Annotated in this window: 53 protein-coding genes (1 of these 53 only partly in view); 26 read left to right on the top strand and 27 right to left on the bottom strand. The window is 68.6% G+C overall.

The genetic code is table 11. The annotated features are described in order from the left end of the window. Positions 1–234: 234 nt before the first annotated feature. The gene (locus ACFPJ1_RS36650) at positions 235–1269 is read left to right on the top strand and encodes an iron-siderophore ABC transporter substrate-binding protein (RefSeq protein ID WP_380110901.1); all 1035 of its coding nucleotides are present in this window, start codon (positions 235–237) and stop codon (positions 1267–1269) included. 15 nt (positions 1270–1284) lie between these two features. Here the strand turns inward: ACFPJ1_RS36650 and ACFPJ1_RS36655 are convergent, their stop codons facing one another. Then, a complete protein-coding gene (locus tag ACFPJ1_RS36655; protein WP_380110902.1) occupies positions 1285–1830 on the bottom strand; it encodes a copper chaperone PCu(A)C domain-containing protein in 546 nt (181 codons plus the stop codon). A 254-nt stretch (positions 1831–2084) separates the two neighbouring features. Between ACFPJ1_RS36655 and ACFPJ1_RS36660 the strand changes: the two genes are divergently transcribed. From ACFPJ1_RS36660 to ispF, 3 genes are all read left to right on the top strand, one after another. Then, positions 2085–2570, top strand: coding sequence for a CarD family transcriptional regulator (locus tag ACFPJ1_RS36660; protein WP_012918679.1), 486 nt, complete (start codon positions 2085–2087; stop codon positions 2568–2570). 69 nt (positions 2571–2639) lie between these two features. Then, positions 2640–3335: a 2-C-methyl-D-erythritol 4-phosphate cytidylyltransferase gene (gene ispD / locus ACFPJ1_RS36665; protein ID WP_380110903.1), complete on the top strand. Its 696-nt coding sequence runs from the start codon at positions 2640–2642 to the stop codon at positions 3333–3335. After that, on the top strand, positions 3332–3802 hold the full coding sequence (gene ispF, locus ACFPJ1_RS36670) for a 2-C-methyl-D-erythritol 2,4-cyclodiphosphate synthase (RefSeq protein ID WP_380110904.1): 471 nt from the start codon (positions 3332–3334) through the stop codon (positions 3800–3802). The genes ispD and ispF overlap by 4 nt, the downstream gene beginning before the upstream one ends. Before the next feature lie 15 nt (positions 3803–3817). On the opposite strand, the gene ACFPJ1_RS36675 is transcribed toward ispF, so the two are convergent. The 4 genes from ACFPJ1_RS36675 to ACFPJ1_RS36690 all read right to left on the bottom strand — a co-directional run bounded on the left by ACFPJ1_RS36675 (position 3818) and on the right by ACFPJ1_RS36690 (position 10825). Further along, positions 3818–4210 (bottom strand): RidA family protein, encoded by a 393-nt coding sequence (locus ACFPJ1_RS36675; protein WP_380110905.1) that lies wholly within the window; start codon positions 4208–4210, stop codon positions 3818–3820. Positions 4211–4244: 34 nt separating this feature from the next. Continuing rightward, entirely contained in the window at positions 4245–5597 is a 1353-nt protein-coding gene (locus tag ACFPJ1_RS36680; protein WP_380110906.1) for a M1 family metallopeptidase, read from the bottom strand. After that, positions 5597–9571, bottom strand: a complete 3975-nt coding sequence (locus tag ACFPJ1_RS36685; RefSeq protein ID WP_380110907.1) for a Pls/PosA family non-ribosomal peptide synthetase — start codon at positions 9569–9571, stop codon at positions 5597–5599. Before ACFPJ1_RS36685 ends, ACFPJ1_RS36680 begins: the two co-directional genes overlap by 1 nt. 111 nt (positions 9572–9682) lie before the next feature. Beyond that, positions 9683–10825 carry a neutral zinc metallopeptidase gene (locus ACFPJ1_RS36690; protein WP_380110908.1) on the bottom strand — a complete coding sequence of 381 codons (1143 nt, stop codon included), beginning with the start codon at positions 10823–10825 and terminating at the stop codon, positions 9683–9685. Between the two features lie 74 nt (positions 10826–10899). On the opposite strand from ACFPJ1_RS36690, the gene ACFPJ1_RS36695 reads away from it, so the two are divergent. Then, positions 10900–12588, top strand: coding sequence for a DUF2207 domain-containing protein (locus tag ACFPJ1_RS36695; RefSeq protein ID WP_380110909.1), 1689 nt, complete (start codon positions 10900–10902; stop codon positions 12586–12588). Positions 12589–12677: 89 nt separating this feature from the next. Here ACFPJ1_RS36695 and ACFPJ1_RS36700 read toward each other — a convergent pair whose 3' ends face one another. The 5 genes from ACFPJ1_RS36700 to ACFPJ1_RS36720 all read right to left on the bottom strand — a co-directional run bounded on the left by ACFPJ1_RS36700 (position 12678) and on the right by ACFPJ1_RS36720 (position 18068). Then, complete coding sequence (locus ACFPJ1_RS36700; RefSeq protein ID WP_380110910.1) at positions 12678–13688, bottom strand: neutral zinc metallopeptidase; 1011 nt, start codon at positions 13686–13688, stop codon at positions 12678–12680. Next, positions 13688–13945 carry a hypothetical protein gene (locus tag ACFPJ1_RS36705; RefSeq protein WP_380110911.1) on the bottom strand — a complete coding sequence of 86 codons (258 nt, stop codon included), beginning with the start codon at positions 13943–13945 and terminating at the stop codon, positions 13688–13690. The genes ACFPJ1_RS36700 and ACFPJ1_RS36705 overlap by 1 nt, the downstream gene beginning before the upstream one ends. A 400-nt stretch (positions 13946–14345) precedes the next feature. After that, on the bottom strand, positions 14346–15467 hold the full coding sequence (locus ACFPJ1_RS36710; RefSeq protein WP_380110912.1) for a neutral zinc metallopeptidase: 1122 nt from the start codon (positions 15465–15467) through the stop codon (positions 14346–14348). 98 nt (positions 15468–15565) lie between these two features. Continuing rightward, on the bottom strand, positions 15566–16885 hold the full coding sequence (locus ACFPJ1_RS36715; RefSeq protein ID WP_380110913.1) for a neutral zinc metallopeptidase: 1320 nt from the start codon (positions 16883–16885) through the stop codon (positions 15566–15568). A 91-nt stretch (positions 16886–16976) separates the two neighbouring features. Further along, positions 16977–18068, bottom strand: coding sequence for a neutral zinc metallopeptidase (locus ACFPJ1_RS36720; protein ID WP_380110914.1), 1092 nt, complete (start codon positions 18066–18068; stop codon positions 16977–16979). A gap of 384 nt (positions 18069–18452) precedes the next feature. On the opposite strand from ACFPJ1_RS36720, the gene ACFPJ1_RS36725 reads away from it, so the two are divergent. Beyond that, entirely contained in the window at positions 18453–20132 is a 1680-nt protein-coding gene (locus ACFPJ1_RS36725) for a DUF2207 domain-containing protein (protein WP_380110915.1), read from the top strand. A gap of 204 nt (positions 20133–20336) precedes the next feature. Here the strand turns inward: ACFPJ1_RS36725 and ACFPJ1_RS36730 are convergent, their stop codons facing one another. Then, positions 20337–20573, bottom strand: a complete 237-nt coding sequence (locus ACFPJ1_RS36730; RefSeq protein WP_380110916.1) for a helix-turn-helix domain-containing protein — start codon at positions 20571–20573, stop codon at positions 20337–20339. Further along, positions 20573–21052 (bottom strand): DUF2975 domain-containing protein, encoded by a 480-nt coding sequence (locus ACFPJ1_RS36735; protein WP_380110917.1) that lies wholly within the window; start codon positions 21050–21052, stop codon positions 20573–20575. Before ACFPJ1_RS36735 ends, ACFPJ1_RS36730 begins: the two co-directional genes overlap by 1 nt. 111 nt (positions 21053–21163) lie before the next feature. On the opposite strand from ACFPJ1_RS36735, the gene ACFPJ1_RS36740 reads away from it, so the two are divergent. Together ACFPJ1_RS36740 and ACFPJ1_RS36745 are read left to right on the top strand one after the other, a co-directional pair. Continuing rightward, positions 21164–21754: a GNAT family N-acetyltransferase gene (locus ACFPJ1_RS36740; protein ID WP_380110918.1), complete on the top strand. Its 591-nt coding sequence runs from the start codon at positions 21164–21166 to the stop codon at positions 21752–21754. 81 nt (positions 21755–21835) lie between these two features. Then, on the top strand, positions 21836–22459 hold the full coding sequence (locus tag ACFPJ1_RS36745) for a GNAT family N-acetyltransferase (protein ID WP_380110919.1): 624 nt from the start codon (positions 21836–21838) through the stop codon (positions 22457–22459). Between the two features lie 150 nt (positions 22460–22609). On the opposite strand, the gene ACFPJ1_RS36750 is transcribed toward ACFPJ1_RS36745, so the two are convergent. From ACFPJ1_RS36750 to ACFPJ1_RS36760, 3 genes are all read right to left on the bottom strand, one after another. Beyond that, positions 22610–23098, bottom strand: a complete 489-nt coding sequence (locus ACFPJ1_RS36750) for a hypothetical protein (protein WP_380110920.1) — start codon at positions 23096–23098, stop codon at positions 22610–22612. 191 nt (positions 23099–23289) lie between these two features. Next, positions 23290–24579 (bottom strand): peptidase C39 family protein, encoded by a 1290-nt coding sequence (locus tag ACFPJ1_RS36755; RefSeq protein WP_380110921.1) that lies wholly within the window; start codon positions 24577–24579, stop codon positions 23290–23292. Positions 24580–24652: 73 nt separating this feature from the next. Next, a complete protein-coding gene (locus ACFPJ1_RS36760; protein WP_380110922.1) occupies positions 24653–25213 on the bottom strand; it encodes a GNAT family N-acetyltransferase in 561 nt (186 codons plus the stop codon). 130 nt (positions 25214–25343) lie between these two features. Here ACFPJ1_RS36760 and ACFPJ1_RS36765 point away from each other — a divergent pair, with 130 nt between their 5' ends. The 6 genes from ACFPJ1_RS36765 to ACFPJ1_RS36790 all read left to right on the top strand — a co-directional run bounded on the left by ACFPJ1_RS36765 (position 25344) and on the right by ACFPJ1_RS36790 (position 29680). Beyond that, positions 25344–25919, top strand: coding sequence for a mycothiol transferase (locus ACFPJ1_RS36765; RefSeq protein ID WP_380110923.1), 576 nt, complete (start codon positions 25344–25346; stop codon positions 25917–25919). A gap of 123 nt (positions 25920–26042) precedes the next feature. Then, a complete protein-coding gene (gene cysS, locus ACFPJ1_RS36770; RefSeq protein ID WP_380110924.1) occupies positions 26043–27476 on the top strand; it encodes a cysteine--tRNA ligase in 1434 nt (477 codons plus the stop codon). Between the two features lies 1 nt (position 27477). Next, positions 27478–28440, top strand: a complete 963-nt coding sequence (gene rlmB / locus ACFPJ1_RS36775; protein WP_380110925.1) for a 23S rRNA (guanosine(2251)-2'-O)-methyltransferase RlmB — start codon at positions 27478–27480, stop codon at positions 28438–28440. Then, on the top strand, positions 28440–28892 hold the full coding sequence (locus tag ACFPJ1_RS36780) for a hypothetical protein (RefSeq protein ID WP_380110926.1): 453 nt from the start codon (positions 28440–28442) through the stop codon (positions 28890–28892). Before rlmB ends, ACFPJ1_RS36780 begins: the two co-directional genes overlap by 1 nt. A gap of 105 nt (positions 28893–28997) precedes the next feature. Continuing rightward, complete coding sequence (locus tag ACFPJ1_RS36785) at positions 28998–29279, top strand: type II toxin-antitoxin system Phd/YefM family antitoxin (RefSeq protein ID WP_380110927.1); 282 nt, start codon at positions 28998–29000, stop codon at positions 29277–29279. Next, positions 29276–29680, top strand: a complete 405-nt coding sequence (locus ACFPJ1_RS36790) for a type II toxin-antitoxin system VapC family toxin (protein WP_380110928.1) — start codon at positions 29276–29278, stop codon at positions 29678–29680. The genes ACFPJ1_RS36785 and ACFPJ1_RS36790 overlap by 4 nt, the downstream gene beginning before the upstream one ends. Before the next feature lie 93 nt (positions 29681–29773). Here ACFPJ1_RS36790 and ACFPJ1_RS36795 read toward each other — a convergent pair whose 3' ends face one another. From ACFPJ1_RS36795 to ACFPJ1_RS36805, 3 genes are all read right to left on the bottom strand, one after another. Then, complete coding sequence (locus ACFPJ1_RS36795; protein WP_380110929.1) at positions 29774–30661, bottom strand: S1 family peptidase; 888 nt, start codon at positions 30659–30661, stop codon at positions 29774–29776. Positions 30662–30766: 105 nt separating this feature from the next. Then, positions 30767–32422: a DUF7800 domain-containing protein gene (locus tag ACFPJ1_RS36800; protein WP_380110930.1), complete on the bottom strand. Its 1656-nt coding sequence runs from the start codon at positions 32420–32422 to the stop codon at positions 30767–30769. A gap of 87 nt (positions 32423–32509) precedes the next feature. Continuing rightward, the gene (locus ACFPJ1_RS36805) at positions 32510–33094 is read right to left on the bottom strand and encodes a TetR/AcrR family transcriptional regulator (RefSeq protein WP_380110931.1); all 585 of its coding nucleotides are present in this window, start codon (positions 33092–33094) and stop codon (positions 32510–32512) included. A gap of 85 nt (positions 33095–33179) precedes the next feature. Between ACFPJ1_RS36805 and ACFPJ1_RS36810 the strand changes: the two genes are divergently transcribed. From ACFPJ1_RS36810 to ACFPJ1_RS36825, 4 genes are all read left to right on the top strand, one after another. Further along, a complete protein-coding gene (locus tag ACFPJ1_RS36810; RefSeq protein WP_380110932.1) occupies positions 33180–34331 on the top strand; it encodes an acyl-CoA dehydrogenase family protein in 1152 nt (383 codons plus the stop codon). After that, positions 34328–35095, top strand: a complete 768-nt coding sequence (locus ACFPJ1_RS36815; protein ID WP_380110933.1) for an SDR family NAD(P)-dependent oxidoreductase — start codon at positions 34328–34330, stop codon at positions 35093–35095. Before ACFPJ1_RS36810 ends, ACFPJ1_RS36815 begins: the two co-directional genes overlap by 4 nt. 106 nt (positions 35096–35201) lie before the next feature. After that, positions 35202–35474 carry a type II toxin-antitoxin system Phd/YefM family antitoxin gene (locus ACFPJ1_RS36820; protein WP_380110934.1) on the top strand — a complete coding sequence of 91 codons (273 nt, stop codon included), beginning with the start codon at positions 35202–35204 and terminating at the stop codon, positions 35472–35474. Next, positions 35474–35872: a type II toxin-antitoxin system VapC family toxin gene (locus ACFPJ1_RS36825; protein ID WP_380110935.1), complete on the top strand. Its 399-nt coding sequence runs from the start codon at positions 35474–35476 to the stop codon at positions 35870–35872. Before ACFPJ1_RS36820 ends, ACFPJ1_RS36825 begins: the two co-directional genes overlap by 1 nt. A gap of 9 nt (positions 35873–35881) precedes the next feature. Here ACFPJ1_RS36825 and ACFPJ1_RS36830 read toward each other — a convergent pair whose 3' ends face one another. The 3 genes from ACFPJ1_RS36830 to ACFPJ1_RS36840 all read right to left on the bottom strand — a co-directional run bounded on the left by ACFPJ1_RS36830 (position 35882) and on the right by ACFPJ1_RS36840 (position 38803). Beyond that, positions 35882–36994: a hypothetical protein gene (locus tag ACFPJ1_RS36830; protein WP_380110936.1), complete on the bottom strand. Its 1113-nt coding sequence runs from the start codon at positions 36992–36994 to the stop codon at positions 35882–35884. After that, a complete protein-coding gene (locus tag ACFPJ1_RS36835) occupies positions 36991–37503 on the bottom strand; it encodes a SigE family RNA polymerase sigma factor (RefSeq protein ID WP_380110937.1) in 513 nt (170 codons plus the stop codon). The genes ACFPJ1_RS36830 and ACFPJ1_RS36835 overlap by 4 nt, the downstream gene beginning before the upstream one ends. A gap of 64 nt (positions 37504–37567) precedes the next feature. Beyond that, positions 37568–38803, bottom strand: coding sequence for a DUF4032 domain-containing protein (locus ACFPJ1_RS36840; protein WP_380110938.1), 1236 nt, complete (start codon positions 38801–38803; stop codon positions 37568–37570). A 139-nt stretch (positions 38804–38942) separates the two neighbouring features. Between ACFPJ1_RS36840 and ACFPJ1_RS36845 the strand changes: the two genes are divergently transcribed. The 5 genes from ACFPJ1_RS36845 (at position 38943) to ACFPJ1_RS36865 (ending at position 45291) form a co-directional block, all read left to right on the top strand. Then, positions 38943–39950, top strand: coding sequence for a LacI family DNA-binding transcriptional regulator (locus ACFPJ1_RS36845; protein ID WP_380110939.1), 1008 nt, complete (start codon positions 38943–38945; stop codon positions 39948–39950). A 441-nt stretch (positions 39951–40391) separates the two neighbouring features. After that, positions 40392–41798, top strand: a complete 1407-nt coding sequence (locus tag ACFPJ1_RS36850; RefSeq protein ID WP_380110940.1) for an ABC transporter substrate-binding protein — start codon at positions 40392–40394, stop codon at positions 41796–41798. Continuing rightward, the gene (locus tag ACFPJ1_RS36855; RefSeq protein WP_380110941.1) at positions 41798–42751 is read left to right on the top strand and encodes a carbohydrate ABC transporter permease; all 954 of its coding nucleotides are present in this window, start codon (positions 41798–41800) and stop codon (positions 42749–42751) included. Before ACFPJ1_RS36850 ends, ACFPJ1_RS36855 begins: the two co-directional genes overlap by 1 nt. Beyond that, positions 42748–43719 carry a carbohydrate ABC transporter permease gene (locus ACFPJ1_RS36860; protein ID WP_380110942.1) on the top strand — a complete coding sequence of 324 codons (972 nt, stop codon included), beginning with the start codon at positions 42748–42750 and terminating at the stop codon, positions 43717–43719. The genes ACFPJ1_RS36855 and ACFPJ1_RS36860 overlap by 4 nt, the downstream gene beginning before the upstream one ends. Positions 43720–43746: 27 nt before the next feature. After that, entirely contained in the window at positions 43747–45291 is a 1545-nt protein-coding gene (locus ACFPJ1_RS36865) for a glycoside hydrolase family 13 protein (RefSeq protein ID WP_380110943.1), read from the top strand. Positions 45292–45386: 95 nt separating this feature from the next. On the opposite strand, the gene ACFPJ1_RS36870 is transcribed toward ACFPJ1_RS36865, so the two are convergent. From ACFPJ1_RS36870 to ACFPJ1_RS36890, 5 genes are all read right to left on the bottom strand, one after another. Continuing rightward, positions 45387–47648 carry a heavy metal translocating P-type ATPase gene (locus tag ACFPJ1_RS36870; RefSeq protein ID WP_380110944.1) on the bottom strand — a complete coding sequence of 754 codons (2262 nt, stop codon included), beginning with the start codon at positions 47646–47648 and terminating at the stop codon, positions 45387–45389. Positions 47649–47662: 14 nt separating this feature from the next. Then, on the bottom strand, positions 47663–48664 hold the full coding sequence (locus ACFPJ1_RS36875) for a hypothetical protein (RefSeq protein ID WP_380110945.1): 1002 nt from the start codon (positions 48662–48664) through the stop codon (positions 47663–47665). Then, the gene (locus ACFPJ1_RS36880; RefSeq protein WP_380110946.1) at positions 48661–48897 is read right to left on the bottom strand and encodes a heavy-metal-associated domain-containing protein; all 237 of its coding nucleotides are present in this window, start codon (positions 48895–48897) and stop codon (positions 48661–48663) included. Before ACFPJ1_RS36880 ends, ACFPJ1_RS36875 begins: the two co-directional genes overlap by 4 nt. 109 nt (positions 48898–49006) lie before the next feature. Next, on the bottom strand, positions 49007–49324 hold the full coding sequence (locus tag ACFPJ1_RS36885) for a metal-sensitive transcriptional regulator (protein ID WP_380110947.1): 318 nt from the start codon (positions 49322–49324) through the stop codon (positions 49007–49009). Between the two features lie 755 nt (positions 49325–50079). After that, positions 50080–50550, bottom strand: coding sequence for a nuclear transport factor 2 family protein (locus ACFPJ1_RS36890; RefSeq protein WP_380110948.1), 471 nt, complete (start codon positions 50548–50550; stop codon positions 50080–50082). Positions 50551–50763: 213 nt separating this feature from the next. Here ACFPJ1_RS36890 and ACFPJ1_RS36895 point away from each other — a divergent pair, with 213 nt between their 5' ends. Together ACFPJ1_RS36895 and ACFPJ1_RS36900 are read left to right on the top strand one after the other, a co-directional pair. After that, a complete protein-coding gene (locus ACFPJ1_RS36895; protein WP_380110949.1) occupies positions 50764–51720 on the top strand; it encodes an ABC transporter ATP-binding protein in 957 nt (318 codons plus the stop codon). Continuing rightward, positions 51717–52706: an ABC transporter permease subunit gene (locus ACFPJ1_RS36900; RefSeq protein WP_380110950.1), complete on the top strand. Its 990-nt coding sequence runs from the start codon at positions 51717–51719 to the stop codon at positions 52704–52706. The genes ACFPJ1_RS36895 and ACFPJ1_RS36900 overlap by 4 nt, the downstream gene beginning before the upstream one ends. On the opposite strand, the gene ACFPJ1_RS36905 is transcribed toward ACFPJ1_RS36900, so the two are convergent. After that, the gene (locus tag ACFPJ1_RS36905; protein ID WP_380110951.1) at positions 52703–55375 is read right to left on the bottom strand and encodes a YfhO family protein; all 2673 of its coding nucleotides are present in this window, start codon (positions 55373–55375) and stop codon (positions 52703–52705) included. The two genes, ACFPJ1_RS36900 and ACFPJ1_RS36905, sit on opposite strands and share 4 nt — an antisense overlap. A 194-nt stretch (positions 55376–55569) precedes the next feature. Between ACFPJ1_RS36905 and ACFPJ1_RS36910 the strand changes: the two genes are divergently transcribed. Then, positions 55570–55674: the 5' end (the start) of a glycosyltransferase family 2 protein gene (locus tag ACFPJ1_RS36910; protein ID WP_380110952.1), read on the top strand. It continues 900 nt past the right edge of the window; only the first 105 of its 1005 coding nucleotides appear in the window; the start codon lies at positions 55570–55572; the stop codon falls past the right edge of the window.

Below are 55674 nucleotides of genomic sequence, written 5' to 3' on the forward strand. Positions count from 1 at the left end.
CACACCGCACCCAAACCACCGCCGCTTGACACCCTTAACACCTGGGGTGTCTGTCGTTCCGCACGCCGGGCCCGGTGTACCGCGGGTGAACTTCTTGTACTGCGAGCCGGCGGCCCCTGACGATCTCGCGGGCCGCAGTACGAGGTAGGGCTCACATGTCGGCGGCTGTGACGGTGGCGGGTGGTTAGCTTAGGCTCTCCTTAGTTGAGGTGTCTGTTGCTAAGGAGAATCACCATGTCCTGGTCCCGTACCCGGGCGGCGCTGCGCCCCGCTCGTACTGCCGCTGTGGCGGTTGCCGCTGTTCTGGTGGCGACGACGCTGGCTGCTTGTGGCAGTGACGCCGACGAGCAGGCGGCGCCCGCGGGGGATGCTTCCGCCGGGTTCCCGGTCACGCTGAAGAACACGTTCGGCGACACCACGATCGAGAAGAAGCCGGAGCGGATCGTCACGCTGGGGTGGAACGCGCAGGACGTCGTGTACGCGCTGGGTGAGACGCCGGTCGGGATGCCGAAGATCACCTACGGCCCGACGCCGGCCGGGATCACCGCCTGGGACACCGAGCACTTCGACGCCGCCAAGACCACGCTGCTGGACACCACCGACAGCATCCCCTTCGAGAAGGTGGCGGCGCTGCGGCCGGACGTGATCCTGGCGCCGTACGAGGGGTTCGACAAGGCGACCTACACCAAGCTGTCGGAGATCGCGCCGACGGTGGCGTACCCGGGCGCCCCGTGGCAGACCACCTGGCAGGACCAGACCACGATCATCGGCAAGGCGCTGGGCAAGTCGGCCGAGGCGGACAAGCTCGTTGCCGGGATCAGCGAGCTGACCAAGAAGGCCGCTGCGGAGCACCCGGAGTTCAAGGGCAAGACGCTGTCGATCCTGTCGTACGGCGCGGAGAACTATGCGTACATGCCCGGTGACCCGCGGGTGCAGATCCTCAACGAGATGGGCTTCGTGAACGCACCCGGGATCGAGGCGCTGGAGAAGACGAACTCGAAGAAGGAGTTCGCGCTCACCGTCAGCAAGGAGCGGCTGAACGACCTGGACGCCGACGTGGTGGTCGGCTACATCGATGGGATGACGCCGGAGAAGTTCGCCGCCGACCCGGTCTACGCGTCGCTGCCCGCGTTCAAGAAGGGCAGCACCTACCTGATGACCGACCAGCAGGTCATCTCCGGGATGAGCGCCGTCAGCGTGCTCAGCGTCCCGTGGGTGCTGGGCAAGATCCTCCCCGGCCTCTCCAAGGCCGCCGAAGCCGCTTCCTGACCCGTACGGCGAAGGTCAGCCTTCGGACTCGGCGTCGGGGCGCGGCGACGGGGAGTAGTGGTCGAGGGTGAGGACCGGGATCGCCGTGGTGATCGGGCCGGCCTTGCCGAAGGTGAGGACCACGTTGATGATGTCGCCCGGCTTACCCCCGGTCACCGTGATCGGCTGGCCCTCGGCCGGCGGCAGGGTGACCAGCTGGTTGGACTTCAGCTCGACCGGCTTGACGTTGCCGAACGTCACCGTGGCCGGCCCTCCGGCGGGGTCCTGGCCGTCCGGCTCGGTGGACGGGGCCGAGGCGATGCCGACCAGGGTGTCGTCCTCGTCGCCCTTGTTCACGATCCCCGCGTGCAGCTCGCCCTTGCCGTCCTCGTCGGCCAGCACGAGCATGTTGCGGACCGCGATCGGGCCCGAGTCGGCGTTGGTGCCCTCGGCCGCCTGGTAGGGCTTCGTGGTCTGGGCGCCGAAGTTCGCCCCGCACGCCGCCACCACGATGCTCAGTGCGAGGGTGGCACCGGCCAGGCCGGTGCGCCGAAAGGCCTTTGAGGACAACGTGATGGGCACTTGAGTTCCCTCTCCTACAACCCGGTGGATGCCGCCAGGCTTTGGCCCCCGGCGGAGCACAGCGTAGCGACATCCGGCCGCCGGTCCGACGGCGGGCACCCCTGTGGCGGGTGTCCCGGGCAACCATCTTCGCGCGTGCGAGGCACGGCGGACAGCGTTTGTCAAGGCGGGAAGTGGCCTCTGACCAGCGCAAACGCCCCGACCGGACCACCGACCGCGTGGTAGGATGGGACTCGGAAAGGGGCACGTGACATATGACTTTCACAGTCGGCGAGACGGTTGTTTACCCCAACCATGGTGCGGCCGTCATCGAGGACATCGAGACCCGTCAGATCAAAGGTGAGGACAAGACCTATCTGGTCTTGAGGATCGTCGCTCAGAACGACCTGGTCGTCCGGGTCCCCGCGTGCAACCTCGATCTTGTCGGCGTGCGTGACGTCGTGGATCAGGCTGGCTTGGAGCGCGTCTTCGACGTGCTGCGGGCGCCGCACACGGAGGAGCCGACCAACTGGTCGCGTCGTTACAAGGCGAACCTGGAGAAGCTGCACTCCGGTGACGTGATGAAGGTGGCAGAGGTCGTCCGCGACCTGTGGCGCCGTGAGCGTGACCGTGGTCTCTCCGCCGGTGAGAAGCGGATGCTGGCGAAGGCTCGTCAGATTCTCGTCTCCGAACTGGCCCTGGCCGAGCACACGAACGAGGACAAGGCGGAAGCCATCCTCGACGAGGTCCTCGCTTCCTGAGTCCAGGAGCTTCCTGCTACTGGGGAGCACACCCGACCGCGCCCTCGAACCGTCCGGCATGATGGCGTCGTGAGTACTGCGGCGATCATCCCGGCGGCCGGTCTCGGGGTACGGCTGGGTGGTGAGGCACCAAAAGCATTTCGAGAGGTCGGTGGCGAATCGCTGCTGGTCCACGCCGTTCGTGGACTGCGGGCAGCGACCGCCGCCGACCTCATCTGCTTTGTCATCGCGGTACCGCCGGGCAGCGAGGATGTCGTCCTCAAACTGCTCGAGCCGTACGTCGGGACCGCGACGCTCCAGGTGGTTGCCGGTGGCACCGAGCGGACGGATTCCGTCCGGGCTGCCCTGGACCTGGTCCCCACCGAGGGGATCGACTGCATCCTCGTGCACGACGCGGCCCGGTCCTTCGTACCGGTTGCCGTGATTGAGCGCGTGGTCGCCGCCGTGCGTTCCGGGGCTCCCGCGGTGGTGCCGGTGGTTCCTGTCACGGACACGATCAAGCGAGTCGATCCGGTCGGCAAGGTGGTCGACACGCCGGACCGGTCGGCCCTGGTCGCGGTACAGACTCCGCAGGGGTTCGAGCCGTCGCTGCTGCGGCGGGCGCATGCCGCAGAGGGCCTCGGAGCGACCGATGACGCGATGTTGTGCGAGCGACTCGGAGTGACTGTGCAGACCGTCGAGGGATCTGAGGACGCGTTCAAGGTGACGCGGCCGCGGGACCTGATCCTGGCCGAGTCGATCCTCGCGGAAAGGCGATCCTCATGAAGGTGCCACGGGTGGGGACGGGCGTCGACGTCCATCCGGTCGAGGAAGGCCGGCAGATGTGGCTCGCCGGGCTTCTGTGGCCCGAGGAGACCGCTGGCCCTTCGGGGCACTCGGACGGCGATGTGGCGGCTCATGCGGCCTGTGACGCGCTGCTCTCGGCCGCACGGCTCGGCGATCTGGGATCCAACTTCGGCACCTCCGAACCCGAGTGGGCCGGGGCCTCCGGCGCGGCCCTGCTGGCCGAGGCAGCCCGCCGCGTCCGCGCCGCCGGCTTCGAGATCGGCAACATCTCGATCCAGCTCATCTGCAACCGCCCCCGCGTCGGCACCCGCCGCCTCGAAGCCGAAAAGGCCCTCAGCACCGCCTGCGACGCCGACGTCTCCGTCTCGGCAACGACGACGGACGGCCTGGGCCTCACCGGCCGCGGCGAAGGCATAGCCGCTATCGCCACCGCCCTCATCTACTAGTACTGCGCTCGGGGCTCACGGGCGGGTGGCGATGACCTCGATCTCGACCAGGGCCTGGCCGCCGAGGCGGGCGCCGGCTGTGAGGCGGGCGGGATACGGGGTCGTGAGGAACTCGGGGAAGACTGCGTCGTAGGCCTGGCGGTCGCGGTCTAGGTCCTGGAGGAAGGCGGTCACCTTGACGATGTCGTCGAGGGAGGCGCCGGCCTCGGCGAGGATGGCGGCCAGGTTGCGGAAGATCTGGCGGGTCTGCTCGGCCGCGTCTCCTTCGCCGACCAGGTCGTTGGTCTTCGGGTCGTACGCCAGCACGCCCGCGGTGAAGATGAGGTCGCCGACGATCCGTGCCTGCGAGTAGTGCCCGCGCGGCGCCGCAGCCGCGTCCGTGGAGACAGCAATCCGAGAAGAAGTCATACCAGCGATCCTAAGGACCACGACAGCCACACTGTCAGCGGCGCCGGCCAGCCCGGGGGAGAGCCGGCAGCTCCGGGAAGTTCAGCCAGACGGAGAACAATCCCCGTAGTGCGACCCAGTCCCCGCAGAACTCGGCGGCCAAGGAGATAAAGGCGTCCGTAGTCACCGAGCCGTGCCGGTACCGCCGTGTCCAGGTCCGCAGCAGTTCGAAGAACGGGTCGTCGCCCAGCAGCTGCCGCAGTACGTGCAGGGTGATCGCGCCGCGCTTGTAGAGCCGGTCGTCGAACATCAGGTCCGGCCCCGGATCCGACAGCACCAGGTCCTGGTCGAGCCCCTTTAGCCGGTTGTAGGCCCTCGTTACCTGCTGCGTCGCACTCAGCCCACCCGACGCCTCCGACCACAACCACTCGGCGTAGCAGGCGAATCCCTCGTTCAGCCAGATGTGCCGCCAGCTCGCCGGGGTCAGGCTGTTGCCGAACCACTGGTGGGCGAGCTCATGCGCGACCAGCCGCTCCGCGCCGCGCCGCCCGTCCACGTGGTTGCTGCCGAACACCGAGATGCCCTGTGCCTCCAGGGGAATCTCCAGCGGGTCGTCCGTCACCACCACGGTGTAGCTGCCGAAGGGGTACGGCCCGAACAACCTGGTGAACAGCTGCATCATGTTCTGCTGCCGCCCGAAGTCCGAGCGGAACTCCCGCACCTGCGCCGCCGGCAACACCCCCCGCATGGGGACCGGCGACGACGCCAGCTCCAGTACGTCGTACCGGCCGATCTGGACGGTCGCCAGGTACGTCGCCATCGGGGCCGCCTGGTCGTACACCCAGCTCGTGCGGCTCGCCTTCGTCCGCCGGGAGACGAGTCGCCCGTTGGCGACCACGTAGTACGGCGAGTCGGTGGTGATGGTGATCCGGTAATGAGCCTTGTCACCGGGATGGTCGTTGCAAGGGAACCAGGTGGCCGCGCCGCTCGGCTGGCTCGCCACGATCACGCCTTCGGTCAGCTCCTCCCAGCCGAGCTCGCCCCATGGGCTGTCGATCGGCGCGGGGTTGCCGGAGTACTGCACGTCCACGACGAACTCGCCGCCGTCGACGATCGTGCTGGCGGGCCAGACGTGCAGTTTGCCACTGCGATGCGTGTACCGCGCGGCGCGGCGCCCGTTGACGTAGACCTTCGTCACCCGCAGACCGGCCAGATCGAAACTCACCCGGGACAGCGCCTGGGTCGCGACGGCGGTGATGGTGGCCTTGCCGCTCAGCCGGTTGCTGTTGACTCGGTAGTCGAGGTCGAGCTCGTACGACTCGACGTGGTAACCGCCGTTGCCACGGGCCGGAACATAGGAATCCCCGGCCGTGGGGTCACCGGGGCTCCCTTTGAACTCGGCAACCATCAACCGCGCCAGGGGGCGATCGGGTTCCCGGCCCAGCGCGAACCGGCCGGAACACTCTCGCCACGCATCACCAGGGAGACCGGACCGATGGTGGCGCCCGCTCCGATCGAGGCCGCCGGCAGGATGATGCCGTGCGGCCCGAGGGTTGATCCTGGCCCGAAGGTGACGGTGCTCATGGAACAAACCCTGTCATGAAACAGGTGCGTCTGGAGGACGCATCCGCGATTCACCGAGGCACCGTCGCCCAGGGTGATCAGGTCCGCCTCGGGCAACCAGTACGTCTCGCACCAGACGCCCTTGCCGATCTTCGCGCCGAGTGTGCGCAGCCACAGCGTCAGCACCGGCGTACCGGCGGCGGCGTTCGCGAACCAGGGTGCGGCGACCATCTCGACGAAGGTGTCGACGACCTCGTTGCGCCAGATGAAACTGCTCCACAGCGGATAGTCGACGGCTTTGGTGCGGCCGACGATGACCCACTTGGCGATCGTGGCCATCGCGCCCGCCACGGCCCCGGCGGCCAGGATCACCGCGCCGGACAGCAGCAAGGTCCACCACGGGCCGAGCCAGAGATCGAGCGCCTGCAGGGTGAAGAGCACGCCCAGCGCGATCAGGACGGTGCACATCATCGGGACGAACCGGCACAGCTCGACCGCGGCCCGGGCGAACTTCAGCCGCAGGGGCGGGTTGAACGTCCGGCTCTGGTCGCCCTCGATCGCCTGGCGGCGCAGCTTCACCGGTGGGCTGCCGAGCCACGAGGTGCCCGCCTTCGACTTCTTCGGCGCCGCCGAGAGCACCGCGACCAGGCCGTTCTTCGGCACCGAGCGACCGGGTGCGGTCATCCCCGAGTTGCCGAGGAAGGCCCGTTTGCCGACCTTCGCCCCGGCCACGTGCAACCAGCCGCCACCCAGTTCGTACGACGCGATCATCGTGTCGTCGGCCAGGAACGCCCCTTCGCCGACCGTGGTCATCTTGGGCAGCAGCAGGACGGTGGACGCCTCGACATCGCGGCCGATCTTCGCCCCGAGCGCCCGCAACCACCACGGCGTCAGCAGGCTGGCGTAGAGCGGGAAGAGCAGGGTGCGGGCGGAGTCGAGCAACCTCTCGGTGGCCCAGACCTGCCAGCCGATCCGGCTCCGCACCGGGAAGTGGCCGGGCTTGATCCCGATTCCCAGCAGCCTGACCCCGATCAGAGTCAGCAGCGCCAACGTCACGAACCCGACCAGCGTCATCAGCGGAACCGCCCACAACGCCTGCAGGGCGGCATCCCCGAGCGACGACGTCCCCCGCACGGCCTCCCGCAGTACGACGATGGCGGCCGCGGCGGCTCCGAGCGGAAGGAGTGACATCAGCGCGGAGGCGGCGCCGTACGCGAGGACCCACAAAGGGGCACGGGCAGGGCGTTCCTCGGGCCAGGGGTGGCGCGCGCGACCGACGCGGGAGGCGGGTGATCCCGACCAGCGCTCGCTCGCGGGGACCTTGCCGGACACGGCCGAGCCGGCGGCGATCTCCGCGTTGCGGCCGACCTCCGCGCCGGGCAGCAGGGTGCTCCGCGAGCCGACGACTGCCTCGGCGCCGATGCTGACCGTGCCGACGTGCAGGCGATCCCCGTCGATCCAGTAGCCGGACAGGTCGACCTCTGGCTCGATCGAGGCGCCGCGACCCATCGTCAAGAGGCCGGTGACGGGTGGAAGCGTGTGCAGATCGACGCCACGGCCGATCTTCGCGCCGAGCGCCCTTGCGTAGTAGGCGATCCAAGGCGCACCCGCGAGGTTCGCGGCGCCTGCCGCGTCGGCGAGGTTCTCCGCCGCCCAGAGGCGGACGTGGACACTGCCGCCGCGCGGGTAGATGCCTGGCTTCAGCCCGCGCAAGAGCAGCCGGGCACCGACGACAGCGATACCCATCCGGCCGGCCGGCGTGATGAGGATCAGCCAGCCGGCGAGGATCCACCACCACGACACCGTGCGCACCCACGGGTGCTGGCCGTCCGTGAGTGCCAGCAGGTTGTTCAGGGTGAAGAGCCAGACCAGCCACCGCACACCGACGACGGTCTGCAGCAGCAGGGTGAGAGCCGTCTGCAGGAGTTGGGTCGCAGGAGGAGTCGGCCTGATCTCCCGGATCTCGACTGGCTCGACAGTGGAGCTGAAGGAGTCCAGCCGGTCGGCCAGCGCTCCGAGCCGCGGGTAGTCGTAGATGTCGCCGACCGTGGCTTCCGGATACCGCTCGCGCAAGGCGGAGACCAGTTGGGCCGCCGCGAGACTGCCGCCGCCGTGCAGGAAGAAGTCGTTGTCGGGCCCGGTCACCTGCGCGCCGAGGACCTTCGTCCACCGCGTCGCGAGCCAGCCCGCGGTTCCGTCGAGCTCAGCTGCCGGGCCGTCGGTCTCCATGCCCGGCAGTGGCCAAGGCAGAGCCGCGCGGTCCACCTTGCCGCTGGTCCTGGTCGGCAGGGTGTCGGTGACGGCGAGCAACGGGACCAGCGCGGCCGGGAGCTCCTCACGCAGCCGCTCGGTCGCCGCTTGCTGGTCGAACGACTCGGGCTCGTCCGGTACGACGTACCCGACGAGAAGCTGATTCCCCGCGGCGCTGGTCCGGACGGCGGCAGCCGCGCCGGAGATGCCGGGGAGTGCTTGCAGGGCGGCATCCACCTCGCCGAGCTCGATCCGCCGGCCGCCGAGCTTGATCTGCTCGTCGGCCCGACCCATGAACACCAGGCCCTCCGCCTCGTTCCGGACCAGGTCGCCGCTGCGGTACGCGCGGTCCCACCCGAGCGACGGCATCGGGGCGAACTTCTCCGCGTCCTTGGCGGGGTCGAGATACCGGGCCAGACCGACGCCGCCGATGATCAGCTCGCCGGTACCGTCCTCGGGTACTTCGTTGCCTGCGGCATCGACGACGGCCAGATCCCAGCCGTCCAAGGGCAAGCCGATCCGGACCGGACCCACACCGGTGAGCCGGGCGCCGCAGGCGACAACGGTCGCCTCGGTCGGGCCGTAGGTGTTCCAGACCTCGCGGCCGTCGACTGCCAGCCGCTCGGCCAGCTCAGGCGGGCAGGCCTCGCCGCCGAAGATCAGCAGTCGCACGTTGTCCAGGGCGTCCGCCGGCCACAGAGCCGCGAGGGTCGGGACGGTCGAGACGATGGTGATTCCCTGTGCCACCAGCCAGGGGCCGAGGTCCATCCCGCTGCGCACCAGCGACCGCGGCGCGGGCACCAGGCAGGCGCCGTGCCGCCAGGCCAACCACATCTCCTCGCAGGACGCGTCGAACGCCACGGACAACCCGGCGAGCACTCGGTCCTCCGCGCCGATCGGCTCGGCCTGCAGGAACATCCGCGCCTCGGCGTCGACGAACGCCGCCGCCGAGCGATGCGTGACCGCGACTCCCTTCGGCACGCCGGTCGATCCCGAGGTGAAGATGATCCAGGCGTCGTCGTCGGGACCCGGGCCGTCGCCGGCGCCGTGCCCACCACCAGCGCTTGCGCCCCGAGCCCTCGTACCTGCCCGCGAAATACCGGCGCCGGCGCCCGCAGTACCGGGGTCGGCGTCCATCCGGGCGGAGTAGGGGTAGTCGTAGTAGCCGTCGGAGGCTTCCTCGGGCTGGACCCGGGTGGAGGTGATCTCCAGGTCGTCGGTGACGATCGCGGCGACGGCGGCCTCGCCGAAGACGAGTTCGGCGCGCTCCTCGGGGTCGTCCGCGTCGACCGGGACATAGGCCGCACCTGCCTGCAGGCTGCCCAGGATCGCGACGTACAGATCGTTGTGACCGGAGGAGATCCGTACTCCGACGCGGTCGCCCGGGCCGATCCCCAGCGTGGTCAGCCGGCCGGCGAACCGCGTCACCTGGCCGAGCAGTTCGCGGTAGCTGAGGCTGACGTGCGAGTCGTCGAGCGCAGGCTCGTCGGGATACTTCGCTGCCGTCGCCTGCAGGATGTCGACCAGCGTGCGCTCGGGTGGAGCGCTGTCCCCCCGTCGCAATGTCACGGGGCGGATGATACGCCGCTTGACCGTCCTGATCCCGAATACGCCGTCACCCGGACACCAACTGCGAGTGTCCGGGTGACGAGTGTCTGGCTTGTGGTCTGGACCAGCGACCTACTTCACCAGGTTGGTCGGGGCTGCGAAGGTGTTGCAGGCCTTGGTTTCGCCGACGTTCAGGCCGTTCAGGATCCAGAAACCCTGACTGGTGGCCAGGCCGTGGGTGCGCTCGTCCTCGGGCGTGTTCGGGCTCTCGCCGAAACTGTTGCTGGCCTGGCGCTCGAACTCGGCCATCCGGTTGGTGAACGGGTAGGACTTCTCCACCGCCCGGCTGAAGACACCGGCGAAGCAGGACGCCTGCAACTCGTTGCGCCGTGAGCTCTCGAGCTTCTCCTCCGGGTGGTCCTGCAGATAGACGGCCCGTGCGTAGAAGAGGTCGCTGACGCCCTGCACGTGATGGCCGTACTCGTGCGCGATCGTCATCAGGAAGGCCAGGTCCTGCTTCGAACCGAAGGCCTTGTTCATCTGCTTCGCGTCGGTGTACATCACCGAGTTGCCGTAGCAGTAGAAGGCGAGCACTCGGCCGGACAACGGAGCGAACCGGCCACACGGCGTGACCACCGGCTGGTCGAACACCACCAGACCCGGGTCCGGCTTGTCCGAGCCGAGCTTGGCGAAGGCCGGCCGCCAGGCGTCGTTCAAACACTTGAAGAGCTTCTCGTAGTACACCTTCTGCGCGGCCAGGCCGCCGTCGCCGAGCTTCTCGGCCGGGCAGTTCAGCTCGCCGAGACCGCCGACCTGGTAGATCGGAGCGTTCAGCAGGAAGTCCTCGGCGGTGCCCTTCTCCGGGTTTGTGGTCGCGGTGGGCACGACAGACGGGCCGTTCGTGCTGGGCCGGCTTGCGGTGTCGCTCCCGCCGCCGGCCAGCATCACGCCGACCACGGACAGCGCGATCCCGACGAACGCGACGACGAAGAAGCCCAGCAGCACCAGGCGGATCGCGCTGGACTTGCGCCGCCGCGGCTGGAACCCGTTGAAGTGGTTGGGGCCGCCGCCGTAGTACGGCTGGGCCCATTGCCCTTGGTATTGCCCTTGGTACTGGCCCTGTTGCCCGGGGTACTGCTGTTGCGGCGGGTACGGCTGGCGAGGGGGTGCATAGGTGCCCTGCTGCCACTGCGTCGCCTGCGGCGGAGGCAGTACGCCGGGCGGTGGCGCCGGCCGATCCTGGGGACGTCCGTCGTACCCGTACGGGTTGCTCACGTGTCGTTCCCCTTCCGCTACTCGTCGGTCGTCTTGGTTCGCTGGACGAACCGGCACGAGACTACTCTCGACCCATGTCACTGAAGCGCCGCCTCTCGCCGGCCGCACTGCTCGCGTCTCTGACAGTCCCTTTTGTTGCCTTCGGCATGTTGCCGGCCCAGGCCGCGGACGACCAGATCACGTCGTACGTCGCCGAGGCGACCCTGACGGGTGACGGGATCCTGAAGGTCAAGGAGACGGTGGATCTGACCGCCGGCGGCGACACCTTCCGCCGGACCCTGACCACCCGGGTCCGGTCGGACGCGGAGGAGGACCGCACCTACGCGATCTCCAACATCTCGGCCACGGTGAACGGTCAGCCGGCCGAGAACTTCGAGAACAAGGCGACCGACAACGGCCGCGAGCTCAGCCTGAAGGCGTCCGGTCAGGCCAAGGTCGTCTACAGCTACGACGTGGACAACGTGGTCGCCGACTCGACCGAGGGCCGCGAGGTGAGCTGGCCGATCGTGCAGGGCTACAGCGCCTCGATCCCGAAGGCGGCCGTGACGGTGAACGTCCCGTTCGCGACCTGGGTGACCTGCTTCGCCGGCCGAGTCGGCTCGAGCATGCCGTGTACGACGTCGCAGCTGGCCGAGTCCGCCGCGCTGCAGATCGAGCAGAACGGCATCCCCGCCGGTGGCCGGCTGACCTTCCTGACCGGGCTGAGCGACCAGGCCACGGTCCAGCCGAACGCCGAGTTCAAGACCCGCTGGTCGCTGGGCCGCGCGTTCACCGTCGACTCGACCACGCTCGGGCTGAGCGTGCTGCTGCTCGGCATCGGCGTACTGGCCGCGGCCGCGCTCTGGTACTTCCGCGGCCGTGATGCGGGCAAGACCGGGGAAGGAGCGCCCGAGCGCCCGGTGCTGGACGGCGCCGACGGGCCGCAGTTCGCCGCACCCGACGGCATCCGGCCGGGTCAGGTCGGCACGGTGGTGGACGAGACCGCCGACATGGTGGACATCACCGCGACCCTGCTGGACCTTGCCGTGCGCAACTACCTGACCATCGTGGAGCTGCCCCGGGAGAGCCACTTCGGCAAGCTGGACTGGGAGCTTCGGCGGCTGAACGCCGGGGGGCCCGAGCTGCTGCCGTACGAGAAGGCCTTGCTGGACGCGGTGTTCGCCGACGGCGACACCGCCACCGTCTCCACCCTCGGCCACGCGTTGCGCCCGCGCCTCGGCCTGGTCCGCGAGCAGTTGTACGCCGATGTCGTCACGCAGGGGTGGTTCGCGAGCCGCCCGGACGCGGTGCGGAACCGCTGGACGACGGCGGGCCTGGTGCTGGTCGGTGCCGGTGCTCTGCTGACGATCGTGCTCGCCATCGCCACGAAGTTCGGCCTGGTCGGGTTCGCGGTGATGCTCGCGGGCGTCGCGTTGACGCTGTCCGGGCAGGTTGCTCCCGCGCGCACGGCACGCGGCGCCGCAGTACTGGGTCGGGTGGCCGGGCTCCAGCGGTACCTGGCCGACGAGACGTCGGCGGATCTGCCGCAGAGCCACCGGCTGGAGTTCGCGTCGCGCTGCCTGCCGTATGCCGCCGTGCTCGGGTTGACGGAGAAGTGGGCGCTCGAGATCGCCGCGACGGATGACGACGACGACGACCCGGACGCCGGGATCGGCTGGTACTCCGGTCCGGAGAACTGGCACCTGTCGAACATCGGGGAGTCGCTGTCGAACTTCGTCGCCGCTTTCGGTGGCACGCTGTCGTCGGCCCGCCGGCTGTTCTGAACTACTGATCCAAGCGTCGGACAACGACGAAGCCCGGTCCCCTTGTGGTGGGGCCCCGGGCTTCGTCGTGTTCGTGGTGGTGGTGTCGGTCAGTTGGAGCGCTCCGGCGCGGAACCGAAGGTGTTGCAGTATCTCGGACTCTTGGAGTTGAAGCCGCGCACCGACCAGTAGTTGTGGTTCGCCTTGCTGCCCTGGGACCGGATCATCGGGCGGGAGAACTCGTCGCCGGTGTTGGCGATCAGGGCCTTCCATGTGGTCAGGAGCGGGCCACGGAGCGGGAGGTACGGGCCGGCGATCCCGAGGTACGCCGAGCCCAGGCAGGAGGCCTGCAGTTCACGCTTGCGGCTCTCGGCCAGCCTCTCCTCCGCGGTCGGCGCGTTCACCTGCCGGGAGAGGGAAGCCGCGTAGATACCGCTCAGACGCTGCACGTGGTGCCCGTACTGGTGGGCGAACGTGTTGAGCATCCAGGCGCGACCCGAGACCGGGTTGCGCGCGTAGTAGTTCGCGCCGAGCGTGAACGGCATGTAGATCGTCTCGTTCTTGTCGCAGTACGCGCCACGGGTGCCGCGCTCCGTGGCGCATGGGGTGGCGACTGTCCCGGCGTACACGACGACCTTCGGTGCGCGGTACGGCAGGCCGGCCTTCTTCATGGCCAGCCACCACGTGCGGTTCATGCAGGGCAGCACCAGCGAGTAGTAGGCCTTCGCGCCGGCGAGGGTCGACGGGACGGCCTTCGGCTCGAGGCACCGTGTTGGGGTGAGCGCGCCGACGGTGTAGAGCTTGCTGGCGGTGACGATCTCATCGGTCGTCGGCGGCCGGCCCTCGGTCGGGGAGGCGCTCGGGCTGTCCGACGGGTTCTCCGACGGGGACGCGGAGGCCGACGGCGGGTCGGCCGAGACGGGCACCTTGCCGTCGTCTCCACCGTTGCGCAGGGCGAACGTGACACCGGAGCCGACGACCAGGACCGCCAGTACGACGAGGCCGATCAGCAGGCCCTTCGGCGTCTGACGCGGCTTCCGGCGACGACCGGGTCCAGGCGGCTGCGGGATCGGGATCGGCGGGTACTGCCACGTCTGCGGCTGCACAGGCTGCTGCCCCATCACATGGAAACCACCACCCGCGGGTCCGCCGGCAGCCGGTCCCTGACCACCCGCGGCCGGACCGCCCTGCCCCCAGCCACCAGCGGCCGGACCACCAGCACCGGGTCCACCAGCACCGGGTCCACCAGCACCCGGTCCCTGGCGGCCGGTCGTCGCAGCTGGTCCAGTCGCGCCCGGGCCGCCTGCTGTCGGCCCGCCCGCTGCTGGTCCCCGCGCTGCTGGTCCCCCCGCTGCTGGTCCCCCCGCTGCTGGTCCACTGCCGCGGGGCCCTGTCGGCCAATTCCCTGAGGACGTGCCGGCGTGCCTGGGTCCCTGACGGCCTGACTGACCGGCGGAGTCAGAGGCGCCTGGCTGGCCGTAGGGCGGCAGGTTCCACGAGAGGCTGCCGGGACGCCTGGGCGTCGGCGGTCGCCCTGACGGCGGTGGCGCCTGGTGCGGCGGGACCTGCTGCGGCGGGACCTGGGTGGGGTCGCCGGGTGGGCCGGGTTGCAGGTACTCCTGCGGCTTCTCGGTGGACTCGGTCCACCAGAGGGGCGACTGGCCATCCTCCGGCGGAGACTCCGGCGCGGGCCGGTCGGTGGGCTGTTCGCCCTCCGAGTCCGGCTCGTGCGGGTTCCGCCCAGGGGGTGGAGTCCAGTTGTCCGACATCGATACTCCTCACGAGACCTTGCTGGCCGAAGCCGTGAACGTGTTGCAGCTGGCGCTGTCGAGCGTGTTGAAGCCGCGCGCGGCCCAGTACTGGTGACTGGTCCGCGCGCCGTGGTCCCGCGGTCCGCCGCGGTTGTTCTCGTCGCCGGTCTGCGCCTCGACGTACCGGCGGTAGATCGTCAGGTCGAGACCGGTGATGCCGTACGAGGTTTTGTTGGCGCCCATGAAGGTGGCGCCCAGGCAGGATGCCTGCAGCTCGACCCGGCGGCTCACCTCGAGTCGCGCCGCGAGGTCCGGCGCGTCGTACTCGAGCTGCCGGGCGGCAGGCAGGATGCCGGTGAGCTGCTGCAGGTGGTGGCCGAACTCATGACCGGCGGTGTAGGTGGCCCACATCCGGGAGAAGGACCGGTTCGCGCCGTCGATCGAGCGGTTCCACAGCTTGATGTCGTCCTGGTACTTCAGATAGAGCGTCTGGGTCGCGCCGCAGTAGAAGGAGACGGAAGAGCCGCCCGCGCAGGGCGTCTGGACCGAGCCCGCCCAGAACACCACCCGCGGCGCCACGAAGGTGTCCTTGGCCGCCTGGACCTGCGGGGTCCAGGCCTTGTCGAGGCAGCCGACGAGGTTCGCGTAGTACGTCTCGACCGTGGCCTGGGTGTTCAACGCGACCTGCGGCTCGCTGCAGCCGACCGAGCGCTGGACGCCGGTGGTGTAGAAGGCATTGGTCGTGACGGTTTTCGCAGTGTCCTGCGACGAGGGGGCGGCGGGCGGAGTTCCGGGGCCGTCGTCCGGGGTCCCGGTCGAGATGGTCTGGCCGGCGCCCGGCTGAGGCGTCACGGTCGGCGAGTCGCCGCCGCGGACGGCCAGGGCGGCGATCACGACCACCACCGCCACGCCGCCGAGCACCAGGAGGCCGACCAGCAGCGCGCTGAGGTGGTTGCGCGGTGACGGGCCGCCGTGCTGGAAGTTGTGCTCGCCGCCGAAGTCCGGGCCCCAGCCGACGCGGGGCTGCGCGGGACCGCCGCCTGGCGCGCCGGGCGGCGGGTGGATGCCGTAAAGCGGCATCGAGCCGTCGGGCAGTGGCCCCGGCGGCTGATGCGGCCCTGGTGGCTCGCTCCATTCCTCGTTCGACACGGCTGTTCCTCATCCCCCGGGGACACACAAGGCGTGATCCGGGGGACCAGGCTAACCACCAGGACGGCTCTACGTCTGCACATGGGTGTGGCGGACGTCTAGCTCACCCTCGCCGCGGAGGCGGTGAAGGTGTTGCAGGAGGCTGGACTGCGGCTGGTGTAGCCCTTCTGGGCCCAGTACTTGTGGTTGCTCTTGCTCCCGTGGTCACGCTGCGGGTCGATGGTGGCTCCGATCAGCCACTGCCACTGCCGCAGCGATTCGCCGCTGAGCGGGTAGCTGCGCTTGTTGGCGCCGATGAAGATGTCGCTGAAGCAGGAGGCCTGCAGTTCGAGCCGGCGGCTGCCCTGCAGCTCCAGCGCCTTGCTGGGTGCCTCGTACCGCAGCCGGCTGCTCGCCTGGAAGATGCCGGTCAGGTTCTGCACGTGGTGCCCGTACTCGTGCGCGAACTGGTGCAGCATCCACATCCGGGCCCAGACCCGCTGGTAGTTCTCCGGGTGGCGGTTGTAGTTGCCGATGTCCTCGGTGAGGTTCATGTAGATGGTCTCGTTGCCGCTGCAGTAGAACGGCGGCCCGCTGTCGCTCCAGACGCCGCACGGCGTGCTCACGTTGCCGGAGAACACCATCACTGTCGGCGGCCTGAAGGTGCCCCCCGCCTTCCGCACCAGCGCCGGCCAGGCGCGGTTCAGGCAGTTGCGCAGGTTGAGGTAGTTGGTCCTCGCCCCCGCCACCGTCGACGGCCGGGCCTTGGACTCCTTGCAGTTGACCGACGGCATCGTGCCGGCCTTGTACAGCCGGTTGATGCTGACCAGCTGGAGGTTCGTCGGGCCGGGCTTGGGCTTCGAGGTCGAGGTCGTCCGCGGCGCGGTCGGCTTGACCGGCGGCTGGGTGGTCCTCGTCGGCTGGGTGGCCGGTGGCGCCTTGGTGGCGGAGGTGGGCGGCGCCGCCGTGGGTGACTCGGACGGCCCGCTCGTCGGGTTGTAGGTCGTGGTCGGGTACGGCTGACTCGTGTACGAGGGGTCGTCCTTCAGCAGGTTGACCCCGGCAACCAACCCGACCACTCCGAGCACGGCGATGCCGAGGACCAGGAGGACCACCTTGGCCGAACTCTTCTTCTGCGGCGGCCGCTGCGGTCCACCGGGCTGAGGAGCACCCCAGCCGAGCCCCTGCGGCATGCCGCCGTACTGACTGCCGCCGTACAGCGGAACGCCGCTCTGGGGTGTCCCGTACTGCGGGGGGCCGCCGTACTGGGGTCCGCCCCCGTACTGCGGAGCGCCGTACTGGGGGTTGCCGCCTTGGCCGGGCGGCGGTCCGTAGTACTGGCCCTGGGAGCGAGGGTGGTTCCCGGGCGGCGGTACCTGCCCTTGTGGCGGAGGCTGCTGCGGGTACTGCCCGGGGGCTCCCCACTGGTTGTCGGACACGGGCTCTCTCCAGTGCCCCGCCAGCGGAACGAGTACGCGGCCTGGGGCGCGGCCGTGCGGAGCCGAACCTATCCGAGCCTCGGTTCAGCCGTCAGCTCACCTGCGAGCCGGGTGCCGCGAAGGTGTTGCAGACGGCCGGGTTGCGCCCGTTGAAGCCGCGGCGGCCCCAATAGCCGTGGCTCTTCTTGCTGCCGTGGTCCCTGGGCAGGTAGGAGACGTCGCCGCTGTTGTTCACGACGTACAGCCACTGGTTGTAGAGCACGCCGGTGAGCCCGTAGCTGCGGCGGTTGGTGCCGAGGAACACGTTCCCTAGGCAGGACGCCTGCAGCTCCATCCGCCGGTTCAGTTCGAGCGCCTTGGCGGCGGTGGCGTCGTAGCGGACCTGGTAGTACGCCGGGAGGATCCCGGTCACCTGCTGCATGGCGTGCGCGTACTCGTGGGCCACCGTGTGCGAGGCGAGCGCCCTGGCGAACGAGCGGTTCTGTTTGTAGTAGCTGACGTCGTCGGAGACGTCCATGTAGACGGTGTGGTTCGAGGAGCAGTAGAAGGACAGGCTGCGGTCGGAGTTGCCGCACGGGGAGTTCGCCGAACCTACCCAGGCGACCAGCGCTGGCGCCCGGAACCGGTAGCCGGCGGCCTGCACCTGCCGCGGCCAGGCCCGGTCGAGGCAGGCCTTGATCTGGCGGTAGTAGGCGGTGGCCTTCGAGGCCGAGCTCAGGCCGACCTTCGACTCCTTGCAGTTCACCGCGCGCTGCGTACCGGTTCGGTACAGGGTGTTGGCCGTGACGATCTGCGACGCGGTGGGCGGCGGCTTGGGCTTGGTCGTGGGCCTGGGTTTCGTCGTCACGGGAGCACTGGGCGGTCGGGTGGTCGCCGCCGGCCGGGTGGGCTGCGCCTTCGTCGGCTGAGCGGGGGGAGGACCGACCGGGCGAGTGACGGTCGGCTCACTGTTGTCTTCGAGCAGGTTCGAGGCGACAGCGATGCCGAGTGCACCGAGAACGGCCAGTCCGCCTAGTACGCCGAGCACCAGCAGTACCGGGCTGCGCTTCTTCGGCTGCGGCGGCAGTTGCCCCCAGCCCAGCGGCTGCCGGTACTGCGGCTGCCACGCCGGCTGGTATGGCGGCTGCTGGTACTGCGGTCGGGACGGCGCCTGCTGGTAGGGCGGCTGGGGTTGTTGCGGCACCTGGGATTGATATGGCGCCGGGGGCTGTTGGTACTGCGCCTGCTGCTGATGGGGCTGTTGGTACTGGGGCTGAGGTGGCTGGTGCGGCTGCGGCGGCTGGTTGCCCTGGGGAGAACCCCACTGCTGGTCCGACAACTGCGCTCCTCACCTGAACGAGCCGGCGCCCCGACGCTCCGGCCCGGGCCAGCCTACGCAGCCGCCGGGTTACCACCGGTCCGCTCGCGGGTCGTTGCGTTGGGCATGGGTCGCGGTATGGTGCCCCCTGTCGACGGCTCGTTCCGGCCGCCGGTGTCTCGGTACGACCTGCCCCGGCCGCCCGGCTGTCGGACAGGGGCCCGCTGGGCCGATTCCATCCTGACCCTCTCGATACGGTGTGATTGGGCGATGCGTCTACGTCTGCTCGGGGTATCCCTGTGTGCCCTCGGTTTCCTGACCCTGACCGGCGTGCAGGCGGGTGCGTCCGGCACCGCCGGCAGCGCGGATCCGGTGGTCACCAACTACGACACCGAGATCCGGGTCGAACGCGACGGGCTCCTGAAGGTGTCCGAGTCGTGGAAGCTGAGCAACGTGTCCGGGACATTCACCCGGTTCGTCGTGACCCGCGATCACCTGCCCGACGACGTCGACCACGTGCAGGAGATCGAGGACCTGCAGGTCAAGGCGGCCGGCCAGGACAAGAAGTCCGAGCTGACCACCAACGGTGACGTCACCTCGATCGCGGTCGCGGACATCTCCGGCGACACGCAGCTCGACTTCACCTACACCGTCCGCGGCGCGGTCGCCGAGACGCTGAACGGCACCGAGGTCCGGTTCGCCCCGCTGACCGGGATGAACCTGACAGTCCAGGACGCGAACATCACCTACAGCACGCCCGAGGTCACCCACGTCTCGTGCTTCGCCGGCGCGATCGACAGCAACACCCCGTGCACCCTCGCGCAGATCGGCGAGACCGCCGGCCCGACCTTCCGCCAGCAGGGCCTGCCGCCGGGCAACACGATGCGGATGACGGTCGGCTTCCCGAAGGGCGAGATCGCGGCGAACTCGATTGTCGAGTACCGCAAGACCTTCAAGCGCGCCTTCTCGACCGACACCGCGCAGCTCGTCACCGCGCTGGCGGTGCTGCTGCTCGGCGCCCTCGCGCTGCTCGCCCTGTACCGCCTGCGCGGACGCGACCAGGTCGACCCGCGTCGCGTCGTACCGGCGTCGCTGTTCAGCCTCGGCCAGGACACCCGGATCGACTTCACCCCGCCGGCCGATCTGCGGCCCGGTGAGGTGGGCACCCTGATCGACGAGCGGATCGACCCGGTCGACGTGACCGCGACGATCATCGACCTCGCCGTTCGCGGCCACCTGACCATCACCGAGCTGGAGCACGAGACCGAGTACTCGCGCCCCGACTGGGAGCTCCGCCGGGTGGCGAACGCGCCGTCCGAGGAACTGCAGCGGTACGAGAACGTCCTCGTCCGCGCCATCTTCGGCGACTCCGACTCGGTCCTCGTCTCCGAGCTCGGCCGCCAGGTCCGCGCCAACCTCGGCCAGGTCCAGGACGCCCTGTACGACGGGGTCGTCAAGCGCGGGTGGTTCACCGAGCGCCCGGACCGCACCCGCTCCCTGTGGGCCACCATTGGCATCGGCGTCACCGTGCTCGGCGTCATCCTGACCATCGTCCTGGCCCTCGTCTCCAGCTGGGGACTCCTCGGCCTGGCGATCACCGCGGTGGGCGTCGGCCTACTGGTGGTCGGCCGCCACATGCCCGCCAAGGCCCCGGCCGCGGGTCGCGTGCTCGGTCAGGTCGCAGCCATCCGCGGCGAGCTGCTAGAGATGGACGTCAGCGAACTCCCGACCGACCAGCACGCCGAGCTGTGCTCCCGGGCCCTCCCGTACGCCGTAGTCCTGGGTGGTTCCGAGCGCTGGATCGACGCCTTGGTAGCCACCGACGACGACCAGGACGAAGACGAGGGCTTTCACTGGTACCGCGGCCCCCGAGGCTGGCACCTCCAGTACCTCCCCGACTCCCTCCGCAACCTAACCACCAACCTCACCGGCGCCCTCTTCACCCGCTGATTCACCCCCACGCAACTCCTCCGTCGCCGGCCCGGCTGTACCGAACGACAGGTAGATGTCGCTCGCCACGTCAACCTCCACACCTACCTAGACGCTAGAGCCGCACGGAGAACGCACTACTCCCTGTCGTTCCGTACGCCGCAACCCGTCCTCAGTTCTTGCCGGGCACGCGCCCCCCGCCTTCCGACACGGTGGCGCCGGGGTTCAGCTGTCCTGGTGGGCTCGGTCGTGGTCGGGTTCCTCGACCCACTCGAGCAGGTCGCCGGGCTGGCAGTCGAGCACCCGGCACATAGCTTCCAGCGTGCTGAAGCGCACGGCCTTGGCCCGGCCGTTCTTCAGAACCGCGACGTTCGCCGGCGTGAGCCCGACCAGTTCGGCGAACTCGCCCACGCCCATCTTGCGCTTGGCGAGTTCGACATCGATGCGGACCACGATGGGCATCAGATGACCGCTTCCATGTCGGTGCGCAAGGTCGTGGCCTGCCGCAACAGTGTTCGCATCACGACCACCAGCAGCAGCACCACGCCGCCGACCAGCCCCATCACGAACAGCAGCAACGGCGCACCGGGATCGTCGGCTCGCGACGCGAAGTACAGGGAGACACCGCCGTAGAGCACCCACCCGGTGGCCATCGCCACCACGATCGAGTCGACCCACTTGAAGGCGTCCTCGCTGAAGATCCGGTCGACCTTGACCAGGGTGAGCAACTTCCACGTACACACGATCACCACCTGGACGCACAACAACTCCACGATCGCGAAGGCCGTCAACGGCCAGCGCAGGTGGGCGTTCTCAGGATCCTGCTCGGCCATGTGCGCGAACTGCCCCGGAAACGACAAGGTCTGCAACAGAACCAGCACGGCGAACAGCAGCACGAGAAGAACTCGGAGGGGAACAACCACCCGCTCTAGCATCCGCATGCATCGACTATCACTGACTACCTATCGCTAGTCAATCGATCCCTGGGGGTCTGCTGCTCGGCACGCTGGAGTGGGTTCGTAGCAGTGAGCAGAGAGAGGTAAGAGTGAGGGATGGATGTTCCGCGGCTTGACCTGGGGCACGTGACGCTCCGGGAGCTCTCCGAGGCAGACTTACCGACAATCAGCCAGGCAGCCGACGACCCCTACATCGAACTGCTCTCGGGTCTCGTCCCGGGCGATGCCGACAGCGCCAAGGCCTACCTACGACGACAGGCCCTCCGAGCCGAACGCGACCTCGGCCTATCTCTGGCCATAACGGAGACCGCAACAGACCGAGCCGTGGGCCAGATCGGCCTCTGGCTGAGAGCAGTAGCCCCCGATGGCAGTACCGGCTACCTCGAAGAAGCCCACGGCCGAGCGGCGCTGGGGTACTGGATCCTCCCCGCCGAGAGACGGAAGGGCTTCGCCACAACTGCCCTCAACGCCCTGTCGACGTGGGCACTCGCCCTCGACGACATCGAGCGGCTGGAAGTCTTCATCGAGCCGGCCAACAAGCCGTCCTGGCGTGCAGCCGAGCGAGCTGGCTATCACCGCGAAGGCACACTCCGCAGCTGGCAGAAGATCGGCGATTCCCGCCGTGACATGTACCTCTACTCCCGCCTACCTGAGGACGCTGGAGAAGACATGGCCGTCGGTCGCTGATCGTCAGGCGATCGACTACGAACTCAGCGTGGTGCGAAATCCGTTGGAGACGTGCCTGGTTGCTGTCTAGCGTGAGCTCGCGTGGACGCATTGAAGGTGCTGCAGTTAGAGGCCGAGACGATCTGGCCACCGGTCGACGATGGGTTTGGTGGCGGCGGGTTGGGCGACAACACGATCGCGGTCACTGCCGTCACCTATGACGGGCAATCGATCACAATGGCCGGCGCGACGCCGCTGTCGCCGGACACCGCGGTCGCAGTAAGCATCGCGCGCTGTTGGCTCCTGGAGCGGACCACCTCGTATGCCGCCCCACCAGGACTACGCCTGGTCAGCACGGCCGGCTCCTATCAACCGCCGAGCCGCTGGTCGACCACCGAGTGGTACAGCCTGATGAACGGTGGCCAAGGCCCGTGGGTCGCCTTGGTTGATGGCGATCGCGTGCAGAGCTTGGCGCATTGCGCACGCCTCACCCAGCAAGCGGCGGAGGTCGGAGTACAGACCGAGGATGAAGCACGCGGTCGCGGACTAGCGTCTGTGACCGTTTCGGCGTGGGCCGAGCTGATGAGGCAACGCGGTCTGACGCTGTTCTACAGCGCGCTCGAGGCCAACCAGTCATCCCACCGCGTAGCCGCCAAGTGCCACGCCACACCCCTAGGCAGACTCAGCCGAGTCTTCGCCCAACCCAGCTCAGAAGAGCCGAGATGAGTGAGTCGGGGATGACCTCGGTCGGGTCTGTGGGGACCCCTGAGCCGTTGCTGCGGACATCGGACGAGGCCGCGGAGACGGAGTACTGGGCTCATCTCTATGGGCGCTGGGAGCCGATGGACTTGGCGGGGGTCGCGCCCTCGGGGCTCGTCAGGTCACCGTGAAATCCGCCGTACTGGTGCCCTTCGGCCCGGCGTCGGTGATGACGGAGACCGTCAGGTGATAGAGCCCGCGAACCTTGAGGGAATCCGAACTGAAGGAGAAGCTTCCGCCGCAAGTCTCGTTGCGACTGGTCTTGATGACCGTGGTCCCGCGCTTGAGGACCCACGTCGGGTAGCAGCCGTCGCTGAGGTACTGGCCGGTCTCGTCGTACACCGTGGCTCTGGCGCCGGGAAGCGAGCCGGCGCGGTACTCGGCCGGTCCGATCTTGCCCGAGGTGCCGATCCGGATGGTGATCGCCAAGCCGCCGGGTGGCGGTGGCTCGAGGGTCGGCGACGTCGGTGGTGTGGTCGGGTCGCCGGTCGGGGTCTCGCTCGGCGCCTCGGTGATTGTCTGCGTGACGGTACTGGTGGCTGTCTGGGTCTGCACTGCCAGCACCGTGGTCGGTGGCGGCGCCGGATTGATGCCGGTCCCCCACATGCCAGTTCTTTGATGGCCCCCCGGCCACCTTGTGATGCACCACCCTGGACCAAAACCGTCCTCTCGTCCATAGCAGAGAGTGACCTTTGTCCGACGCACGGCACTCTCCGTGAGAGCTGCCGACGGAGGAGCTGCGTGGGGTGGAACCGCCCGTACGCCGCCCCCGGCATACGGGCGGTTCCTGATTGGGGTTACCAGTTGGGCTGGGAGCCTTTGGGAGGTAGCTGCTTGGTGGTGGGGTGGAGGACGTAGACGAGGCCGCCGGAGTGGGGGACCCAGGCGTTTTCGAAGGCTTCGCGGTTGTAGGTGGTGCGGACCTGGTCGTTCGAGGCGATCAGGTGGGAGGCGGGGTCGTTGACGACGACGTTGCCGGCGGCGTCGAAGCCGACGATCACCATCAGGTGGCCGTTGGTGCCGTATCCCGCGCCTGGGAGGTCGCCCTTCTTGAAGGACAGCGAGGCGATCAGCGGGATGCCGGCTTTGATGAACTGCTCGGCCTCGGTGAGCGACCTCAGCCGGGTGACGAAGGTGTCGAGGCCGTGCGTACCGGCGTACGCGGTGTTGAAGGGCCAGTTGCCTGCGCCGTCGTACGCGTAGTCGAAGACCGAGCGGGCCGAGTGGTCCACCTGCGGATCCGCGTCCGTCGGGTCCACCCAGGCGGTCTCGGCCGCGGTCGGGCCGGCGCCGTAGTAGTCGAGCACCATGGCCGTGGAGGTCGCCGAACACCAGGCCTCGCCACCGCCGTCCCACTGCGGATAGTGCCCGATGTGCGTCTCTTGCGAGTACGTCGGTACGTCGAGCACCTGGCCTTCGGCTCCTCCCAGGGGACTGGCCGGGACCTTCTTCTCGTCGGGCAGGCGGGACGCCATCGCGCCGATCGAGCGGACTACCGGCGACTGGGTCGTGCCGGACAGGCGGTAGAGCGTCACCTTGAGCTGCCAGCTGTCGAGGGTCCGGCCGGTCGCGGCGACGAAGGTGTCGACGGCGACGGAGCCGTTGGTGTCGCCCTGGCTCGGTACCGAAGTGCGGTGGATGTCGCCGGCCGCGGTGTCGTCGCCACTCGACCAGCGGCCGAGCACGTACCACTTGGTGGTCGTGGCGAGATCCGTGCGACCGGCCATCGACACCTCGACCCAGGTCCCGGGCGGGGTGGTGGCGTTCCACGAGGCGATCAGCTCGGTCAGGCCGAAGGAGGTCGGCACCTGCGGGGAGGTCCAGCTCGTCTGGTCGTAGCTCTTGGCCGTACCGTCGCCGAACGGGTCGACGTACGAGGTGGTGCTTGTGGCCGTGCCGAAGGTCAGGGCGTCGTCGGCCACGGTGGTGCCGGACCGGGTGCCGGAGAGGAAGTCGGAGGTCGACGTCCACGTCTGGTACGCGATGTCGCGCTGCTGAGGTTGCTTGGCTGCCTCGCTCGGCACGGTGGCGAGGCTCAGCACGAGGACACCGGTGATCAGGGCGGCGAGAGCGCGGGCGGCGGTCATGTTTTCGACGGTAGTCCTGCCGCCACCCGCTGTCGCGGTGAACGCGTGCCGCGTTGTGTGTGTAGTTGGTTAATTACTTTCCGCGCTCGGACCACTCGTCCGCGAGGAGCGCGAAGACGAGTTCGTCGGTCCACTCGCCCTTGAGGAACTCGTTGCGGACGAAGTGCGCCTCCTGCCGCATCCCGAGGCGCTTGAGCAGGTTCGCGGAGCCGGTGTTGCGGTGGTCCAGGCGGCCGATGATCCGGTGCATGCCGAGCTCCTCGAAGCCGAGCCGGAGCAGTTCGACCGACGCCTCGGCGGCGAAGCCGCGGCCGTGGAAATCGGGGTGGAAGACGAAGCCGATCTCGCCCGTGCGGTGCTCTGCGCTGTGCACGAACAGCGTGACCTCGCCGACGTGCTGACCGGTCTCCCGCAGGATCACGGCGACCGTGAGCGCCTGTCCGTCGGCATCCATCGGTACGTCGGCCAGCCGGACGGCCAGGGACTCCCGGACTTGTTCGGGCGTTCTCGACGGGTACAGGAGGAAGCGGCTGACGTCATCGTTCGACTGGAGCTTCAGCAGGTCGTCGTAGTCGCTCTCGAGATAGCGGCGAAGGGTCAGACGGTCGGTCTCGATCGGCAACGAATAGGTCACCCATCGAGCCTAAGAGACACCCGCAACCCAATTAGCCCGCTAGCTTTCCTAGCGCGGATCACCGAATGCCGACGGTGGAATCGTCGCTTCCCGGACGCGGATCGTCCGCATTGGGGTTTAGGTTGGCGCCATGGACACCACTGACACCCCGTGGGAACCGCCGCTGGCGGGCACTGAAGTGGAGGCGCTCCTCGGGGCGCTCGACCGGTTGCGGATGACCTTCCGCTGGAAGGCCGACGACCTCGACTCCGCCGGGCTGCAGACCCGTATCGGGGCTTCCTCGCTGACCCTCGGCGGTCTGCTGAAGCACCTCGCCGCCCAGGAGGACTACCAGTTCACCGTCAAGCTGCGTGGGGAACCGGTGGGTGCGCCCTGGGACGCGACCGGCTGGGACGGCAGCAACGACTGGGAGTTCACCTCCGCCGCCGATGACACTCCCGACGAGCTGTACGCGCTGTGGGACGGAGCAGTCGAGCGTTCGCGCACCAGGCTCGGCGCGGCCCTGGCGGAAGGTGGTCTCGACCAGTTGATCCACGCATCCTCGGACGAGGGCGAGCACGCCAACTTGCGGCGGCTCGTGTGCGACCTGATCGAGGAGTACGGCCGCCACACCGGCCAGGCCGACCTGCTCCGCGAGGCGGTGGACGGCCGCGTCGGCGAGGACCCACCCGGCGGCTGGAAGCCCCGGGCGGCCCAGACCACCTGACCGCAGTACCGGCTCGGCCTCCACGGACGACCTGACCCGCCGTACCGGCCGAGCGAAGTACGGCGGGGGACCGCCTGTGGAGAATTGTCAAGAGCAGTCTCGAATCACCGTTACCCTTGATCGGTGACACTTCGCTTGTATGACACCGCGACAGCAGCAGTGAGGGATTTCGAGCCGGTCCATCCGGGCAAGGTCGGGATCTACCACTGTGGGCTGACGGTGCAGGGTGCCCCGCACGTCGGGCACATCTACAAGGAGATCGTGTTCGACGTCCTGCGGCGCTGGCTCGAGCGGTCCGGCTACGAGGTCACCGTCATCGCGAACGTGACCGACATCGACGACAAGATCCTCGCCAAGTCGGCCGAGCGGCACGTCCCTTGGTGGGCGCACGCCTACGAGTTCGAGCGCGAACTGCACTGGGCGTACGACGTGCTCGGCTGCCGCCCGCCGACGTACGAGCCGCGCGCGACCGGTCACATCCCCGAGATGGTGGAGATGATCGACGCGCTGCTCGCGAGCGGCCACGCGTACGTCGCGCCCGACGGCTCGGGTGACGTCTACTTCGACGTCAAGTCCTGGCCGTCGTACGGGGAGCTCTCGAACCAGCGGATCGACGACATGGAGCCGGCCGAGGACGCCGACCCGCGCGGCAAGCGCGACCCCCGGGACTTCGCGCTGTGGAAGGGCTGGACCGAGGACACCCCGCGGACCGCGTCCTGGCCGACCCCGTGGGGACGCGGCCGGCCGGGCTGGCACCTGGAGTGCTCCGCGATGGCGGGCAAGTACCTCGGCACCGAGTTCGACATCCACGGCGGCGGCCTCGACCTGCGCTTCCCGCACCACGAGAACGAACTGGCCCAGTCGAAGGCGGTCGGGCAGAAGTTCGCCCGCTTCTGGATGCACAGCGCGCTCGTCACCGCGGCCGGCGAGAAGATGTCGAAGTCGCTCGGCAACGGCGCCGTGGTGCGCAACGTGGTCGAGCAGGTCCGGCCGATCGAGCTGCGCTACTACCTGGTCAGCTCGCACTACCGGTCCGTGGTCGAGTTCTCGATGGCCGCGCTGGACGAGGCCGCGACCAGCTTCCAGCGCGTCGAGGGGTACGTCGGGCGCGCCACCGAGGTGACGGGTGGTGTCCAGCCCGCGGCGGACCTGCCGCAGGCGTTCGTCACCGCGATGGACGACGACCTCGGGACGCCGGCCGCGGTCGCCGTGCTGCACAATACCGTGCGGGACGGCAACAAGCTGGTCGCCGACGGGGATTCCGTTGCCCTGAAGGAAAACCTGGCCGCCGTGCGCGCGATGCTCGGCGTACTGGGGCTGGACCCGCTGGCCGAGCCCTGGGTGTCCCGGACCGGGGCGACCGACGAGCTCACCGAGGTGGCCGACGGGCTGGTGAAGGCTCTGCTGGACCAGCGTCAGGCCGCCAGGGAACGCAAGGACTATGCCGCCTCGGACGAGATCCGCGACCGGCTCAAGGCGCTCGGCGTCGTCGTCGAGGACACCCCGCAGGGGCCTCGCTGGACGATCGCTCCGCCCCACTCAACCGAAGGAAACTGAAGTGCCAGGCAGTAGTCAGCGCAAGGGCGCGATCCGCAAGAAGCCCCGGGGCAACCCGACCGCCGGTTCCGGCGGCCGGGTCCGTCGCGGGCTGGAGGGCAAGGGCCCGACGCCCAAGGCGGTGGATCGTACCAAGCACCCCGCGCACAAGCGGGCGAAGGCGCAGGAGCGCGCCAAGGAGCGCACCGGCGGCCGTCGCCAGAACAGCAAGGACGTCGGCGAGTCCACCGTCGAGTGGGTCTATGGCCGCAACCCGGTGGTCGAGGCACTGCGCGCGGGCGTTCCGGTCAGCGCGCTTTATGTTGCCGAGGGCACCGAAAGGGACGCCCGGCTGCGCGAGGCGCTGCTGATCGCCGTCGAGCACGGCATCTCGCTGCTCGAGGTGCCGCGCACGGAGATGGACCGGCTCACCAGCCACGGCGCGCACCAAGGCGTCGCGGTCCAGATCCCGCCGTACGAGTACGCCCACCCGGACGACCTGCTCGCCCGGGCGTACGAGGCCGGCCAAGCGCCGCTGATCGTGGCGCTAGACGGCGTGACGGACCCGCGCAACCTGGGCGCCATCACCCGGTCGGCCGCCGCCTTCGGGGCTCACGGCGTGCTCGTGCCGGAGCGTCGTACCGCCTCCATGACGGCATCGGCATGGAAGACCTCGGCCGGTGCCGCGGCCCGGATCCCGGTCGCTCGTGCGACCAACCTGAACCGCGCGCTGAAGTCGTACAAGGACGCCGGCCTCCTCATCGTCGGCCTCGACATGGGCGGCGAGGTGGAGCTCCCCGAACTGGTCGCCGCCACCGAGCCCCTCGTCCTGGTGGTCGGCAGCGAGGGCAAGGGCCTGGCCCGCCTGGTCCGCGAGAACTGCGACATCATCGTCTCCATCCCGATGACCACCGCCACCGAATCCCTCAACGCCGGCATAGCCACCGGCGTAGCCCTCTACGAAATCTCCCGCCGCCGCGCCTGATGAGTCTGCTCCGGTACATCGCGGAGGTCGCGGATGAGCCGTTCGTCCTCGACCCCGCGAACCCGGAGATCGAGCATCGGGAGAACACCTGGCTGCTCGACTGCCCGGCAGTTGAGCGGACCAGTCTGACGACCGCCGAAGTGGTCGCCGCCTTCGAGCACTGCGCCAACGGTCTCCAGCGCCGCCTGCCGCAGTCCACGCAGGTGGTCTTCTACGTCTGGCACGATCAGCAAGCGGGACAACTGCGGTGTTCGACGACGTCGATCTCCGCTGACCGGCTGCCCTTCGGCGCGCGAGTTGTGCCGACGCCGCTGGAGAAGATCGTCGAGGAGTTCCTGGCGGCGCCAGGGTTCATTTCGTGGGCGGAACTGCAAGAAGCCGACGAGGCCGATGAACCGGAGCCCGAGCCGGAGTGGACGGTCGAGGTGTGGCACCTGCGGCTCATGTCCTAGCTCCGCCACCGAATCCTCAACGCCGGCGTAGCCCTGTACGAAATCTCGCGCCGCCGCGGCTGATGATGCCTTGATGTAACTACTTCATATAGGTACATTGGCTGCATGGAGACCATTGGCTTGCGAGAGCTCAACCAGAACCCGTCGAAGGCGGTGGCGCGGGTGCGGGCCGGCGAGACGATCCTGGTCACGGATCGCGGCCGACCGGTGCTCCGCCTCGTCCCCGAGGACGAGAAGCCGGGTGCACTGCAGCGATTGATCGACTCGGGCGAGGTGACTCCTCCCGCCGAGCTGGGAATGCCCGACCTGGTGCTCGATCTGGCGGCCGACATGGAGAGCCTGTCTGACGTGCTGATCGCCGAGCGGGACAAGGAGCGGCGCAGGTGATTTATCTGGATGCCTGCGCGCTCCTGAAGTTCATCAAACCCGAAGCGGAATCGGCCGCGTTGCGCAAGTGGCGAGAGTCGCTGCCGCAAGATGCCGAACTCATCACCAGCGAGCTGGCACGGTTGGAGATCACGCGGACCCTGCTGCGGGCCGGCGTCGATCACCAGCAAGTGCCGTACTTCGCCGGCCAGGCGGTCCGGGGGATCTACCTGGTCGACCTCACCACCACAGTGTTGGCTCGAGCCATGGCCTACCGCACCACCAGGCTCGGCTCCCTTGATGCCATTTACCTTGCGAGCGCTGAACCTTTCCGCGGCGACCTTGTCGAGTTCGTCACCTATGACAAGGAACTGGCGGGTGCGGCTGGGGAATTGGGCTTCCCCGTCACTGCCCCTGCCTGAGCGACCGCCTGGCCGAGGAGGCCTCGCCGACACAGGCTGGTACGACGAGCACCCCTGCCCGGCGGACCGGACAGGGGTGAACGACGAGGTGGATCAGTAGACGCTGACGCCGTAGCGGCTCAGTACCTCGGTGACGGGCTGGAAGAAGGTCGTGCCACCGGAGGAGCAGTTGCCGCTGCCGCCCGAGGTCAGACCGAGCGCGATGCTGCCGGCGAACAGCGAGCCGCCGGAGTCGCCGCCCTCGGCGCAGACGTTCGTCCGGATCAGGCCGGTCACGGTGCCCTCGGCGTAGTTCACCGTTGCGTTCAGGCCGGTCACCGAACCGCTCCGCACACCGGTCGTGCTGCCGCTGCGCTTGACCGCCTGGCCGACGCTGGCGTTACCGGCCGCGGTGATGTCCTGGTACGAGCCGTTGTAGAGGTACACGTTGCCGGGGTGGTTCGTGTACGACGTGCTGTACCGGACGATGCCGTAGTCGTTGCCCGGGAAACTGGTGCCGAACCGGGTGCCGAGCACGGTCGACTGCGAGGAGTTGGCGTACCAGGTGCCGGACAGGTTCGTGCAGTGGCCGGCGGTGAGGAAGTAGTAGGTGCTGCCGCTGCGGACGTTGAAGCCGAGCGAGCAACGGTAGCCACCTCCATAGATCGCCTGGCCGCCGCTGATCCGCTTGCTGAGGACGCCCGGCAGCTTCTCCAATGTGACCTGGCTGCCGAAGCGCTTGGTGACGGCAGTGAGCGCGTCGAGCTTGGCGCCGCTCACGGTGTCGTCGTACGAGACGATGATCCGCCCGGTCTTCTGGTCGGTCATCCAGGCGGTGCCCGGGATCGACGCGTCGCGGGACAGAGTGGAGGTGATGGTGCTCGCCGATGCGATCTGAGGACTCGGGGCAGCCGAGGCCTGGGTGGCCAGCAGAGCGGTGGTTGCTGCCAAACCGGCTGTTGCCAGCAGAGCGGCGGTACGGCGGACGGAATTCAACTTCACGGTCGGCCTCCTCACGATGAAGGACGCGCTCGGGGCGGGAACGTCCTTGACTCAACCTGGTACCCATTATGTCCCTGAGTATTCAGGTAGTACCGGAGCGTGGGGTTAACCTCCGTACGTCAGCGTCCGCCGCAGCACCTGCCGCTGCTCCTCCAGCGCGGCGTGTTCCACCTCGACCGTCCACTCGTCGCCCGACACCCGCACGCTCATCACCCCGTTGTCGAACCACGGCCCGTACGCCGTACGCCAGGTCGCCGCGACATCCCGTACTCCGGCGGAGCGGGCCAGCCGGTGCAGGAGACCCGTCATCCCACGGCTGTCCAGCAGCTTGTTCGCCAGTTGGATGTATCTCCCGACGGGATTCCGGAAGGGCGACATGGTCAGCTGGCGGATCGCAGTACCGGGATGGTCGACAGTGTTCAGGCCGGCCTCGGCCAGGTAACTGCAGTGCACGTCGCCCGACAGCATCAGGATCGACGTCGGCGCGTTCGGGCCGCGGATCAGGTCGGTGAACAGGTCGGTCAACAGGTCGAAGGACTTCCGGAACGAGGCCCAGTGCTCCAGATCCATGCCCTGCCGGATCCTCTCGCCGATCCGCGCGGCGCGCGGTCCCCAGGCGCCGGACGAGACCGCTTCGTCCCAGCCCTCCAGGTGATGCAGCCCGGGAGTCAGCAGGAACGGCAGGGTAGAGGCGAACAGCAGGTGGTGGATCGGCTGCGTGGCGTCGACGGTGTGGCGGCGGACCCATTCCCACTCATGCGCGTCGACCATCGCCCGCTCCTCCGGCTCCAGATGCCGCGAGCACCGGGAGTCGACGGCAACGAGCCGTACTCCGCGCGAGCGTGCCCCGAAGTCCCGGTAGTAGCTCCAGCGGGTGGAAGCCGCATCCTCGTCCGCCTCCCAGGCGAAGGCGTCCAGGTAGGAGGTGCGTTCGTCCTCGTCCTCGAGTGCTCGCATCGCCGCGTACGTCGGGTCCTTGTCCAGCTGCTCCGGCGAGAGGTTGCCCAGGTGCTGGTAGACCCAGTACGACGCGTAGGCGCCGACGACCCGGTCGTGCCACCACGGCTGTGAGGTGACCCAGCGACGCCAGCTGAGTGAGGTGTTCCAGTCGTCCCGCAGGTCGTGGTCGTCGAGCAGCATGCACAGCGGGACCGTGGAGAAGAGCCACCGGACGGCCGGAGTCAGCCAGGCGTCGTCGTACAGCCAGGTGTACTCCTCGAAGTTGCCGATCTCGTCGGCCACCTCGGACCCCTGCCGCCCACCGTGCGCCTCCCGGAGCTTGTCGAGTACCGCGTCCGAGGGGTCGTCGGCGTACACCTGGTCGCCGAGCAGCAGCAACGCGTCCGGCGGCTCGTCGTGCCCACCGGCCATCCGTTCGGCCAGTGCGACGAGGGCGTCCGGGCCGAAGTCCTTGAAGCCTTGCTCGTCGAACGGCGCCGACCTTCGGCACGACCCGAACGTCAGCCGGAAACTCCCGTCGGCCCTCGGCGTCTGGATCACGCTCGGCCCGTACTGCGTTTCGGCAGGCGGCCACACCTGCGCCCCGTCCAGGTGCACCTCGTACGGCGTGGCGGTGGCGGGCTCGAGGCCTTCGATCAGGATCAGCGCGTAGTGGTGTCCGTGCACGGACCAGGTGTTCGTCCTGTGGCCGAGGATCTCCACCTGGCAGGGCCCGGTCGTCTCCACCCAGACGGTGGCGCGCGTCTGGTCGACGTACCGGAGAAGGGGCCCCAACTTGAGGTCGACGGTGGTCTGCTGCACCTCAAGCACGCTACAGCCGAGACCCAACCTGAGGTCAGGTCCAGCCGTGCCGCCGAAGTCAGCCTCGCTGCCGAGGCCGCGCCGAGGTCAGTCGTGCCGGAGGGAGTGCAGGACGAACGAGGCGAGCTCGCGGTACGCCTCGGCGTCGGTCAGGCCGGTCCGCCGGGCGATGTCGCCGCGCTGGATCGCCTGCATCGTGTGCGCGACCATCTCCGCCGCGAAGCCGATGTCGACCTGCCGGAACGCCTTGCTGGCGATGCCCTCCTCGATCAGCGTCCGGACCCGATCCGCCGCGATCCGGGTGTTCCGCTCGTACACGGACCTGGCCGGGGCGAAGGTTGCCACGTCGTCGAGGAACGTGCGGGTGGCCGGCCGGAGCGCGTCCGCGACCGCGTTCAGATAGGCGGCGATCCGGCGGTCGGGCCTGGTCTGCTTGCCGACCGCGGACTCGACCTCCGCGGTGGCATTCTTGAAGTAGTGCTTGACCACCTCGACGGCGAGCTGTTCCTTGCTCGGCGCCAACGCGTACAGGGTCGTCTTGCTGCACCGCAGCTCCGCGGCCAGGTCGTCCAGGGTGAACCGGCTGAAGCCTTGGGTCAGGAACAGGGACAGAAGCCGGTCGAGCAGCTCGGACTGCCTGCGGGTGCGGCGTCCCGGGACGACTGTTGTCATATCGAGACAGCATAGAACGATACGGAGTTATGGTCTTTAGTATCGATAGGAGTATCATTTCGTCAGCTGTTGAGAGGGGTGCCTGATGGCTGTCGATCGCTTGCTCCCGACCGAGGAGTCCACCGACCTGCTGGGCCTGGTCCGGGAACTGTGCGCACACGAGCTCGCGCCGTACGCGGCGAAGGCCGAGGAGACCGAGACGTTCCCGCGGGACGCCTTCCGGACCCTCGGCAAGGCCGGCCTGCTGGGCCTGCCCTATCCGGAGCAGTACGGCGGCGCCGAGCAGCCGTACGAGGTCTATCTGCAGATGCTCGAGGAGATCGCCGCCGCCTGGATGTCGGTCGGCGTCGGGTTGTCGGTCCACACCATGACGAGCTACGCGGTCGCCACCTTCGGGACTCCCGCGCAGCGCGAGCGGCTGCTGCCCGACATGGTCGGCGGTGAGCTGCTCGGCGCGTACGCGTTGTCCGAGCCGCAGGCCGGGTCGGACATCAGCGGGATGACCACGAAGGCGGTCCGCGACGGCGACTTCTACGTGCTCAGCGGTACCAAGTCGTGGATCTCGCACGGCTCGCACGCCGACTTCTACACCACCTTCGCCCGGACCTCGGCGGACCCGAAGCACGGCATCTCGGCGTTCCACGTGCCGTCCTCGGCCGAAGGGCTCAGCTTCGGTGCGCCCGAGCGCAAGATGGGCCTGACCGGATCCACCACCACGCTGGTGAACTACGACAACGTGCGGGTGCCGGCCGGCAACCTGATCGGCGCGGAGGGTGACGGCATGCGGATCGCCCTGTCCGCGCTCGACTCGGGCCGGCTCGGGATCGCCGCCTGCGCCGTGGGGCTGGCCCAGGCCGCGCTCGACCTCGCCGCGTCGTACGCGCTGGAGCGGCAGCAGTTCGGGCACGCGATCGCGGAGTTCCAGGGGCTGCAGTTCCTGCTGGCGGACATGGCCGCCGCAGTGGAATCGGCGCGCGCGACGTACCTGCAGGCCGCCCGGCGGCGCGACCTCGGGCGGCCGTTCACCCAGCAGGCGGCGATCGCCAAGCTGATCTGCACCGACGCCGCGATGAAGGTGACCACCGACGCGGTCCAGGTGCTCGGTGGCTACGGTTACACCCGCGAGTTCCCGGCCGAGCGGTACATGCGCGAGGCCAAGGTGACCCAGATCTTCGAAGGAACCAACCAGATCCAGCGGCTGGTGATCAGCCGCGACCTGCTCAGGAGTGTTCGATGAAGCTAGGCCCGTCCGATGTCGCGCTCGTCACCGGTGGTGGCTCCGGGCTCGGTGAAGCCACCGTGCGCCGGATCGCCCAGACCGGCGCCGGCGTGGTGATCTGCGACCTCCCGTCTTCGGCCGGCAAGGCGATCGCGGACGAGCTCGGCGATCGGGTGGTGTTCGTGCCCACCGACGTCACCGACGAGGCCGCGGTGACGGCTGCCCTGGACGTGGCCGCGTCGCTGGGTTCGCTGCGCCTGGTCGTCACCTGCGCCGGTATCGCTACCCCGGGCCGGATCGTGGGCCGCAAGGGTCCGTTGCCGCTAGCAACCTTCCGGCAGGTGATCGAGGTCAACCTGATCGGCACCTTCAACGTGCTCCGGCTCGCCGCCGAGCGGATCATCGAGCTGCCCGCCGGCGAGGACGGTGACCGTGGCGTCGTGGTGATGACCGCCTCGATCGCCGCGTACGACGGCCAGATCGGCCAGGCGGCGTACGCGTCCAGCAAGGGTGGCATCGTCGGCCTGACGCTCACCGCGGCCCGCGACCTGGCGGACAAGGGCATCCGAGTGGTCACCATCGCCCCCGGCACCATGGAGACCCCCATGCTGGCCGGCCTCCCCGAAGACGCCCGCACCGTGCTCGAACAGCAGGTCCCCCACCCGGCCCGCCTCGGCCGCCCCTCCGAGTACGCCGCCCTGGTGGAGCACATCGTCTCCAACCAACTCCTCAACGGCGAAGTGATCCGCCTGGACGGCGCCCTCCGCATGCCACCCCGCTGACCCTGTGGACAACTGAGCCGCGGGACCAGCCGACCCTCGTACCTTCTCCGCTGAGTGGTTCCAGCGAGAGGACGGTGTCTGACAAATACGTACTACAATGACATCCATGGGCGAGGTGCCGGTAAGGGTGCTGAACCAGGAGACGGCGAAAGTGCTGGCCCGGGTGAAGCAGGGCGAGGAGATCGAGATCACCGAGCGCGGGGTGGTGGTCGCGCGGCTCGTGCCTGCCCAGCCGTCGCCGCAGGCCCGGTTGCTCGCGACCGGCAAGCTGCGGTTGCCCCAGGCCAACGGCCCGATCCCGCATCCGAGGGGAGAGATTCGCACCGACCAGCAGGCCGGTGAGGTGCTGGAGGAGCTGCGGGACGAGGAACGCTACTGATGATCTACCTCGACACGGCGGCGCTGGTGAAACTCGTCCGCCGCGAGGTCGAGTCGGACGCTCTGGTCGAGTGGATCGAGGACCGGCCGGAACACTTGCTGGTCTCGTCCGCCCTGGCGGAGGTGGAGTTGCCGCGCGCCTTGCGACGCACCGAGCCGGCCCTGGTGGCAGCCGTGCCTGCTGTGCTCGCGCGCATCGCGATCTACGAGATCGATGACCTCGTCAGGACCACAGCAGCGGCGTACACCGATCCGCAGGTCCGGTCGCTCGATGCGATTCACCTTGCCACCGCAGACGCCGTACTGGCGGATGACCTGACGTGCTTCGTCACCTACGACCGGCGTCTTCTTGCCATGGCGACCGCCCTCGGTCTCCCCACTGCGACCCCTGGCCGTTGACCTGCCTCGTCAGCGGGCGGGGGTTGTCTTGTTGTTGGGGATGAGGATGAGGTCGGTCGGTTGTGATGGGCGGTGGACGCCGGTGCGGAGGCGGTCGACGAGGTTCTGGGAGGCGGTGCGTTGGGTGGAGCCCTCGCCGATTCTGTAGCTGGTGAAGCAGGGGGAGTAGTGCAGGCGGCTGGGCCAGTTCGCCACCGGGCTGGTGACGGTCATGACGAAGGTGCGGCCGCCGTCGTCGGTGCAGCCCGGGAGGCTCCCCGGGGTGGTCGAGTCCGGGGTGGAGTCGGTCAGTTCGACGGCGAAGGCGCGGGCCTCACTGCCGGTGAGTCTGGAGCCAGCGAGGAGCGTCGTTCCCTGCACGGGTGAGACACCACCACCCCAGTACTCGCAGATGCTGACCGTCGACACCGCCTGAAGAGCCGCGTCTCGCGCGGGCAGCGAGGCGCTCTCGGCGAACGCCTGATCGCCGCCCATGCGCGGGGTGCACCCGTACTTGTCCGTCTTCAGGATCGGGGTCGCGGAGTCGAGGATCTCCCGACGGGTCGTGTCGCTCTTGGAGAGCACGCTGACGTGGACCCCGGCCACCTCTCGGGTCTCCTCGGTCCAGCCCCCGTCGTACTGCTTGACGCCGGGCTTCTGCACGTCGTCGAACCACAGGTACTCCTGCCGGTCCGCCAGCGGGAGGACGGCGAGCGCACAGCCGCGTTGCCGGTCGAGCCACGGGCTCAGCCGGCCGATCACCGGTCCGCTCGACACCGAGCAAGGCGCAGGGCCCGAGACGTACGTCTTCCAACTGGCCGGTACCTGGACCTGGACCGTCTTGTACGACTCCCATCGCAGGCTCAGCCCCGCGTTCGACTGTGTCCTTGCAGCGGGGAACGTCTGAGGTGCGACCGGTTCCCTGGCTGGAGTGACCTCGCTGTTGAGGCTCTGGCCGGCGGTGACCGTCGTGGCCACCGCGGCACAAGCCAGTACTGCGGCGCCGAGCACGCGGGTGTTCCGCCGACGGCGGAGCCGGGTGTGTACGCCGGTCAGCAGACCCGCGTCGGATGGGGCGTCGGCCGCGTGATCGTCCAGCGTCCGGGTGATCAGGTTCTCGGTCGGGTCGTCGTGGGGCGTCATCGGTGGGTGACCTCCTCGGCCACGCTCAGGGTGGTTCGCAGCGACGCGAGGGCTCGGTGGATCTGGGAGCGGACCGTGCCCGCGGTACAGCCGAGGATCTCGGCGATCTCCGCGTCGGGCAGGCCCTCGTAGTACCGCAGCACCACGGCCGCGCGTTGTCTGGTCGGCAGGGAGGCGCACAGGTTCCACACGGCGTCCTGCTCCGCGTGCGAGCCGGCGTGATCGACCCCGGCCGAGTCGAACACCGCGGCGTCGCCGACCGGTGTCTCACGCCGGAGGAACTTCCGCCAGCGGGAGATGTCCGCGTTCACGATCGACCGTCGGACATAGGCTTCCGGATCGCCGTGTTGCAGGATTCGCGACCAGCGCGAGTACGCCGAGACGAGGGCGTCCTGGACCGCCTCCTCGGCGCGGCTGTGGTCCCTGGTCACCAGGTACGCGAACCGCAGCAGCGCGGCGCCCCGCCGCAGCACCCACGTATCGAAGTCCGGCGCCCCCTCGTCGGCCATCGGCCACCTCCCACCCCTACCACGCCGCCGACCGCTCGGACGTTGCATGAGGTGCCCCAGGAGATCAGTCCAGCGATTCGGCCCCGGCGATCGGTGGCGGTGGCAGGGTCAGCTTCTCGTCCGGCTTCGCGCTCAGCACGGTGTCGACGTACGAGCGGGCCGCCTCCATCGTGTCGACCTCGTGCCCGGCCTGCTCGGACAGGAACCAGCGGTGCTCGAGCACCTCGTGGAACACCTCGGCGGGCTCCAGCTTGCGTTTCAGGTCGCGCGGCACGGTCCGGACCACCGGCTCGAACACCTCGGTCAGCCACTGGTGGGCGACGATCTCCTCGTCCTCGTTCTGCTGATCGGTGGCCGCCGAGAACGCGTCCAGGTCGTTCAGCAGCCGGCGCGCCTGGTTCTCCTCGACGTCGAGCCCGGTCAGCCGCAGCAGCCGGCGGCTGTGGTGGCCGGCGTCCACGACCTTCGGCTGGATCCGGACCTGGCTGCCGTCCCAGTCGGTGATGATGTCGATCTCCGCGACGTCGAAGCCGAGGTCGTTCAGCCGCCGGATCCGCGAGTCCAACCGGTGCATCTCGTCGGTGTGGAACTCCTCCGGCGCGGTCAGCTCCTTCCAGAGCGCCTCGTACCGGCTGGTGATCGACTCGACCGTCTCCAGCGGGTCGATGTCGGCGTCGAGCAGACCGCCCGCCTGCAGGTCGGACAGCTCGCCGAACAGGTTGATCTCGGCGGTGTAGAGGTCGTGCGCCCGCTGGCCGTCCGAGATGTCCTGGTGCAGCTCGCCGGTCTCCGCGTCCACCAGGTACGCCGCGAAGGCGCCCGCGTCGCGGCGGAACAACGTGTTGGACAGCGAGCAGTCGCCCCAGAAGAAGCCGAGCAGGTGCAGCCGCACGATCAGCGCGACGAGCGCGTCGATCAGCCGGTTCACGGTGTCGGGCCGCAGCGTGCTGGAGAACAGCGCGCGGTACGGCAGGGAGAACTGCAGGTGCCGGGTAACCAGGATCGAGTCGATCGGCTCGCCGTCGCGGTCCAGCCGGTCGGTGATCACGCCGACGGGTTCGACCGAGGGCGAGTCGAGGCGTTCGAGGTCGCGCAGCAGCCGGTACTCGTGCATCGCGAGGTGTTCCATCACCTCTTTGATCGCGTAGACAGTGCCGTTCACCCGGACGAAGCGGACGACGTGCCGCGAGATACCGCGGGGCAGCGCGACCAGTTGGTCATCGGGCCAGTCCTCCAGCGGGATGTCCCAGGGGAGCGACAGCAGACCGGTGTCCGGGCGGGTGGCGACGAAACGAGGCACCCCCACAGTCTGTCAGTTCCACCACCCGGACCGCTGACCGTTCAGCAAGTGGTTGTGTCTAGGTACTGCCAGGCCGGCCGCGCGAGTCGCTACGCAAGTAGACGCAAGAACTTGCGGGAAAGGGCGTAGTGTTTGCGTCATGACTCGACGACTTGCTGAGGTTGCGAAGAAGGTCGGCGTCAGTGAGGCCACCGTGAGCCGGGTGCTGAACGGCAAACCCGGTGTCTCCGAGGCGACCCGCGAGGCCGTGCTGACGGCGCTCGACGTGTTGGGGTACGAGCGTCCCACCCAGTTGCGCGGAGATCGCGCAAGGCTTGTCGGGCTGGTGCTGCCCGAGTTGCAGAACCCGATCTTCCCCGCCTTCGCCGAAGTGGTCGGCGGCGCGCTCGCGCAGCAAGGTTTCACCTCCTTGCTCTGCACCCGCACCGTCGGTGGCGTGTCCGAGGCCGACTACGTGGATCTGCTCTTGCAGCAGCAGGTTTCCGGGGTCGTGTTCGCCGGCGGTTTCTACGCTCAGGCGGATGCGCCGCACGCGCACTACGAGCTGATCCAGGAACGCCGGCTGCCGACCGTGCTGGTCAACGCGGCCGTCGACCACCTGGGCTTCCCGCAGGTCTCGTCCGACGACGTGGTCGCCGCCGAGATGGCGATCGGTCACCTGCGTGCGCTCGGCCATCAGAAGATCGGGATGGTGCTCGGCCCACGCGACCACATCCCGTCGCGCCGCAAGCTGGACGCTTTCATGGCCTCACCCGAGGCGGATCCGCAACTCGTCGAGCACACGATGTTCTCGCTCGAGGGCGGGCACGCGGCGGCCTCCCGGTTGGTCAAGCACGGAGTCACTGGCATCGTCTGCGCCAGCGACATCCTTGCCCTCGGCGCGATCCGCGCGGTCCGCCGGGCAGGGCTGTCGGTGCCGGACGACGTGTCGGTGATCGGGTACGACGACTCCGCGATGATGAACTGCACCGATCCGCCGCTGACCACGGTCCGGCAGCCGATCGACGCGATGGGCCGGGCGGCCGTGGACATGCTGGTCGCCCTGATCGAGCGCGCCGCGGTGCCCGCCGACGAGCTCCTCTTCGAGCCGGAACTGGTCGTCCGCGCGTCGACGGCCCGGTTGAAACAAGCCCCGGTCCCGGCCTGACCCCCCCGCGCCACCGACGGCACGGAGTACAGCGGTCCTGTACTCCGTGCCGTTCGTGTTCTACACCCACCGGCTGGTGCACCTGCGTGACAGCGATGGCATCGCCGACCGGAGCTGGGCGCCGATCGTGATCACCACCGACGCGGTGGAGGTCCACCGCGGGTAGGCGCCGGGCAGGTGACAACGGCGGACAACTGCAGAACTGGCCCGATCACGAAGAGTGCTCGGGTGATCACCAAGGGATGGGGTGGGTGCAAGCTGACTCCATCCCTTTGCAATACCTAGGAGTTCCGCTTTGCAGTCACGTTTTTGCAACATGCAATCGAAGTATTGCGCTGATCCGGTCGGGTTGCCTACGGTACGGACCACATCAAGGGGCGGGACTCGCCCTCGCCATCGTGGGCCGGCTCAGACCGGCGCCGTTTCGAGAAGGGCAGAACGATGAGGACAACGAGCCACCGCAGGATGTCCGCGGCCGGCTGGCGCCGGCCGGCAAGCCTGTTGCTCGTGGCAGGGCTCGGCCTGGCGGCCGCGTCCTGTGGATCCGGGGACGAGGACAAGCCGACAGCCCAGGGGTCGGCGGCGGCCGATGCCCCGGTGACCATCACCGTGGGATGTCAGCCGCCGAAGAGCAACCCGAAGGAACGGGCCGGGTGGGACGAGGACGTGGCCGCGTTCCAGAAGTTGCACCCGAACATCACGATCCAGAGCAAGGACGCGTTCCCCTGCATCAACCCGGACACCTTCCAGGCGAAGCTGGCCGGTGGCACCCAGGAGGACGTCTTCTACGTCTACTACACCGACGTCCAGAAGATCATCAAGTCCAAGCAGGCCGCCGACATCAGCCAGTACGTCGGCAGCGTGAAGGCGCTGAACGACATCCGGCCGGACGTGCAGAGCGTCTTCAAGGACGGCGACAAGACCTACGGCCTGCCCCGCAACAACTACAACATGGGCCTGGTCTACAACCGCAAGCTCTTCACCCAGGCCGGGCTGAACCCGGACTCGCCGCCCAAGACCTGGGCCGAGGTGCAGGAGGCCGCCAAGAAGATCGCGGCGATCGGCCCGGGGTACACCGGCTTCGGTGAGTACAGCGCGGGCAACACCGGCGGCTGGCACTTCGCGGCCTCCCTGTACGCCCGCGGTGGCTCGATGGTCAGCGAGGACGGCAAGTCCGCGGCCTTCAACAGCGCCGAGGGCAAGGCCGTGCTGGAGAACCTCAAGCAGATGCGCTGGAACGACAACTCCATGGGCACCAAGCAACTGCTGCAGTGGGAAGACCTGATGCGGATGATGGGTTCCGGCAAGCTCGGCATGATGATCGGCGCGCCGGACGTGGTTCAGTCGGTCAACAACGACTTCAAGGGCAAGTTCGAGGACTACGGCGTCACCGCGGTGCCGGAGTCCGAGGGCAAGGCCTCGTTGAGCGGTGGCGACGGCTACATGTTCAACCCGAAGGCGACGCCGGAGAAGATCAAGGCCGGCCTGCTCTGGCTGGAGTTCCACGAGCTCACGCCGGGCAAGGGCCAGTTCAACTACGAGCGCGCCAAGGCTCAGGGCCGCCCGGTCGGCCTGCCGATCCCCGACCTGTACGGCGACTCCGCCCCGGGCCAGGAGATCACCGCCCTGCGCAAGCAGTTCGCCACCGTGCCGGTCGACCACTTCACCCCGTACGTGACCGCGCAGTCCAGCATCACCAACAAGCTCGAGCCGCCGAAGGCGCAGGAGCTCTACGCGGTGCTCGACGTGGCGATGTCGGCGGTGCTCACCCGCAAGGACGCCGACATCGACAAGCTCTTGTCCGACGCCGCCTCCAAGGCAGACAAGATCCTCGCCAAGAACACCTGATGGCGATCCTGTCCAAACCGCCGGTGCGCCGTTCCCCTCACCCGGGTGCGGCGCACCCCTTTGAGAAGAATGGCGCGGCGCGTCGGGCGGTTGGCCGCAACCTCACGGCGTATGGGTTCCTCTGCGGGGCGCTGATCTGTTTCGCCTTCTTCTCCTGGTATCCGATGATCCGCGAGATCATCCTCAGCTTCCAGGAGAACAACTTCGTCGACCCGGCCAAGTGGGTGGGCTTCGACAACTTCCGCACCGTGATCGAGGACCCGGCGTTCCGGTCCGCCTGGCTGAACACGGCCGCCTTCAGTGGGCTCGCGCTGGTGGTCGGGTACGCCGTGCCGTTCGTGCTGGCCGTGGTCCTCAACGAGCTGCGGCACGCGGTGGCGTACCTGAGGTTCGTCGTCTACCTGCCGGTGATGCTGCCGCCGGCGGTCGCCGTGCTGCTGTTCAAGTGGTTCTACGATCCGGGCTCCGGTCTGTTCAACCAGATCCTCGACGTCTTCGGGATCCCGCCGCTGGCCTGGCTCGACTCCACCAGTACCGCGCTGATCTCCCTGGTCCTGGTCTCCACCTGGATGAACCTCGGCACCGGCACGCTGATCTACCTGGCGGCGCTGCAGAGCATCCCCGGTGACCTGTACGAGTCGGCCGAGCTCGACGGTGCCGGGTTGTTCCGCCGGGTCTGGCACGTGACGATCCCGCAGACCAAGCTGATCCTGCTGGTGATGCTGCTGCTCCAGGTGGTGGCGACGATGCAGGTGTTCATCGAGCCGTACCTGCTCACCGGTGGCGGCCCCGAGAACGCGACCGTGACGGTGGCCTACCTGATGTACCAGTACGCCTTCAACTTCGGCGACTTCGGCGGCGGTGGCGCCCTCGGCCTGATGCTGATGGTGGTCCTGATGGTGTTCTCCACGATCTACCTGCGCGTCTCGCGAGACAACGAAGGTGGCCGATGACAACGACCGTGCAACCGACTCCGTTGCTCGAGGCAACCCCGCCGGAGCCGGCGTCCCGCAGTACGCGGAAGAAGAAGTACAAGGGGCGCGGCTACGAGTCCAGGAGCCTGGTGTCGCCGTTGTCGTTGCGGTCCTGGCACGGCAGGTTGGTCTACTGGGCCGTGCTGGTCGTCGTGGTGATCGGGTTCACCCTGGCCTTCGTCTTCCCGCTGTACTGGATGGTGACCGGTGCGCTGAAGTCACCCGACGAGCTGGCGCAGATCCCGCCGAGCTTCTTCCCGAAGGACTACGACTTCGGCGTCTACAAGGAAGCGTGGGACCAGCTCCAGCTCGGCGTCTTCCTGAGGAACACCGCCCTGTACGCCGGGGGCGCGTGGTTGTTCACTCTCGCGGTGGACGTGACCGCGGCGTACGCGTTGTCCAAGCTGCGGCCGTTCTTCGGCAAGGTCATCCTCGGCCTGATGCTGGCCACCTTGATGATCCCGCCGATGGTGCTCCTGCTGCCGACGTACCTGGTGGCCAAGGATGTGCCCTTGTTTCACTGGAACCTGCTGAACACGCCGTGGGCGATCTGGTTGCCGGCGGCAGCGAACGGGTTCTTCATCTTCCTGCTCAAACGGTTCTTCGACTCGATCCCGCGCGAGCTGCTGGAGGCGGCCGAGATCGACGGCGCGTCGCCGCTGCGGATCCTCTGGTCGATCGTGCTGCCGGTGTCGCGGCCGATCCTCGGCGTGGTGTCGATCCTGTCGGTGGTGACGGTCTGGAAGGACTTCGTCTGGCCGCTGCTGGTGCTGCCGGAGACCGACAAGATGTCGATCAGCGTCGGCATCGCGTCGCTGTCCGCGCAGATGCCGCAGAACGTGCTGATCGCCGCGCTGGTGATCGCCAGCCTGCCGACGATCCTGGTCTTCTTCGTGTTCCAGCGCAGCATCATGGCGGGCCTGACCGCCGGAAGCCTCAAAGGCTGATTCCCCAACCCTCCAAAGGAGAAGCGAATGTCGGAAACGTGGTGGCGCGGAGCCGCGATCTACCAGGTGTACCTGCGCAGCTTTGCCGACGGCAACGGTGACGGGATCGGTGATCTCGCGGGGCTGCGGGCGAAGCTGCCGTACCTGTCCGAGCTGGGCATCGACGCGATCTGGCTGAACCCGTGGTACCCGTCCCCGATGGCCGACGGCGGGTACGACGTGGCCGACTACCGGGCGATCGAGCCGAGCTTCGGCACCCTCGCCGAGGCAGAGGCCTACATCGACGAGGCGCACGCGCTGGGGATCCGCACCATCATCGACATCGTGCCGAACCACGGGTCGGACCAGCAGGACTGGTTCGTCCATGCCCTGGCAGCGGCGCCGGGCTCACCGGAGCGGGAGCGGTTCCTGTTCAGCGACGGCCGCGAAGGGGGACTGCCGCCGAACGACTGGCAGTCGATCTTCAACGGCCCGGCCTGGACCCAGGTCCCCGACGGCCAGTGGTACCTGCACCTGTTCGCCCCCGAGCAGCCCGACTTCAACTGGCGCAATCCCGAGGTAGTCGAGGAGTTCCACAACATCCTCAGGTTCTGGCTCGACCGCGGGGTCGACGGGATCCGGATCGACAGTGCCGCGGTGCTCTTCAAGGACCTGGACAGTCTGGAGGAGTCGTACACCGACCACGACGAGGTGCACGACGTGTACCGCGGCTGGCGGCAGATCACCGACTCCTACGAAGGCCGGTTCCTGGTCGGTGAGATGTGGATGCCGGACCAGGAGCGGTTCGCGCTCTACCTGCGGCCGGACGAGATGCAGACGGCGTTCAACTTCGACTTCCTGTCCCGGCCGTGGGACGCGGACGAGTTGCGCGCGTCGATCGACCTGACGCTGGCGACGCACGTGCCGATCGGAGCACCGCCCACCTGGGTGCTGTCGAACCACGACGTCACCCGGCCGGTCACGAAGTACGGACGTCCAGACACGTCGTTCTCACACCAGGATCGCAAGCACGGGATGGAGACGGACCCCGTGCTGGGCGAGCGCCGGGCTCGCGCGGCAGCCCTGCTCGCGATGGCCCTGCCTGGCGGGCTCTATGTCTACCAAGGGGAGGAGCTCGGCCTGCCCGAGGTCGAGGATCTGCCGGACGAGTTGCTGCAGGACCCGCTGTGGGCGCGCTCCGGTGGTACCGACCGCGGCCGTGATGGCTGCCGAGTGCCGCTGCCCTGGTCGGGCAAGGAGCCGCCGTTCGGCTTCGGCTCCGGTACTCCGTGGCTGCCCCAACCCGCCGACTGGAAGAACCTCACGGTCGAGTCGCAGCAGGCGGACCAGAACTCGATGCTCGCGCTCTATCGCGACGGGCTGAAGATCCGCCGGGAATCCCTGGGCGACGGCACCCTCACCTGGCTGGACTCGGCGCCGGATGTGCTGATGTTCGCCCGGGAAGGGCTCACCTGCATCGTGAACCTGACCCCGGACCCGATCGACCTCCCGGAGTACACAGAGATCCTGCTCACCAGTTCTCCCCTGGACGAAACCCGTCTCCCCTCCGACACCACCGCCTGGCTCCGCTGAACGCCCTTGCGTCCGAAGAACCGCGGAGACGTCTCAGCAGTTCTTCGGACGCAAGGAGCGTGGGCAGCGGTGAGCGGGTCAGTGGTGAGCGTGCGTCAGTGCGTGGCGTCCGTGCTCGGGGTGTGCCGGGTGAGGGGTTGGAAGCGGCGGAGGCGGAGGCTGTTGGACACCACGAAGACTGAACTGAAGGCCATCGCTGCGCCCGCGAGCATCGGGTTCAGCAGCCCGGCGGCCGCCAGCGGCAACCCCGCCACGTTGTACGCGAACGCCCAGAACAGGTTGCCCTTGATCGTCCGCAGGGTACGCCGCGACAGCCGGATCGCGTCCGCCGCCGAGCGCAGGTCGCCGCGGACCAGGGTGAGGTCGCTCGCCTCGATCGCCACGTCGGTGCCGGTCCCCATGCTGAGGCCGAGATCCGCCTGCGCCAGCGCGGCCGCGTCGTTCACGCCGTCGCCGACCATCGCGACCACCCGGCCCTCGGCCTGCAACTTCTTCACCGCGTCGACCTTGTCGGCCGGCAGTACCTCGGCGATGACCTCGGCGATCCCCACCTCGGCCGCGACCTTCTGGGCCACCGCTTCGTTGTCGCCAGTGAGCAGGACCGGCCGGAGTCCGAGCGCCTTCAGTTGGCGGATCGCCTCGGCCGAGCTGGGCTTGACGGTGTCGGCGACCACCAGCACTGCACGGGCCTTGCCGTCCCACCCGACCGCGACCGCAGTACTGCCTTCTGCTTCTGCGTGTTCCTTGGCGTGAGCCAGGGCCTCGGGCAGGTGCTGGCTCCACTCCTCGAGGAGCCGCGTCCGTCCGACCAGTACTGCGTGCCCGTCGACGATCCCTTGTACTCCGAGGCCCTCGACGTTGCCGAAGTCCTCGGCCGTGGGGAGCGTGCCGAGCTCGTCACCGGCTCCGCGGGCGATCGCCTGGGCGATGGGGTGCTCGCTGGAGTGTTCCAGAGCGCCGGCCAGCCGCAGCACCTCGGCGCGATCCTCGCCGTCGGCCAGCAGGACGTCGACGAGAGCCATCCGGCCGGTGGTCACCGTGCCGGTCTTGTCGAGCACGACGGTGTCGACGCGACGGGTGGACTCCAGCACCTCCGGGCCCTTGATCAGGATTCCCAGTTGCGCGCCGCGGCCGGTTCCGACCATCAGCGCGGTCGGGGTGGCCAGGCCGAGGGCACAGGGGCAGGCGATGATCAGCACGGCCACGGCCGCGGTGAACGCCACCTCGGTCGGAGATCCGTTGCCGAGCCAGAACGCGAGGGTGCCGAACGCCAGCACGATCACGATCGGCACGAACACCCCGGAGATCCGGTCGGCCAGCCGCTGGACCGCGGCCTTGCCGTTCTGGGCGTCCTCCACCAGCCGGGCCATCTGCGCCAACTGGGTGTCGGCGCCGACCCGGGTGGCCCTGACGACGAGCCGCCCGCCCGCGTTCACGGTGGCGCCGACGACGGCGTCGCCCTCGCTCACCTCGACCGGTACGGATTCGCCGGTCAGCATCGACGCGTCCACCGCGCTGCTGCCGGTGACGATCACGCCGTCGGTCGCGATCTTCTCGCCCGGCCGGACGACGAACTCGTTGCCCACGGCAAGCTGGTCCGCGGGAATCCGCACCTCGGCACCGTCGCGGAGTACGGCGACGTCCTTGGCGCCGAGCTCCAGCAGCGCCTGCAGGGCTGCTCCGGAGCGGCGCTTGGCGCGGCCCTCGAAGTACCGGCCGGCCAGCAGGAAGGTGGTCACGCCGGCCGCGACCTCGAGGTAGATCTCCTCGGCGCCGCTGCCGCGGGACGGGATCAGGGTGAACGGCATCGTCATCCCGGGCCGGCCCGCTTCGCCGAGGAACAGCGCGTACAGCGACCAGAGGAAGGCGCTGATGACACCGAGCGAGACCAGAGTGTCCATGGTGGTGGCGCCGTGGCGCAGGTTCACCCATGCAGCCTTGTGGAACGGCCAGGCCGCCCAGGTGACAACGGGCGCCGCGAGCGTCAGCGAGGCCCACTGCCAGTAGTCGAACTGCAGTGCCGGAATCATGCCCAGGGCAACCACCGGAACCGCGAGCACGATGCTGGTGATCAGGCGCTCGCGCAACGGCTCGAGCTCGTCCGGCGGTTCGGGGCTGTCGGCAACAGGGGGAGTCGGCAACGAAACGGTGTAGCCGGTCGCCTCCACGGTGGCGACCAGGTCGTCGGTGCTGACGTCCTCGGTGAACGTCACCTTCGCCTTCTCGGTGGCGTAGTTGACGGTGGCGGTGACGCCGTCCATCCGGTTCAGCTTCTTCTCGACCCGGTTGGCGCAGGAGGCACAGGTCATGCCACCGATGATGAGTTCGACGGAGTTGCCCGATGCTGGGGTGGTCATTGTGAAGCCTCCTCTCAGTGGCCGTGCGGGGTGGACTCGTGGCCCGGGGTGGTCTTCTTCGGGGTCGGGCTCGGCAACGAGGCCGGCGGGACGATCGCGGTACCGGTCGTGCTGACGTCCACGGTGAACTCGGCGGTGTGGACCTTGCCCGCGTGCTGGAAGTCCAGGAACAGGCTGTAGGTGCCGGCGGTCGGGAACGTCGTACCGAACTCGATCTGCGGACCACCCTTCATCCCGGCCTTCGCCTCCTCGGACGGGTGCGTGTGCAGGTAGGCGAGATCGCCGCCGCGCAGGGACACCAGGTGCCCGAACGCCCCGAGGTAAGGCTGGAGATCGGTGACACGCTTCCCGTCCTTGCTGATCATGAAGGTCAGCTCGGACTCCTTCCCGGCGACAGGCTTGCCCGCCAGGGTCACGTCGTACCCGTCGATCGAGTAGACGCTGGCCGGCTCGTTCAGCGGGACCGGGATGTAGAGCCCGGACACGTTCACGTCGGTGCCGAGCGTCAGCGTCTTGTCGAGCCCGGCAGGCTGGAAGTCGGTGAACATCCGCCAGGTGCCACCCGCGGTGAAGGTGAACGGGATGGTCCAGGCGCCACTCGCGTCCCGCGTCGGGTGCACGTGGTGGAACCCGGACAGGTCCCGCCGTACGACGATCAGGTGCAGGTCCTTCTCGTGGGTCTTGGTGTACTGCGTGACGGGCTTGCCGTCCGGACCCTGGATTGTGAACTTCAGCGTCTGTTGCTTGCCCGGCTGGAAGAACGTCGTCGCCGGGACGAGGGTATATCCGGTCTGGGACACCGCGAGTCCGGGCGGTTGCGCCGCGGGATCGCTGTGCCCGCCGCCGTGCGCCTCGCCCGACTCGTCCATCCCTGGCATGGCTGGGTTGTCGGCGTGCGGGGCGGGGTCGGCTGCCGCGATCGGGTCGACCGCGGAGCCGATGGCGAAGGCGCCGGCGAAGGCCAGCGCGAGCGCACCGGCGAACGCGCCGAGCCGGAGCGCGACAGCCCCGGTCATGCCGTGACGCCCGGCGAAGAGGTGGCCAGCTCGTAGCCCGCCTCGTCGACGGCCTCCCGGACGGCCGACTCGTCGAGCGAGGACTCGCTGGTCACGTGCACCGCGGAGGTGCCACCGGCGTTGAGGTCGATGCTGACCTGCTGGACGCCGACCAGCTTGCTGATCTCCTCGGTGACAGCGGCGGTGCAGTGGCCGCAGGTCATCCCGGTGACGGAGTAGGTCGTGGTGGTCATAGCGGTGCTCCTTGCTCGTGTTGTTGTGATCACCGGCGCTGAGGCGGGGTGACTCTGTGCCGGGGTGGTTGGTGTCTGGTGCGTGGCTGGAACGACTGGTGTGGCTGGGTCAGCTGCGGACCAGGCGGGCGATCGCGTCGGAGGCCTCGCGGACCTTCTCCTCGGCCTCCGCCCCGCCCTTCTGCGCGGCCTCGACCACGCAGTGCGACAGGTGCTCGTCCAGGAGTTCCAGCGAGAAGGACTGGAGTGCCTTCGTCGCGGCCGACACCTGGGTGAGGATGTCGATGCAGTACTTGTCCTCCTCGACCATCCGCTGCAGGCCGCGCACCTGGCCCTCGATCCGGCGCAGCCGCTTCAGGTGGCTGGACTTCTCGGCGGTGTACCCGTGCTGGTGACCCGGCTCGGTCTGCTGCTCTTCGGCGGTCATGGCGGTCCCTCTTTCTCCTGCAGCTACCCCTTGGGGGTATGTCAACACGCTCGAAGTTACCCCCTCGGGGTATCTCCTGGCAAGTCCTTGGCGGATACCCCTTGGGGGTAATTTTCTGTACGGCGTTACGCCGGGTCGGCGGGGCTCGGCCCTTCTCGCGACCGGGACCGGTGCTGCCTGACTGGGAACATGACGAGCGTGCAGCCGGTGCGGGGTGGCGCCCCGTCGGCCCCAGTCCGGACAGGTCTCCCGATCACGGCTTGTTCGGCCGCTGGCGCCTCACAAGCCGCCAGTCAGCGAACAGAACGCCAGTGGACCCCGAAACGAGCAACACGCCGCCGACCAAACCCGTCAGCCGGCCAACAAACCGGCAGCGGGCGAACAACCCGCCAGTGCTGGCCACGAATCGGCACCACCACCCGCCCAGGCCCACGGAGCGAAGCCCTCCGGGAGGCGCAGGCGTACCGACGGACAGGAAGTAGCCGCCGCACCCACCACCCCGGCGGGCAGCCCACGCCTGGTATCTCCGCGAGCACGCCGGTTCTACCTGTCGCTCGGTACACGCCACCCCGGGAGCACCACCCCGACCCAACTCCGGCCTCGCCGCCAGATCCGCGTACCGTCCCAACCCGCCCACGCCCTGCCCACGCCTCGCCTTGCCCGCGCATGGCCCTGCCCTCGCACGTCCGCGCGCCGTCCGTATGTCGCGTCCGTTGTCCCAGCGCTGCTAGGTGCTGCGGCGGTTGGGGGCGGAGCTAGAGGCCGAGGTCGGTGAGGCCTGGGTGGTCGTCGGGGCGGGGGCCGGGGGCGGGCCAGTGGAAGAGGCGGTCGGAGTCGTTGATTGGTTGGTCGTTGATGCTGGCTCGGCGGACCTTCATGAGGCCGTTTTCGTCGAATTCCCAGTTCTCGTTGCCGTGGGAGCGGTACCACTGGCCGGTGGTGTCGTGGGACTCGTAGACGAAGCGGACGGCGATCCGGTTGTCGGTGTAGGCCCAGAGTTCCTTGATCAGGCGGTAGTCGAGCTCCCGGGCCCACTTCTGGGTCAGGAACTCCACCACCTCGGCGCGACCGGTGACGAAGGTGTCCCGGTTCCGCCAGTAGGTGTCCGGGGTGTAGGCGAGCGACACGGCCTCCGGATCCTGCTTGTTCCAGGCGTTCTCGGCCGCACGGACCTTCTGGATCGCTGTCTCCTCGGTGAACGGCGGCAGCGGGGGTCGAGTGTTCACGACATCTCCTCGGTCGGGGGCGTCCTGCGCCCGGCGCAGGACGTTGTCAACAGTATCCATTGAATCTTGGACCAGATCCCGATCGCCCGCGACCCCCGACTCACCCCTTGAACGATCAACTCATGCGCCCAGCAACAAACCCGGCGGGATGGACGTCTGCCTCTGCAAGGATGAGCGATCCCCCGATCCGGGGAGGCGACGAGAGGGGTGGGCATGCCGGACCTGGCGATCCGCACACAGGCCTTGCGTAAGACCTACCGGACCCGTCGTGGCAAGCGGGTGGTCGCGGTCCAGGGCCTCGACCTGGAGGTTCCGGTCGGCGGCGTGCACGGCTTCCTCGGACCGAACGGCTCCGGGAAGACCACCTCGATCCGGATGCTGCTCGGCCTGGCCCGCGCCGACGCCGGCACGATGACCGTGTTCGACCAGGTCGTCCCGGACCATCTGCCCGACGTCGTCGGACGGGTCGGCGCGATCGTCGAGTCGCCGAAGTTCTTCCCCACCTTCAGTGGCCGGAAGAACCTCGAACTGCTGGCCGACGCGATCGGCGCGCCGCGTGGCAGGGTCGGCGAGGTGCTCGAGGAGACCTCGCTGGGCGAGCGCGGCAAGGACAAGTTCAAGACCTACTCGCTCGGCATGAAACAACGACTCGCGATCGCGGCAACGCTGCTCAAGGAACCAGATCTGCTGATCTTCGACGAACCCACCAACGGCCTCGATCCGGCCGGCATCCGGGAGATCCGCGAGACCATGCGCGGCCTGGGCGAGCAAGGTCGGACGGTCCTGGTGAGCAGCCACATCCTGGCGGAGGTCGAGCAGGTCGCGGACACCGTCTCGATCATCGGCCACGGCAGGTTGCTTGCCTCCGGCACCGTTGCGGAGGTGATCGGCGGTAGCGGCAGGACGACGGTGAAGGTAGCCATCGACAGCCCGATCGGCGACCCGGCGGCGCAGCGTGAGACCGCGACCCGGATCCTGACCGCGGCCGGGCTGACAGTGCGGGCCGAGGGCAACTACTTGTTCGTGGACGGCGCCGAGCATCCGGCCGACGTGACCAGGCGCCTCGCCCAGCAGGAGTTGTACGTGTCCGAGCTGATCCCGGTCCGCGCCGACCTGGAGTCCGTCTTCCTCGAACTGACTGCCGACGAAGGCCTCGGGGGCTCCCGATGATCCGGCTCAGCGGGGTCGAACTGCGCCGGCTGGTCGCCCGCCGGCTGACCCTGATCGGCGTCGCGGGGGTCCTGCTGATCACCGCGATCGTGCTGGTCGCGACCTGGAACAACGCCCGGCCGGAGTCGCAGGAGCAGCGGCGGCAGGCGCAAGCGCAGTACGAGATCGCTGCTGAGGACTGGGAGTTGCACGGCGCGGAGTACACGAAGCGGTGCTTGGAGGACTACGCGACGCTGCCCGACCCGAAGGACCCGGTCGAGGTGTACTGCCAGACCAACGGGCCGTCCATCGACCAGTTCCTGAAGCCGAAGTCCGTCTTCTCCGAGGTGATGCCGGAGCAGTTGCTCGGAGCGTCGTACCTGCTGATGTTCGCCGCCTTCCTGATCGGCGCGAGTTTCGTCGGCGCCGAGTTCAGCACCGGTTCGATCGGCAACTGGCTGACGTTCGAACCACGCCGGATACGGGTGTACGGCAGCAAGTTGCTGGCCGCCGCGATCGGAATGGTTCCGGTGGCAGTGGTGGTCTACGCGATCCTGTTGGTGGGTACGTTCCTGATCATCGACCAGTTGGGCATCACCGCCGGTACGACGGGCAAGGTCTGGGGTGATCTCACCGCGCAAGCGGGCCGAGGGGTGCTGGTCACGGCCGTCGGGGCCGCGCTCGGGGGAGTGGTGGGTCTGCTGCTCCGGCACACCGCGGCCGCGATCGGGGTGGCGATGGGGTACATCGTCCTGGTCGAAGGCGTGTTCGGCGGCTTCCTCACCAAACTTCAGCCCTGGTTGGTGAAACTCAACTTCGACGCCTGGATCCAGCACGACGCGACGTACTACGTCGACAGCTGCCAGCCCACTAGTGACGGCGGCTACGGCTGCAGCACGATCACGAAGACGCTGACGTTCGAGCACGGCGCCTGGTACCTCGCCATCGTCACCGTGGTTCTGGTCGCACTCGGCGGCTTCGTCTTCGCCCGCCGCGACATCAGCTAGCGCAGTGCGTCGGATGTTCTTTGGCGCTTGCGGGTCCGTGCTGCGAGCGCCAGACCAAGCGTGATCAGCAGTGCGCCACCACCTGCTGCCAGGCCGATTCCCAGGCCTGGCGGCAGGTACTCGCAGCTCACCCGCTCGGTTGGTCCGGGCAGTGACACCGAGAGCAGACCGCCGAAGCTCGTCGGCTCCTCCGGCTTCCCGCCATCCCGGGCGCACAGCCAGCCGGGCAGCGCGGGCGCGGCGATCACCGCCACACCTGTACTGCCGGGCTTGAGGGTCGCGGAGATCGAGCGTCCGCCCGTCTCTACGTGCGTGGCGCCGGCGGCTCGGAGGTCGGAGACGGCGGTTGCCAGCTTGGTGGAATCGAGACAGCCGAGCGCGCCCCGCGGTGTGATCGCCCCCCGGACAGCGGCGACGACCTGCAGGTCGATCAAGACCTCTCCCGAGGCCGGTACCTTGCCGAGTTCCACCATCTTGCTGCTGGTCGTGGTCCTCGGTCGGCGCGAGGCCGTCAGGGGTTGCCACTCGCCACCCGCCAGTCGTGCCTGGCCGCCGACCTGCGGGAAGTGAAGGAACACGGTAGACCCCACGGGACACCGCGCCTTCAGCGTCAGCAGCCCGGGAGCCACCACGCTGCCGCGGTACGCCGGGACGTCGTACACCTGGGCGCCGAGAAGTCGTTCCTGCAGGCCGTACGCGCTGGTGAACGGTACGTCGGGGGCCGGGCCGGGGCGGACCGTCACCAGTGGTGGGGCGTCGGCGCGGGTGAGGTTGTCGTCGCGATGCATCGCCGCGCCGATGGAGAAGATGGCGTCGGTGACCGGGTTGTCGAGGGCGTAGGACGCGCGGCCGAAGCCCGCCCAGCCGAAACCGAGGCCGCTCAGCGTCTCGTTGAGACTCGCCGGCAGCAGGCTGCTGTAGAGGCCGGCTCCCTGCCCGCCCAGCAGCATCGGATCGTTCGGGGTGGTCCTCGTGCCCGGGTCGGTCCGGTACTCCGGCCAGTCGGACGCGGCGGCGATCTTGTCGCGTTGTTCGGTCTGCTGTGGTCCCCAAGCGGGCGCCGATGCCGACAGGAACTTGGCTCGCTGCTCATCCATCACCACTGCGCTCAGCGTGGTCTCCACGCCGACCACGATGACCAGCACGACCGCCGCGACGACGGGGATTCCCGACCAGCCACGATTGCCCAGCCGCCTGATCAGCCACAAAGTCAGCATCACCGCGATGGTGAGGCCGCCCGCGGCGGCGAGCATGCCGACACTGCCCGAGGTCAGGAACGGACTGTCCTGGCTGATCAGGGCGAGCGTTACGAGCAAGGCCGCGGCGCCGCCCAGTGCGATCGGGCTCGGCGCGCGATCCGCGGACGACAGCCAGGCCACGATCACCAGTACGCCGCAGAGCACGAACGCCTCGCGGTACTGGCTGCCGTTCGGGGTGTCGAAGCCGTGCCAGAACTTCTGCGTCGGCGACCAGAGGAACGACGCCGCGAGGAGCACGACCGTCGCGGTCCAGACCACCCGGGTGATCACCTTGAGGGATCCGTTGAACGGCAGTGTCAGGGCCAGCAGCAGCGCCGCGGTTCCGACGTACAGGCTGGCGCTGGCGCCCACACCTTCCGACAACGGCATCAGCCGGGACAGGAACTTGTCGACCGGAAGGGGCGTGAAGAAGCCCGAGGGGGACGTAGTCGCTTCGCTGTTCGCTGTGAAGACCGGGATCAGGAGCGGCGCGGCGAGGGCCATACCGAGGAGCACGGACACCGCGTGCCGGAGAAGCACTCGCAGCCGCCTGAACCAACTCAGGTCGCTGGTGAGCACCCGCGCGAGCAGTACGAGGCCGCCCGCGATCGTTGCCATGTAGGCGGTGTAGAAGTTGGAGAACCAGAACAGGCCGATCACGAGCACGCTCAGCAGACGGTTCGTGCGTCGTGCCCCACCGGGCGTCAGCGCTTGCAGGGACCATTCGCCGACCAGGCAGAACATCGGCAGCGCGATCAGCCCGTCGAGCCACATCGGCACGTAGGCGGCGTCGTCGATCGCCCACCCGCACATCCCGTACGACGCGCCGAGCGCCGCGGCCAGCCAGGCCGGACCCGGGCGCATCTTGCGCAGCAGGACCACCATCGCGGCCGCCGCCAGCGCCAGTTTCAGCGTGGTGAGCACGAAGACGGCGAGGTCGATCTGGTCCCGCGGGAACAGCGCCACCAGCAGCGAGAGCGGACTGCCCAGGACGACGCCGACGTCACCCCAGAAGCCGACGCCGAATCCGCTCTGCCAGTTGAAGAACAGGTCGCCTTGCGCCTGGCCGTGAAGGATGTCCCAGAGGTGCGCGTAGAAGGGAATGTACTGCGCGCCGAGGTCGTTAGTGCTGCGCGAGACCGAGCCGAACGGGTAGGTGCCACGGATGATGCCCGCCACGCAGAACCCGGCCGCTGTCAGCAGAGCAGCCAGCAATGCCGCGGCCCCGGTACTCCGGACGCGGGACGTGGAGGCGTCCGCGTTGGAGTCCGGCTTGGGCGGAGATTCGGTGGAGTCAGCCTCGGATTCCGGTTCTGCTGGGGAGGTGCTGGAGACTGCGGTGGGGGTGGCAGCGCGGGTCGGCGTGGCGGTGGTCGCGGCCGTGGTGCTGGGTGGTGCAGGCGGCTGGACATCGCCGTCGTCCGAGTGCAAGGATCGCCCCCCGAGTCGACTCGAGCAGGCGCCCCCCGTTTGCCCGAAGCGTCGTGCCGAGACCGGTCGTTGTGTGGTCCGCGCCAGGCTACACTCCTGGCCGGGTAAGAGATCTCCCCTCCGCCCATCGCCTCAGCCCCCGGCTAGTAGCCTGCAGGACGCGTCGAAACCGGACAGGACGAGCAAGGAGTGCTATGCGGCTGACGCTGGTGGTTCCGTGTTTCAACGAGGTCGAGGTCCTCGCCCGCTTCCACGACGCGGTCAGCCGTGAACTGAAGGCGACCACCGAGCCGTACGAG

The sequence above is a fragment of the Kribbella qitaiheensis genome, from assembly GCF_042657745.1.
Taxonomy (GTDB): Bacteria; Actinomycetota; Actinomycetes; order Propionibacteriales; family Kribbellaceae; genus Kribbella; species Kribbella qitaiheensis.

Coding starts and splice junctions, on each gene's coding strand:
- ACFPJ1_RS36660 (WP_012918679.1), top strand. CDS start 2,085: ATGACTTTCACAGTCGGCGAGACGGTTGTTTACCCCAACCATGGTGCG.
- ACFPJ1_RS36900 (WP_380110950.1), top strand. CDS start 51,717: ATGATCCGGCTCAGCGGGGTCGAACTGCGCCGGCTGGTCGCCCGCCGG.
- ACFPJ1_RS36880 (WP_380110946.1), bottom strand. CDS start 48,897: ATGACCACCACGACCTACTCCGTCACCGGGATGACCTGCGGCCACTGC.
- ACFPJ1_RS36860 (WP_380110942.1), top strand. CDS start 42,748: ATGACAACGACCGTGCAACCGACTCCGTTGCTCGAGGCAACCCCGCCG.
- ACFPJ1_RS36680 (WP_380110906.1), bottom strand. CDS start 5,597: ATGGTTGCCGAGTTCAAAGGGAGCCCCGGTGACCCCACGGCCGGGGAT.
- ACFPJ1_RS36815 (WP_380110933.1), top strand. CDS start 34,328: ATGAAGCTAGGCCCGTCCGATGTCGCGCTCGTCACCGGTGGTGGCTCC.
- ACFPJ1_RS36695 (WP_380110909.1), top strand. CDS start 10,900: ATGTCACTGAAGCGCCGCCTCTCGCCGGCCGCACTGCTCGCGTCTCTG.
- ACFPJ1_RS36700 (WP_380110910.1), bottom strand. CDS start 13,688: ATGGGGCAGCAGCCTGTGCAGCCGCAGACGTGGCAGTACCCGCCGATC.
- ACFPJ1_RS36675 (WP_380110905.1), bottom strand. CDS start 4,210: ATGACTTCTTCTCGGATTGCTGTCTCCACGGACGCGGCTGCGGCGCCG.
- ACFPJ1_RS36725 (WP_380110915.1), top strand. CDS start 18,453: ATGCGTCTACGTCTGCTCGGGGTATCCCTGTGTGCCCTCGGTTTCCTG.
- ACFPJ1_RS36855 (WP_380110941.1), top strand. CDS start 41,798: ATGGCGATCCTGTCCAAACCGCCGGTGCGCCGTTCCCCTCACCCGGGT.
- ACFPJ1_RS36845 (WP_380110939.1), top strand. CDS start 38,943: ATGACTCGACGACTTGCTGAGGTTGCGAAGAAGGTCGGCGTCAGTGAG.
- ACFPJ1_RS36825 (WP_380110935.1), top strand. CDS start 35,474: ATGATCTACCTCGACACGGCGGCGCTGGTGAAACTCGTCCGCCGCGAG.
- ACFPJ1_RS36895 (WP_380110949.1), top strand. CDS start 50,764: ATGCCGGACCTGGCGATCCGCACACAGGCCTTGCGTAAGACCTACCGG.
- ACFPJ1_RS36835 (WP_380110937.1), bottom strand. CDS start 37,503: ATGGCCGACGAGGGGGCGCCGGACTTCGATACGTGGGTGCTGCGGCGG.
- ACFPJ1_RS36850 (WP_380110940.1), top strand. CDS start 40,392: ATGAGGACAACGAGCCACCGCAGGATGTCCGCGGCCGGCTGGCGCCGG.
- ACFPJ1_RS36820 (WP_380110934.1), top strand. CDS start 35,202: ATGGGCGAGGTGCCGGTAAGGGTGCTGAACCAGGAGACGGCGAAAGTG.
- ACFPJ1_RS36755 (WP_380110921.1), bottom strand. CDS start 24,579: ATGACCGCCGCCCGCGCTCTCGCCGCCCTGATCACCGGTGTCCTCGTG.
- ACFPJ1_RS36765 (WP_380110923.1), top strand. CDS start 25,344: ATGGACACCACTGACACCCCGTGGGAACCGCCGCTGGCGGGCACTGAA.
- ACFPJ1_RS36870 (WP_380110944.1), bottom strand. CDS start 47,648: ATGACCACCCCAGCATCGGGCAACTCCGTCGAACTCATCATCGGTGGC.
- ACFPJ1_RS36830 (WP_380110936.1), bottom strand. CDS start 36,994: ATGACGCCCCACGACGACCCGACCGAGAACCTGATCACCCGGACGCTG.
- ACFPJ1_RS36805 (WP_380110931.1), bottom strand. CDS start 33,094: ATGACAACAGTCGTCCCGGGACGCCGCACCCGCAGGCAGTCCGAGCTG.
- ACFPJ1_RS36780 (WP_380110926.1), top strand. CDS start 28,440: ATGAGTCTGCTCCGGTACATCGCGGAGGTCGCGGATGAGCCGTTCGTC.
- ACFPJ1_RS36650 (WP_380110901.1), top strand. CDS start 235: ATGTCCTGGTCCCGTACCCGGGCGGCGCTGCGCCCCGCTCGTACTGCC.
- ACFPJ1_RS36875 (WP_380110945.1), bottom strand. CDS start 48,664: ATGACCGGGGCTGTCGCGCTCCGGCTCGGCGCGTTCGCCGGTGCGCTC.
- ACFPJ1_RS36740 (WP_380110918.1), top strand. CDS start 21,164: ATGGATGTTCCGCGGCTTGACCTGGGGCACGTGACGCTCCGGGAGCTC.
- ACFPJ1_RS36750 (WP_380110920.1), bottom strand. CDS start 23,098: ATGTGGGGGACCGGCATCAATCCGGCGCCGCCACCGACCACGGTGCTG.
- ACFPJ1_RS36810 (WP_380110932.1), top strand. CDS start 33,180: ATGGCTGTCGATCGCTTGCTCCCGACCGAGGAGTCCACCGACCTGCTG.
- ACFPJ1_RS36735 (WP_380110917.1), bottom strand. CDS start 21,052: ATGCGGATGCTAGAGCGGGTGGTTGTTCCCCTCCGAGTTCTTCTCGTG.
- ispF (WP_380110904.1), top strand. CDS start 3,332: ATGAAGGTGCCACGGGTGGGGACGGGCGTCGACGTCCATCCGGTCGAG.
- ACFPJ1_RS36885 (WP_380110947.1), bottom strand. CDS start 49,324: ATGACCGCCGAAGAGCAGCAGACCGAGCCGGGTCACCAGCACGGGTAC.
- ACFPJ1_RS36785 (WP_380110927.1), top strand. CDS start 28,998: ATGGAGACCATTGGCTTGCGAGAGCTCAACCAGAACCCGTCGAAGGCG.
- ACFPJ1_RS36865 (WP_380110943.1), top strand. CDS start 43,747: ATGTCGGAAACGTGGTGGCGCGGAGCCGCGATCTACCAGGTGTACCTG.
- ACFPJ1_RS36730 (WP_380110916.1), bottom strand. CDS start 20,573: ATGCCCATCGTGGTCCGCATCGATGTCGAACTCGCCAAGCGCAAGATG.